This window comes from Brevibacterium sp., from assembly GCF_031179145.1.
In the GTDB taxonomy this organism is placed as follows: Bacteria; Actinomycetota; Actinomycetes; order Actinomycetales; family Brevibacteriaceae; genus Brevibacterium.
Genome location: NZ_JAPSIB010000004.1, coordinates 114,589 through 170,777, shown reverse-complemented (window position 1 = coordinate 170,777; position 56,189 = coordinate 114,589). Strand labels below are relative to the sequence as shown.

The window sequence follows — 56,189 nt, the reverse complement described above, 5'->3', positions numbered from 1 at the left end:
TCGCTCAGTTCTGCTGGTTCCATACAAGCACGCAGCAGGACTGGCCGACGTGGGATTTCGACCCGGCAGCGGACCTCACGTGTGAGACCCGCATGATGATGGGTCGCGATGAGTGGGTCGCCGGGTGGGTCGACCGGCAGCGGGCGAAGGCGCTCCACGTCGGCACGTACGAGCGCGCGGTTGACGACAGGCCGAGGCGGATGCGCGACCAGGCCGACCGCGGCAACCAGTTCTGCCTGTACCGAGTTCATCTCGAACCGACGGTCGTGGTGCGGGAGGACTGGCTCGTCGATCTCAGCGACTTTGTCGGCGACGTCGTGTTCGACGAGGTCTGCCCTGCAAGCGTCGACGTCTCCCGCTGCCTCAACTACTAGGAGGACCCCGCCGGGCATTCTGGCGCTGGGGCGGGATGCAGTCGTCGATGCGGAGTTCGATCGGACGCGGGGTTCTAGCTGATGCCGACGGTCTGGCCGCCGTCGACGACCAGCGCGTGGCCGATGGTGAACCCGCCGAGGTCGGAGCACATCCACAGCACTGCGGAGGCGATCTCCTCGGGCGTGCCCATGCGGCCGATCGGCTCCTGGGCGATGACACGGGCGCGGCCCTCGGGGGTGCCGCCGGAGAACCGGCTCATCATGGGGGTCTCGACGATGCCGGGGCAGATGGCGTTGATCTGGATGCCCTGGTCGGCGTAGTCGAGCGCCGCGCACTTGGTCAGGCCGAGGATGCCGTGCTTGGCCGCGGCGTAGGCGGCCTGGCCCTTGATGCCGATGACGCCGGCCCCGGAGGAGATGTTGACGATCGAGCCGCCGGACTCGCCCATCGCGAGGATCTCGTACTTCATGGCGACGAACACGCCGCGCAGGTCGACCGCGATGAGACCGTCGAACTCCTCGTCGCTCGTCTCGGCCAGCGGCTTGGGAGGCTGCTCGATGCCGGCGTTGTTGACGCCGATGCTGATCGGGCCGAGCGTCTGGACGGCCGAGGCCACAGCGTCTGCGACGTTCTTGCTGTCGGTGACGTCGCAGATGGCGACGTGCGCCCTCCGCCCTTGGGCCTCGACGAGTTTCGCGGTCTCGCGCAGCGGTGCTTCCTCGGTGCCGGTGACCGTGACATCGGCACCGGCCGCGGCGAAGGCCTCCGCGGTCGCACGCCCGATTCCGCTGCCGGCTCCGGTGATGAACACGGTCTTGCCGGTGAAGTCGAAAGTGGTCGGCATGTTGCTTCTCCTGTGTCGTCGTGGTGGTGATTCCTGCGCCCGTTCGATCACAGAGTGAGCAGGACCTTGGTGGCGCGGCGCTCGTCCATCGCCGTATACCCCTCGGCCGCTTGCTCGATGGGCAGTTCGAGGTCGAAGACGACGCCAGGGTCGATCTGGTCGGTCATGATGAGGTCGACCAGCTCGGGCAGGAACCTGCGCACGGGCGCGGGTCCGCCGAGCAGGCTGACGGTGGAGAAGAACAGGTCGAGACCGTCCAGTTCGACGCCGTGGGAGACGCCGACGTAGCCGACGTGCCCGCCGGGACGGGTGGCGTGAATAGCCTGCATCATCGATTCCTGGGTGCCGACGGCCTCCACGGTGGAGTGAGCGCCATATCCGTTCGTGAGCTCTTTGATCCTGGCCACGCCCTCGTCGCCGCGCTCCTCGACGATGTCGGTCGCTCCGAACTTCTTCGCCATCGCCTGCCGGTCCGCGTGTCGGGACATGGCGATGATCCGCTGCGCGCCGAGGCGCTTGGCAGCGAGGATCGCGAGCAGCCCGACGGCTCCGTCGCCGACGACGGCGACTGTCTTGCCGGGGCCGGCCTCGGCCGCGACGGCGGCGAACCAGCCGGTGCCGAGCACGTCGGAGGCGGCGAGCAGGCTCTTGGTCTGGGCCTCTGTAGGCTCGCCGTCGACCTTGACGAGGGTGCCGTCGGCCAGGGGGATGCGGGCGTAGTCGGCTTGGGTCCCGACCGAGCCCATCATGACTTGGTGGACGCAGCGGGACTGGAACCCTGCCTGGCAGATCTCGCAGGTGTTGTCGGAGGCGACGAAGGAACCGACGACGAAGTCGCCGACCTTGATGTCTTTCACGTCATTGCCGACCTCCTCGACGACGCCGATGTACTCGTGGCCCATCGGGGTCGGCTGGTTGACCTCTTCGATGCCACGGTACGGCCAGAGATCGGAGCCGCAGATGCAGGCGGCGGTGACGCGGATGACCGCGTCGGTGGGCTCGACGATCGTGGCCTTCTCGACCTCGTCGGTGCGGACGTCTCCGGGGGCGTGCATGACGACTGCGCGCATAGTCGTTCTCCTCATGGTCCTTGATACGGCTGCTGCTCTTCAACCAGACCATGCTCGGCCTCGTGGTGGGAGTCTCTGTCAGGGCCTCCCACCCGGGTCAGGGGCTCGTCCCCGTCGTCGCCTGCTCGGCCACGGCGATCGTGATCCGCGCGCCGTCGGGCAGGGCACGAAGCCGGACGAGCGGGTGGCTGAATCGGCCGATGCGGACGAGTCCGGGCCACCGGCCTGGGCTGGCGTGGTACAGCACCAGCGACGAGCCCGGCGCGTAGTAGCCGATCTCGCGCGGCCGCGGCGCGTCGGCGCGCGGGACGCCGCTCACGTCGAGGGCGCGGGGGAGCCGCGGCAGCTTCTCCTGGTCGTGGAAGTCGTCGAAGGCTGCCTTGAGGGGCAGCAGCTCGGCGACCTGGTCGGCGACCGGGTTGTCGTAGAGCTCACCGGCGACCAGGTCGTCGCCGAGGTGCAAGGTGATCTTCATGCGTCCGGAGGCTCCTTTCTCGGAAGCGGGTGGGCGTCAGTCGCGCCACTTGGACGGCTCTGCGTCGACGGCCGCATGTGACTGTTCGCGGGCGGTTGCGGCATCGCGATCCTCGCTGGCTGCCCAGGAGGCGAGCAGCCGCATGCGCTCTGCAGAGTCCGATCCCGGCTCGGCGCAGTAGATGGTGAGGGTCAGGCCGTGCTCGGCCTCCATCTCCATGCCCTCGTAGGCCAGGGTCATTTCTCCGACGACCGAGTGGTGGAAGGTCTTGAACCCGGTGCCGTGGTGGCGCACGTCGTGCGCGCCCCACAGTCGGCGGAACTCCACGCTTCGGGTGGAGAGCTCCCCGATCAGGTCGTGCAGTTCCTTGTTGTGCGGGTCGCGGCCCGCCTCAGTCCGCAGGATCGACACCGTGATCTCGGCGAAGGAATCCCAGTCCGGGTAGAAGTCGTACGCGCGCTCGTCCAGGAAGGTGAAACGGGCGATGTTCGGAGGCTGGCCGGGCATGTCGTAGGCCTCCTTGTAGAACGCCCGGCCCAGCGCGTTCGCCGCCAGCAGGTCCATCCGTCCGTTGCGCACGAACGCCGGGCCCGCGGTGACCGCGTCCAGCGTCCACTGCAGGCTCGGGTGCGGCGTCCAGCACTTCGAATTGCGCCTCCGCGGCTGACGGGCGACCGGGCTGGCGGCCTGGGCCAGGTTGAACAGGTGCGCTCGCTCGGCGTCGTCCAGCAGCAGCGCCTTCGCGATCGCGTGCAGCACCTCCGGGGACGCGCCCCGGATCGCGCCGCGCTCCAGCTTGGTGTAGTACTCCACGCTGACCCCGGCCAGGGTCGCGACCTCGCTGCGCCGCAGGCCCGCCACGCGGCGGTTCGTGCCAGCGGGCAGGCCGACGTCCTTCGGCTCCACTCTCCCGCGGCGGGAGATCAGGAACTCGCGCACTTCCGCCTTGTTGTCCATGCATTAAACGGTAGACCGGACGCGGCGTCCAAGGGAGTCACTCGCGGTACCCCCATCACTTAGGGCGGCGTCCACAGGACCGACCGCTGTAGGTCGCTGGAGACGAGAGAACGCCCCGCCTCGCCTCTCGCGAGTCCGGGGCGTCCCTTCGTTCCGGCCGGAGCGGTCAGGCCTCGACCACGATGGGCTCGCCGTCCGGCCGAGTGTCCTTCAGGATCCGGCGCTCGGCGCGGCGGTCCTTGACGACCAGGGCGCTGAGCGGGAGGAAGTACAGCGCCGCGATGGCCGCTCCGACGACGACCGGTCCAGTCGCTCCGAGCGCGGACTCGAGGGCGAACCCGGCGACCCAGGAGCCGACGGCGGTGCCCACGTTGAACGCGGAGGTGGCGAGGGCGGAGGCCAGCGTGGGCGCTTCGTCGGCGTACCCGACGGCCTTGCCGATGAGGATCGGATTGGTGGCCATGCCGAACAGGCCCAGCAGGAACACCAGGGCCACAGTGGCGAACACCGAGTGGGAGAAGAGGGCGAGGCCGACGAGGACCAAGAGCGTCACGGCGGCGGCGGTGAACAGCACGCCGTAGGGACGGTGGGTGCCCAGCGCGCCGCCGAGGTTGGAGCCGATCAGCGCGCCGAGGCCGTAGGCCAGCAGCACAAGCGGGACGGTCGAGGCGGCCATGCCGGTGTTCTCGGTCAGCAGCGGGGAGATGAAGCTGTAGGCGGCCAGCGACGAGCCGCAGACGATGGCCGCGCCGCCGAGGACGAGCCAGATGCGCAGGTCGCGCAGGCCGGCGATCTCGGCGTGGACCGAGGGGACCGGGCCTTCCGCCGGGTCGACGGGAACCTGCTTGAGGATCGGGAGCACGGCGATCAGAGCGAGGAGGGCAAGGGCCCAGAACGGGCCGCGCCACCCGATCGCCTGCCCGGCGAATGCGCCCAGCGGCACGCCGATGACGTTGGCGAGCATCCCGCCGCCGAGCACGATGCCGAGCGCCTTCGAGCTGAGCCGCGGGCCCACGGCCTTCGCGGCGACGACGGCGGAGACGGCCCAGAACGCGCCGGTGGCCAGTGCGGTCACGAAGCGCATGCCGAGGATGAGCGGAAAGCTGGAGGTGAGGGCGACGACGACGTGGCCGATCGCGAACACGACCAGGGCGAGGGAGAGCGCGAGGCGGCGCTGGAGCTTGAGCGTGGCGATCGCCATCAGCGGCGTGCCGATGATCATGCCGATCGCGAAGACGGTGATCATCAGGCCGGCGTCGGCGACGCCGACGCCGAGGTCGGTCGCGATCTCGGGGAGGATGCCCGCGACGATGAACTCGGTGGTGCCCATCAGGAACACCCCGATGGCGAGGACGTAGATCAACAGCGGCAGCCGGGCGGTTCCGGCGGCGGCTCTTGCGGCTGCTTGGGGCATGACGGGGCGGGATCCTTCGGACGGGTAACGGGATGCGGGGGCAGACTCGGCGTCGATGTCTCGGTCGGAGCGGACGCCGCGGCGATGCCCACGATCCATGCGACCACGCCTCGTGATCTCGGTCATGTCGGGTTCTCCTTACAGGGGTGAGTGTCGATGATGAAGCGGGAGCCGCCGGTCGCGGACCTTCAGACGTAGGCCAGGAACCGTCCTGCGAAGATCACACCCGTCCACGTCATCATGGAGACGACCGCCGAGACGCGGGCCGCAATCGACGTGGCATCGGTGTCCGCCCACTGGAAGACTCTCCGGTAGACACCGCGGTGGAATACGAGGGCGTTGAGCCCGGCCAGGAGCAGGAGGCCGAGCTTCCACGGGGCAGCGCCGGAGCCGGCGACACCGACGGCCTGCGAACTGAGCAGCAGCACGCCGGTGACGACGGCGATGCCCAGTCCGAAGTGAGAAACGGGAAGGAGATAGCGTGCGGCCTCCGTGACAGGCACCAGATTGTGCCCGATGCCCAGCAGCCGGAGGTCGAACGCGAAGGCCGGACCGACGAGCACGGCGATCCCGAGGATGTGGAGGCTCTCGAGCGTCGGATACATGAAGGGAGTGGAACGCACGGCCTCGCCAAGCGGCGATTCCTGCAGCAGATGCAGAACCTGTTCGAGCCAGTCAGGCATCAGAGTTCCGCTCAAGATGACGGGTGCGGCGGCGCACATAGACGATTCCGCCCGCAAGGACCACGAGGACAACAGCACCGAATACCGCCCAGACGGTCCACGGCTGGGAGCCGCCGTCTGTTGCGGTCCCGGCCTCCTCTGCCGGAGCGGTCATCTCCATGGGATCGTCCGCTTCAGACGGATCACCTGCAGGTTCATTGCCGGCTTCCGCATCGCCCGGCAAAGGTGCCCTGATCGGGAGCGAGTTGCCGATCACCTGGTTGACGGGCGCATTGTCGTCTCCGTACCAGAATGCGACCGGCCGGAAGAGGCCATCATCGGTGCTGTTGATGTATCCGACGCCGTGGAAGCGTTCTCCGACCTCCAGCGAGCGGTCCAGACCATTGCTGCTCGACCACCACGGCGGAGCGATGACGATCTCGAGGTCGTCATGACGGCCGCCATAGGCGAGAGCGGCCTCGACTCGGACGCGGTCCTCAGGGCCCGAGAGCTCTTCGGGGATCGTCAGTTCTGGCGTGTCGGCGGGGAGCTCGGCATCCAGGGTCACGTCGAAGTGCGAATGCGGGTCGCCCCAGCTTCCCTCGGAGGAGACGGTGCCGGCGATGTAGACGAGCTCGTTGGTCTCGAAGCCGTCCCAGCCGTGATGCGCGGCGGCCGGCGATGCCGGGAGCAGCGCGGTCGCTGCCACGGCGAGGAGCGCCGCCGTGGCCACGAGGCTGCGCCACAGTGGTTGGACGGTACGCGTGGAGGTGGTCATTGTCATCGGTCCTCTCTGATGGGGCGACGCGACTTTCGTCTGCTGAGCCTGGGATCGGGATTCAGCATTCTGCGGGCGACATGACGCCGGTCTGCTCTGTCTCCACCCACTCCACCACCGCAGGCAGACGCGTGGGAGTCCCGGCCGGGGCAGGTACCGAAAGGGACTCCCACGCCGGCCACGCCGTGCATAGCGTTGGCCGTACGAGCGAGACGACGCTGCCGCCCGGGAGTGACGGCGTCACCGCCGAAAGTGAACGCAACAGTTAGGAAACCGTGGACATGGAATCGACCAACATTGAGAACGGCACCTCGCAGCCTCACACGATGGAACGACGCAGAGTGCTGAAGGCCGTGGGGGCGGGGACGGCCCTCGGCGTCATTGGTGCGACCAGCGCGCTGACCGCCTCGCCGGTGTCGGCGGCTCCCGACGGCGGTTCGCCGGCGGCCACGGGGCGAGGAGGCTACACCTTCGAGCTGAGCGACCGGGTGCGGCGCACCCCGGTGCGCTACCGGAACCGCTTCGGCATCGAGATCGTCGGCGACCTGTACGTTCCGAAGGACGCGTCCGGCAAGCTTCCTGCACTGGCGGTGAGCGGCCCGTTCGGTGCGGTGAAGGAACAGTCATCCGGCCTGTACGCCAATGAGCTCGCCAGCCGCGGGTTCGTCGCACTCGCTTTCGACCCCTCATTCACCGGCCAGAGCGGCGGAGATGTCCGCGACGTCGCGTCCCCCGATATCTTCACCGAGGACTTCAGTGCGACCGTGGACTTCCTCGGGCTGCAGCGCCGAGTCGATCGTGAGCGAATCGGCCTACAGGCCATCTGTGGGTTGAGCGGCATGGCGATCACCGCAGCGACTTCCGACAGCCGGATCAAGGCCGTCGCCACTACGTCGATGTACGACATGTCGCGCAGCATCTCCCGCGGCCACCAGGACTACTACACTCCTGAGCAGCAGCGCGCCGTCGCGGACTACTACAGTCGGCAGCGGTGGGTCGACGCTGAGAACGGCACTCCCGCCCGTGGATTGCATGAAGTGCCCTTCGACGAGCACGGCAACATCGTCACCGGCGACAGAGTGCTGCCGGAGACGCTTCCCGAGGACGCCGATCCGGTCACTGCGAGCTTCTTCGACTATTACCGCACTGACCGGGGTTATCACAAGCGGTCTATCAACTCCAACACCGCCTGGACTGCGACGACACCTGCATCGTTCTTCGGCTTCCCGCTCATGGCCCACCTCGACCGGCTCTCGTGCCCGGTCCTGCTCGCGGCCGGAGCGAACGCTCACTCCCGCTATTACTCCGAGGACGTCCACAAGGACTCACCGACGGACACCGAGCTCGTGATCGTTCCCGAGGCCGACCACGTCGACCTCTATGACCGCAAGGGCCGGATCCCGTTTGATCGTATCGAGACGTTCTTCTTCGAGAACCTGAAGTGACGCGCGAGGTCGACCAGGTCGTCGATCGACCCGTGGTCCTCCCTGGAAGAAGAAAATCAGCCCGCGCCTTTGCGGCCACGGGCTGATCGTGATGGCACGAGCATAGCTCGAGGCCGGTCTGACGACGCAGGGCCGCCGTCCTAGTCGAGCCACTCGAGTTCGACCGCGCGGGACCCGGCTGCAACGGCCGCAGCGGTTTCCTTCCACGACCTCAGTTCGGAAACCAACGACTCGGTTCCCGCCGCTGATGCGAGGTCCTCCGCGCACGCTTCTCGCTCGGCAGGAGAAAGAGAGCTCATCCATGAGAAGACCGAGGAGAACTGCTCGGCAATCGAGGCGTCGACGTTCGGCATCGTCGGATTCGGAACGATCTCCGCCCGCCCTGTCTGCTGATCGGCCATGAGTCGAGCCTAGATCGTCACTCGCGCGTGGCGGGAGTTTCGAGCGCACGGGACCGCGCGCTGCTCGTCTATGGGCGCGGTGGCCAGGAGTGTGTGCGGTGCGGGACCGAGATCCGTCGCCTCGTCATCGGCGGCCGTTCCTCGCACTTCTGTCCGAGCTGCCAGAAGGCACCGCGGTACCGCTGACAGCGGTGCCGCAGACAGCCGCGACCTGCGGGTGACATGTTCACCTGCAGGTCGCAGCTGTGCGTTTTGGCAGAGGGTCCCGAACTTTCCGGCTCCGCGGGAGCCGGGCCGTGCGTCAGGGCAGCGGGTCCTTGACGACGGGCTCAGCGGGAGCCGAGGACTTCGATCCGACGCCGGTCGCCGCATCGTCGGCGGTCCCCAGGCTGTCGGCTGTCCGCAGGCTGTCGGCGGTCCCCAGACGGTCGTCCGCTGTCCCCAGACGGTCGGACGCCGGCCTGACGTCGTTGATCGGGGTCGTACGGCCGGCCTTGGCGAGGTCTTCCTCCGTGATCACGGACATCTCCTGCGTGCTCAGACCGAACAGCTCACCGTTGTACTCGTCAACGGCGGTCGCGACCGTGTCGTCGAGCAGGTGGGTGGCGAGCTCCCGTTTGATGATGAGCGGATCATGGCGCAGGTCCCGCCACAGTGCGACGCAGAGCAGGAGCATGACGATGACGAACGGCAGAGCTGACACGATCGTGATGTTCTTCAGCCCGTTGAGCGCCGCGGCTGGGTCCTCGCCGCCTGCCAGCAGCATCACCGCCGCGACCGCACCGGTGGCCACGCCCCAGAAGATCACGGTCTTCTTGCGCGGCTCGACCGCACCGTTCTCGCTCAGCCCACCCATGACGATCGACGCGGAATCCGCGCCCGTGACGAAGAAGATTCCGATGAGGACGACGGTGACGATCATGAGGATGATGGAGATGATGCTCGGGAGAGGCAGAGCCCGCAGCACGTCGAACAGGATGAGGTCGAAGTTGATGTCGGGCGCTCCGTCGACGATGCTCGCGAGCTGCTCGACCGTGCCCTGGCCGCGTTCGGCTCTCTCCTGCATGCCGATGGCGCCACCGCCGAAGATCGCGAACCAGATGAGCGAGATGACCGACGGCACGACGAGGACGCCGGTGACGAACTGGCGGATCGTGCGTCCACGGGAGATGCGGGCGATGAAGAGACCGACGAAGGGCGACCAGGATATCCACCACGCCCAGTAGAAGACTGTCCAGCTCGAGAGCCAATCGGAGACGGTCTGCCCGCCGTCAGCGGCTGTGCGAGAAGCCATGGCCGGGAGGTCGCTGATGAGAGAGCCGACCGCCGAGGGGACGACGTTGAGGATGAACAGCGTCGGCCCGCCGATGAAGACGATGAGGGCGATGATGATTGCGAGCACCATGTTGATGTTCGACAGCCACTGGATGCCCTTCTCGATTCCCGACACCGCCGAGGCGACGAAGGCTGCGGTGAGGATCGCGATGATGATGACGAGAACGGGAGAGGTGACGTTGTCGAGGAATCCCGCTGATTCGATTCCACCGCCGATCTGGATCGCACCGAGGCCGAGTGAGCAGGCCGAGCCGAACAGGGTGGCGAGGATCGCGAGGATGTTGATGACCTTCCCGCCCGCACCGTGGACGGCGCGTTCGCCGAAGATCGAGGTGAACATGGACGAGAAGAGCTGGGAGCGACCGAGGCGGAAGGTTCCGTAGGCGACTCCGAGTCCGACAATGGCGTACATCGCCCACGGGTAGAGGGTCCAGTGGAACAGGGTGGTGCCCATGGCTACGTCCAACGCCTCGGGACTCGACCCCTCGACCGTGCCGGGTGGCGGAGACATGTAGAAGAAGAGCGGTTCGCCGACGCCGTAGAACACGAGCCCGATTCCCATGCCGGTGGCGAACATCATTGCGATCCACGAGGACGTCCTGAATTCGGGCACCTCGTCGTCCTTGCCCAGGGGAATCCGCCCGAACTTGCTCACTGCGACAACGATGACGAAGACCGTGAAGATCGTCGCGGCGATGACGAAGAGCCATCCGAAGTTGTCCATGACATTGGTCAGTGCAGAGCCCGCGACCGCACCCAGTCCTTCGGGGGAGATGAAGCCCCAGGCGACGAATGCGACCGCGAGGACTGCAGAGACTCCGAAGACGATCGGGTCGAGGCCTTTGGGCCGAAACGGCCGCAGCTTCGTGGTGGGGTTCTTGAGGAACTCTATGAGCTCTCGAGTTTTGTCCTGTTCTTTGTTCATGAGTTGTGGGCCGAAGCGGCGAAGCCAAGGTTGATTTCCGCGCTCGGCGCTCCTTCCGGTGACTGGACGCCCTTGGCCAGAATTCAAAGGTAACCCAGCTCACGTATTTGCGCCGCAATCTGAGGACTTCGAATCGTGCGGAATTTCGGAATCGCAATCTGCGGCAACACAGTTCCGCGCGGGACCGACCGCAGTTCGTCGTGGTGACGCACGAGGTTCGGCACCGGACAGGGGGATGACGAAGGCCCCGCCGCAGATGCGACGGGGCCAACTCCAGCTCCCCCGGCTGGGCTCGAACCAGCGACCCTTCGATTAACAGTCGAATGCTCTGCCAACTGAGCTACGGAGGACGAACGCTGCTGCCAGCGCACGAGAGACCATCGTACCAAAAGATCGCGGTGCCGTGGTCCACCCGCTCAGTCGTCGTCGGGACCGGCTCCGGCTGCCGGGATTCACCGGGTCCGGCGGCGCAGCGACAGAGAGCCCAAGGTCAGGAGCACCACGACGAATCCGCCGAGGACGGCGTTGTCGAACGCGACGGCACTCATGTCGGGGTTCGCGACGGTCACCTCGGTGAGGGCGTCGAAGGCGTAGGTCATCGGCAGCAGGTGAGCGACGAACTCGAGCGCCCGCGGGAGCTGATCGGTGGGCAGGAACAGTCCGGCGAGCAGGATCTGCGGGAAGACGAGCGCCGGCATGAATTGGACGGCCTGGAACTCGGTGGCGGCGAAAGCACTCGCGAAGAGTCCGAAGGCCGTGCCGAGGATCCCGTTGAGCATCGTGGTGGCGACGAAGACGGCGACATGATCGCCGGGGTCGAACCCGCAGACGAAGACTGCCCAGCTGACGCAGATGATGGACTGGGCGAGAGCGAGGAGGCCGAAGGCGATCGCGTAGCCGAAGATGAAGTCGGCCCTCGACACCGGCATGGTGAGCAGACGTTCGAGGGTGCCCGACCGCCGCTCACGCAGCGTGGCGATCGAGGTGACGAGGAACATCGTGACGAACGGGAACATCGCGATCAACTGCCCTGCGATGTGGTCGAAGACCGGCGTCTCGGAGAAGATCCAGGCGACGAGGCCGATGAGCAGCGCGGGGACGACGAGGAGCAGTCCCAGCGTTCGCTTGTCGTGGGCGATCTGGGTGAGCACGCGGCGGGTGGTGGCGATGGTGCGGTTCATGACTGTCCTCCCCGGGCGCAGCTGATGAAGGCCGCTTCGATCGAGTCCGTCCCGGTGCGTTCGATGAGGCCGGCGGGCGTGCCCTGGGCCAGGAGCCGACCCGAGGAGAGCAGGAGCAGATCGTCGCAGCGGGTCGCCTCATCCATGACATGGCTGGACACGAGGAGTGTGGCGCCGCCGTCTGCGAGACGGTGGAAGAGATCCCACAGGGAGGCACGCAGGATCGGGTCGAGGCCGACCGTCGGCTCATCGAGGACAAGCACGTCGGGTCCGCCGAGGAGGGCCGCCGCCAAGGACACCCGCGACCTCTGCCCGCCTGAGAGCGCCCCCACCCGGCGCCGCGCGAGATCGGCGAGGTCGGTCGCGGCCAGAACTCCGTCGATGTCGTCCTCGGCCCCGAGGATAGCGGCGAAGTACCTGAGATTGTCCCACACGCTCAGGTCGTCGTAGACGCTCGCCGATTGGGTGACGTAGGCCAAGCGGGTGCGCAGCCTCTTGTCCCCGGCCGCATGGCCGAGCACGGTGACGCTGCCGCTCGTGAGCTTCTGCGTCCCGACGATCGCCCGCATCAGCGTGGTCTTGCCCGACCCCGATGGACCCAGCAGTCCGGTGATGGAGCCCGCCTCGACGCTGAGGCTGAGGTGGTCGAGGACCGTGGTGTGGCCGCGCTCGACGACCAGGTCATCGATGCGGATCGCCGGGGATGACGGTTCGGTATTCATAGGATGAATGATCCTCCTCGCCGGTCGTGAGGGCCACACCCGCGCTTGGCCCGTGCCGCATCCGCGCGGGGGCCGATATGCTGGGACGCACGATGCATCTGAAAAGCCTGACCCTGCGAGGATTCAAGTCCTTTGCCTCGGCCACCACCCTCAAGTTCGAGCCGGGCATCACCTGCGTCGTCGGCCCCAACGGCTCCGGCAAGTCCAATGTCGTCGACGCGCTGTCCTGGGTGATGGGGGAGCAGGGGGCGAAGAACCTGCGCGGCGGGAAGATGGACGACGTCATCTTCGCCGGCACCTCCAAGCGTCAGGCCCTCGGCCGCGCCGAGGTGACCCTGACGATCGACAACACCGACGGGGCCATCCCCGTCGACTACACCGAGGTGACGATCTCGCGCACGCTGTTCCGCAGCGGCGGCAGCGAGTACGCCGTCAACGGCGCGCCTGCCCGGCTCCTCGACATCCAGGAGCTCCTCAACGACTCGGGTCTGGGCAAGGAGATGCACGTCATCGTCGGGCAGGGACGACTCGACGCGATCCTCCACGCCGACCCCCTCGAGCGCCGCAGCTTCATCGAAGAGGCCGCGGGCGTCCTCAAGCACCGGCGGCGCAAGGACAAGGCCGTGCGCAAGCTCACCGGTCTGCAGACGAATCTCGACCGCCTCGGCGACTTGCGGACCGAACTCAACCGTCAGCTGGGACCCCTGGGGCGGCAGGCTCAGGCGGCGCAGAAAGCCGCGACGGTCCAGGCCAAACTCCGCGACGCCACCGCTCGGCTCCTCGCCGACGACGCGGTGCGGCTGCAGGCGTCGCTGTTCGCCGCCACGAACGGTGGCGGCGACCAGCAGGACCGGATCGCCGAACTCGAGCAGAGACGAGGGCGGACGGAGGCCAGGCGCAGTGAGATCGAAGCCCGGCTGAGCACCGTCGAGACCGAGCTCGAGGCTCTGCGCAGCGCGGAATCGCGGACCCAGACCCAGATGGTCCGGGCGCAGGGGATCGCACAGCGTGCCGCGGACAAGCACTCCCACCTCCTGTCAGAGGTCAGCAGCCTCGCGAACCGGCCCTCCAAGTCACCGGACGAACTGCGGGCGCAGGCGCAGACGCTCCAGGCCGAGCTCGCCACCGCCGAGCAGGAGGTCGACGCCTCGGCGTCCGCGCTCGAGACCGCTGTGCAGCGGAAAGAGGACCTCACCGCCGAACTGCGCGCCGCGGAAGCCGAGGTCAAGGCCGCTCAGATCGCCGTCACCGAGGCCGTGAAGAACCGATCCTCCCTCGAATCGAAGCGGGCGCACGCCAAGGACAGGATCGCCGACCTCACCGCTCGCCTCACAGCCAATCGGGCAGAGATCGACTCCGTGTCCACCCGGATCGCCGAACGTGAGGCACAGCTGCAGGCAGCCGAGGCCGCGGTTGAGGACGTCGAGCGGGGGGAGAGCGAACTCGACGAGGAGTACGAACGGGCGAAGGCGGCTCAGACCGAGATCGAAGAGGCCCTCGAGCGGGTGAGGGAGGCGAAGGCGGAAGCGACCTCCCGGCTCGCCTCGGCGCAGGCCCGGGCGGAGGCCCTGGCGCTGGGCACCGCGCTCGAGGCCGACCTCGAGGACATCGTCAACGCGAATCTGCCCGGAGTCGGCACGGCCGTGACCGAACGGCTCAGCGTTGCCCAGGGATTCGAGATGGCGGTCGCCGCAGCCCTGTCGAACACGGTCAGCGGCGTCCTCGTCGACTCGGGACACGTGGCCCTCGAAGTGCTCGACCACCTCGGCGAGGACACGAACGTGACCCTGACGATCCCCGCGGGAGTCAATGGGGCGGGTGCGCAGTCCGCGAGCCCGGGCATCAACGGGACGGGCGCCAACGGCAATGGAACGGGGCCCGGCGCCGACGGGGCGGGCGATCGAGTCGATCTCCGTTCGCCGCATGCCGAGTCCGCGCGCTGGCTGGGCGAGCTCGTCGACAGCGACATCCCCGAACTCGACCGGCTGCTCAAGGCGGCCCTGCGCTCGGTCGTCTGCACCGACGATGCGAAGCAGGCTCTGGCCGTCATCGACGATCACCCCGATCTCACCGCCGTCACGGTGACCGGCGAGATCGTCACTCCGACCCGCGTCAGCCGGGCCCGGACCTCGACTGGAACCCGGCTCGCGTCGAAGACGGCCCTCGAGGACACCCGCACCACGATCACCGAACTCGAGGAGACGCTCTCCGGCTTCGACGTCGAGCTCGACCGGCTCGAGCCCGCACTCAAGCAGGCGCAAGCACGCACGAGCACCGCGCTTGAGGCGCTGCACGCCTCCGACGCCGCGATCATGGCCGCCGCGGAGGAGGTCTCCCGCATCGCCGGGGACATCGACGCGGCGAGGACCCGTCTGAACCGGGCCCACGAGAACGACGCAGAGCTGGCCTCCCGCCTCGAAGCCGCCGAACGAGAGGCACTGGCCGCGGATTCCGCGCTCGCCGGCGCAGGCGAGGTCGAGGAGGTCGTCGACACCAGCCGTCGTGATGCCCTGAGCGCTCAGGTCTCCCAGTCCTCCGAAGAGGTCATCGAAACCCGGATCGCCCACAAGGCCGCGACCGACCGTGCCCGGTTCCTCAACGACCGCGTGCAGTCCCTGCTCCGCTCCGCCTCCGCCGAGGAAGCCGCGCGGGAGCAGACCCAGAGGACGATCGCGCGGAAGAAGCGCGCGGCCGCCTCGGCGCAGGTCATCTCCGACACCGCGACCGCCGCGGCTGCCACCGCCGAGACCACCGTCGGCGAACTCGCCGACCAGGTCCGGATCCTCGTCGACGAACGCGGCGGGTTGAAAGAGGAGAGGAGCCGCCTCGGCGAGGAGCTCAAGGCGACCGTCACCCAACTGCAGAAGCTCAAGGACGCGGCCCAGGAGGCCGAACTCGCCCGCGAACGGCACCGCCTGCGTCTCGAAGAGATCGAACACCGGGCCGAGGAGGAGACCGGCCTCGGACTCGAGCGGCTGGTCGAGCTCTACGGCCCCGACACCCCTGTCCCCGGCTTCGACGAGGGGGAGGAGGAACGGCCCTTCGTCCGCGCCGAGGTCGAGAAGCGGCAGAAGCAGTCGGCCGCCGCCCTCAAGCGGATCGGCACCGTCAACCCGCTCGCGCTCGAGGAATATGAGGCGCTCAAGGAGCGGCACCAGTTCCTCGAGAAGCAGATCGCCGACATCGAGGCGTCCCGCCGGGACCTGATGAAGCTCGTCGAGGAGGTCGACCGACACGTCGAACAGGTCTTCGCCGAGGCATACGCGGACACCGCACGAGAGTTCGAGGACATCTTCTCCCGGCTGTTCCCGGGCGGGGAGGGGTCCCTGAGCCTCACCGACCCTGACGACATGCTCACCACCGGCGTCGATGTCCACGCCCGTCCGGCGGGGAAGAAGGTCAAGCGCCTGTCCCTGCTCTCCGGCGGGGAGCGCTCGCTCGTGGCGGTGGCGATGCTGGTCGCGATCTTCAAGGCCCGGCCCAGTCCCTTCTACGTCATGGACGAGGTCGAAGCCGCCCTCGACGACCTCAATCTCTCCCGCCTGCTCACCGTGTTCAGGGAGCTGCAGGACTCCTCGCAGCTCATCGTCATCACCCATCAGAAGCGGACGATGGAGATCGCCGATGCCCTCTACGGCGTGACGATGCACGGCGACGGAGTCTCCAAGGTCATCTCCCAGCGCATCCCACGGTCCGAGCAGGAGTGAGTCACGACGCGATACCCTTCGAGGCAGCGCCGGGGGACTCCGGAGTCACGACAGAGCCACTACGGGAGTGATGGGAAATCCAGGGGAGTCTCAGGGAATTCCCCAGACCCGATGCGAGCCTGCGGACGACCGGCCTCGGCGAGGACTATAGACTTGGGCCTTGGGTAATGTTGTCTGCAGAAGTGTTGTCGGTATGAGGAGCGAGTCGTCCATGTCCTTAGCGGCTGCACCGCGAGGTGGTTCGAGGGCATGAATGCTGTACTTGTCGTCATCCTCGGACTCGCCGTCTCCTTCGCCCTTGCCCTTGTCGTCGTCCTCCTCGTCGCCCTGCCCGGTCTGCGGGCCGAAGGCCGGCTCCGCTACTCCTCCGAGGTCCAACGATTCCGGTTGCCGCGGGAATGGACCGGATACGACGACGAGGTCCACGAATTCTTCGGCCATGACGATGGGACGTCGCACCTGGCCACCCGCGAGCAGGCCGCCGTCACCGCGATCCGCGACCACTCCTATGTACTGCGGCCGCAGCCGCGTCGGCACGCCGCGCCCTCACTGCTGACGTTCCGCCCCCGCACCCGCCACTGGAAGATCCCCGAATCGGGAACGGGATGGCGGACGACAGCAGGACTGCTGTTCGGCGCGCGCGAGTCCTGAGCGCCACTTTCCAGGACACCCTTCCAGGCACACTCCCCGCAGCAACCACTCCCCGAGGCAATCACTCCCCAAGGCAATAAGGAGGACGGACGTCCATGGATCAGCCGATCGTACTGCTCGTCGTCGTTGGCATCGTGTTCATCCTGGTGGTGGGACTCGGCATCGGCCTGCGAGTCAACGCCAAGCAGAAGGACCTGCGCCGGAAGCGGAGCATCGACGCCGATGTCACCGGAGACACCGCGACGATCGAGGAGACTCCCGAATCCGTCGTCGAGGAGAAGGCCGCCGTCAAGGGCACCGAGGTGCCGACCGAACCCGCGAACCGCCTGGTCCGGCTGCGGGAGCGCCTGGCGAAGTCGAACTCCGGCCTCGGTCGCGGACTGCTCAATCTGCTCTCCCGTGACAACCTCGACGAATCGGCGTGGGAGGAGATCGAGGACACCCTGATCCTCGCCGACGTCGGAGTCGAGCCCACCACCGAGCTCGTCGACAAGCTGCGCGATCGCGTCAAGGTGCTCGGCACCCGCGACCCCGAGGTGGTCCGTCAGCTGCTGCGCGAGGAGCTCATCAACCTCGTCGATCCGACCATGGACCGCAGCCTCGCGACCTCGCGCACCGCGGACGAACCGGCCGTGATGCTCGTCGTCGGCGTCAACGGTGCCGGCAAGACCACCACCGTGGGCAAGATCGCCCGGGTGCTCGTGGCCGAGGGCAAGACCGTCCTCCTCGGCGCCGCCGACACCTTCCGCGCCGCCGCGGCCGAACAGCTGACCACCTGGGGCGCGCGAGTCGGCGTCGAGACCGTGCGCAGCCACGAGGGTGCCGACCCCGCCTCCGTCGCCTACTCCGCCGTCGAACAGGGCAAGGTCGAGGGCACCGACGTCGTCCTCATCGACACCGCCGGGCGCCTCCAGAACAAGGTCGGGCTGATGGACGAGCTCGGCAAGGTCAAGCGAGTCGCGACCCGGCCGCTGGGCGACGGTCATGACATCGACGAGGTGCTCCTCGTCCTCGACGCCACCACCGGCCAGAACGGGATGCAGCAGGCGAAGGTCTTCGCCGAGGCCGTCAACATCACCGGAATCGTGCTCACCAAGCTCGACGGCACCGCCAAAGGCGGAATCGTCGTCGCCGTCCAGAGGGAACTCGGCGTCCCCGTCAAGCTCATCGGCCTGGGCGAAGGCGCTGACGACCTCGCGCCCTTCACCGCGGAGGGGTTCGTCGACGCACTCCTCGAGTGAGGCTGCTTCACATACCCGAAACATTCCCGACCCGCGGCTGTGACATCCGTCATGGACACTGTCAGTGGTCGGCTCCGACGGGGAGCCGCACGGACGCGAAAGTGATGACATGGAACTCGACGCAGCGAATGTGTGGATGATGGTCGCGGCAGGTCTCGTCCTGCTCATGACCCCTGGGGTGGCGTTCTTCTATGGTGGGATGACGCGGATCACCTCGAGCATCAACATGATGATGATGGTCTTCTCGGCCATGGCGGTGGCCGGACTGGTGTGGGTGCTCTACGGCTACGGGATGTCCTCCGGGGACTCGGTCGCGGGTGTGTTCGGCAGCCCGCTCTCACAGATCGGCCTCGCCGAGGCGGTGGCGCAGAGCCCTGAGACGCTGATCTCCATCGGCTATTCGGCGACCTTCGCAATGATCGCCATCGCCCTCATCGCCGGAGCGGTCGCCGACCGGGCGAAGTTCTCCACCTGGCTCGTCTTCTCGGCCATCTGGGTGACCCTGGTGTACTGTCCGCTCGCCTTCATGGTGTGGGGCGGGGGACTGCTCAGCGAAGACGGAGAGATCTGGGAGTTCTTCGGCCCGGCGATCGATTTCGCGGGCGGTACGGTGGTCCACATCAACGCCGGCGTCTCCGCGCTCGTCCTCGTCATCGTGATGGGGCGGCGGGCCCGCTACTCGACCCCGCACCGTCCCCACAACATCCCGATCACCGTGGTCGGCGCTGCCCTGCTGTGGTTCGGCTGGTTCGGATTCAACGGGGGAGCGGCGTCGACCGTCGAGCAGGCCGGACTGATCTGGATCAACACCCTGGTCGCGCCGGCGGCCGGAATGATCACCTGGATCGTGGTCGAGCGGATCCGCTCGCACCGCCCGAGCAGCATCGGCTGCGTCTCCGGTGCCATCGCCGGGCTCGTCGCCATCACCCCCGCCTGCGCCGATGTCGAACCCTATGCCGCCATCATCATCGGCATCGCCGCCGGTGCCGGCGCCGCCCTGGCCGTCGAGGTGAAGAACCGGCTCCGCTACGACGACGCCCTCGACGTCGTCGGGGTCCATCTCGTCGCCGGGGTCATCGGGACTGTGCTCATCGGGCTCTTCGCCGTCCCCTCTGAGGGCTCGGTCGGCGGACTGTTCTATGGCGGAGGGCTGAGCCTGCTCATCGCCCAGATCGTCGCCACCGTGGTGGCCATCGTGTTCGCCGGAGTCGTCACCTGGCTGATCGCTGTCGTCCTGCGCCGGACGATGGGGCTGCGGATCGACCACCGCCAGGAGATGCGGGGAATCGACGCCTCCGAGCACGCGGAGCAGGCCTACTCGTTCGAGCACACCGACCGGGCGAACTCGCTGCGCTGAGGGTTGCGCTGAGGGTTGGGGGCGCCGAGCGCCTGCACGACTCGCACGCTCCCTCGCCGGCCACCTCGGCAGGGGAGCGTGCCCCCCGGTCCCGGACACCACCTCGGCGGGAAGTGACCGGGGCGGGACCGGGGGTTCCATGCACATTCACGGGTCCGGCGTTTCGGTCGAGGCCGGGGAACTTGCTAGTCTAGAGAGTCGACCAATTCATCGTGAAGAAGGCTTGCAGGTGTTCAATACTCTTTCCGACAGGCTCACCGCGACATTCAAGAATCTGCGGGGCAAAGGACGGCTGTCCGAAGCCGACGTGGACGCGACCATCCGTGAGATCCGTCGTGCTCTTCTCGACGCCGACGTGGCCCTGCCAGTCGTCCGCGCCTTCACCGGTCGGATCCGTGACCGGGCGCTGTCCGAGGAGGTCTCCGGCGCGCTCAATCCGGGCCAGCAGGTCGTCAAGATCGTCAATGACGAACTCGTCGGCATCCTCGGCGGTCAGACCCGCCGGCTGGAGTTCGCCAAGCGACCGCCGACGGTCATCATGCTCGCCGGCCTGCAGGGTGCAGGTAAGACCACCCTGGCGGGCAAGCTCGCCCACTGGCTGAAGTCCGAAGGTCACCGGCCGATGCTCGTCGCCGCCGACCTCCAGCGACCCAATGCGGTCAACCAGTTGCAGATCGTCGGTGAGCGGGCCGGCGCGTTCGTCTACGCCCCCGAACCCGGCAACGGCGTGGGCGACCCGGTCCAGGTGGCCAAGGACTCGATCGACGTCGCGAAGTCCAAGCTCCACGACGTCGTCATCGTCGACACCGCGGGACGTCTGGGAATCGACGAAGAGCTCATGCAGCAGGCCTCGGACATCCGCTCCGCGGTCAACCCGGACGAGGTCCTGTTCGTCATCGACGCGATGATCGGACAGGACGCGGTGAAGACCGCCGAGGCCTTCCTCGAAGGCGTCGACTTCACGGGCGTCGTGCTCTCGAAGCTCGACGGTGATTCGCGCGGCGGTGCTGCGCTGTCCGTCGCCGAGGTGACCGGCAAGCCGATCATGTTCGCCTCGACCGGTGAGTCCATGAAGGACTTCGAGCAGTTCCATCCCGACCGGATGGCTGACCGAATCCTCGACATGGGCGACATCCTCACCCTCATCGAGCAGGCCGAGAAGACCTTCGACGAGAAGGAGACCGAGAAGCTCAAGAAGAAGGTCGAGTCCGGGGAGGACTTCGACCTCAACGACTTCCTGACGCAGATGGCGAGCCTGAAGAAGATGGGCTCGATGAAGAAGATGCTGACGATGATGCCCGGCATGAGTCAGTACAAGGACGCCATCGAAGCCTTCGACGACCGCGAGGTCGACCGCGTCGAGGCCATCGTGAGATCGATGACACCGGCCGAGCGCAGCAATCCGAAGATCCTCAACGGCTCCCGCCGGGCCCGCATCGCCAAGGGCGCCGGAACCACGGTGACCGCGGTCAACCAGCTGATGGAGCGGTTCACCCAGGCGCAGAAGATGATGCGCGGACTCAGCAAGGGCGGCGGAATGCCGGGGATGCCCGGCGCCGGCGGTCCGGGAATGCCGGGAATGGCCGGCATGCCCGGTGGCGCGCCGAACCGCAAGAAGAAGGCGGTCGGGAAGAAGAAGGGCCGCAAGGGCGGCCAGTCGGGCAATCCTGCCAAGCGCGCACAGCAGGCGCAGGAGAAGAAGACCGGGAAGACCCAGGACCCGGTCGGCTCCGCATTCGGCGGCGTCGATCTCGGCGGGGACGAGGAGTTCGACCTGAACAACTTGCCCAAGGGCTTCGGCGGGATGTTCTCAGGTGGCAAGAAATAGGGCTTTCTGGCACAATTGACTCTTGTACTTTTGCTTTCGAAGAGGGCCCTCTCTTCCGCTTCGGAGTGATAGTCCAGGTCACAGATTCCAACAGATCAACCCCACGCTCTGTGGAACCTCTGTGCAACAAAAAAGACAAAAGGAGACACCACTAAAGTGGCAGTCAAAATTCGCTTGACCCGCATGGGCAAGATCCGTGCACCCTTCTACCGCGTCGTCGTCGCTGATTCGCGTACCCGTCGGGACGGTAAGGCCATCGAACAGATCGGCATCTACCACCCGACCCGTGAGCCCTCGGTCATCGAGATCGATTCCGAGCGCGCACAGCACTGGCTCTCCGTGGGCGCCCAGCCCACCGACCAGGTGCGCAACCTGCTCAAGCTGACCGGTGACTGGCAGAAGTTCACCGGCGAGGGTGAAGCAGTGAACACTGTGAAGCCTCAGGTCGAGAAGACCCCTTACGTCGCTCCCTCCGCCGAATCGGTGATCCGCGAAGCGATCACTCGCAAGGGCAAGACCGAGGAAGCGGCTGAAGAGCCTGCTGCAGAAAGCGCTGAAGCCTGAGATGTTGGCTGAATCGCTCGAACACCTGGTCCGTGGCATCGTCGACAATCCCGACGATGTGTCAGTGCGGTCCAGGTCGTCCCAACGGGGGACCACGCTTGAGGTTCGGGTTCATCCGGATGATCTCGGACGCGTCATCGGCCGTGCGGGCAGAACCGCAAAGGCCCTGCGCACCGTGATCAACTCACTTGCCGACCGCGAGTCGGTGCGGGTGGACCTCATCGAGGCGTGATCATCGGCGAACTTGAGGGGCGTGGCTGCTTGCCGCGCCCCTCAAGTGCATTCACAGGCCGGTGTGGCGCAGGGCAGCGACGCCAAGCCGTCGCCGTGAGCGCTCGAACCGGCCCCGGGATACCGAAAAGAAGTTGAAAGTGCGCACAACCCCGGGTAGTGGTCGATATCGAGGTCGAAATCGATCAGAAGCCGGGTTCGTGCGCGCTTTCAACTGAATCCGCCGAGCCTTCCGCGGTTAGACTGTGCTCTGATCGCGAGGATGTGACTCGCCATTCGGCAGCAGAGAACAAGAAGGAGCAGCATGGACACGGTGTTCGCCCGGTTGGGTAAACCGCACGGCATCAAAGGGGAATTCACCGTCGAGGTGCGCACCGATCGCCCGGACGAGCGGCTGGTGCCGGGTCAGTCGTACTCCACCGACCCGGACATCGGACCGCTGACTCTGAAGACAGCTCGGTGGCACCGCGACCGGCTGCTGCTCAGCTTCGAGGAGATCTCAGATCGCTCCCGCGCCGAGGAGGTGCGCAACACCCTGATCCTTGGTGAGATCGCCGAGGAGGAGGAAGAGGACAACGCCTGGTACCTCGACGATCTCATCGGCCTCGACGTGTTTGAAGGCGATGCCAAGGTCGGCACAGTCACCGATGTCACGAACGGAGTGGCGCAGGATCTGCTGCACATGGAGCACGTCGATGGGCACGAAGTGCTCATTCCCTTCGTCGAGCAGATCGTTCCCGACGTCGACCTGGACGCCGGCAGAATCACTGTCACCCCTCCGGCCGGACTGTTCGACGCCGAATGAGCCCGACCATGAGAATCGATGTCGTCTCCATCTTCCCCGACTATCTGGCCGGGTTGAAGCTGTCGCTGATCGGCAAGGCGGTGGAGCAGGGGCTGCTCGATCTCACCATCCACGATCTGCGCGACTTCACATTCGACCGTCACCGGACCGTCGACGACTCTCCCTATGGCGGGGGCGCCGGCATGGTGATGAAGGCGGAGCCGTGGGCGCTGGCTCTCGAGCACATCCTCGGCGAGGGTGCCGTGACGACGGACAACCGCCTCGGCGAGGGTGCCGCGACGACGGACAACCGCCTCGGCGAGGGTGGCGCGACGACGGACGACGACCTCGGCGGGGAGAACCCGTCGGCGGCGAAGCCGGTGCTCATCGTGCCGAGCCCCGCGGGGCCCGTGTTCAATCAGCGCACCGCAGAGGAACTGGCCGGCACCGACCAACTGGTGTTCGCGTGCGGGCGCTATGAGGGCATCGACCAGCGGGTGCTCGACTGGGCGGGAGACCGTTTCGACCTGCGTCCGATGAGCATCGGCGACTATGTCCTCAACGGGGGAGAAGTGGCGTCGATGGTGATGATCGAAGCGATCAGCCGGCTCATCCCCGGAGTCATCGGCAATCCCGAGTCGCTGACGGAGGAGAGCCACGAGGACGGCCTCCTCGAATACCCGATCTACACGAAGCCGGCGAACTGGCGCGGCCACGCGGTGCCCGAGGTCCTCCTCAGCGGCAACCACCAGGCGATTGCGAGATGGCGACGGGACCGACGGCTCGAGCGCACCGCCGAGGTCCGACCCGATCTGCTGGCGAAGCTGAGCGATCTCGACGCCCGGGATCGCGCCGCCTTGGACCGGTTTGAGTCGGATGGGCGAACCGTGACAGAATAGGGCGTCGCGTTTGTTGGCATTCACCTGCTTCAGGGGGATGGGTGCCCAGCACTGTTCGCCGAGGTCATCTCGGCGGGAATCGGGGAGCAATCCCGGCAGACGATCCACTCACCGGACAAACCGGTCTGAAAAGCGTGTCCTCGTCCTGAAGCGGAAGACACAGGAGAATCACTATGCAGAAGCTTGATGTTGTCGATGCAGCCTCGCTGAAGTCCGACGTGCCTGAATTCCGCGCCGGTGACACCCTCAACGTCCACGTTCGCGTGGTCGAGGGCACCCGCTCGCGTATCCAGGTCTTCAAGGGTATCGTCATCCGTCGCCAGGGCGACGGTGTCCGCGAGACCTTCACCGCTCGTAAGATCAGCTTCGGCGTCGGCGTCGAGCGCACCTTCCCGGTGCACTCGCCCATCGTCGAGAAGATCGAGGTGCTCAGCCGCGGTGACGTTCGCCGTGCGAAGCTGTACTACCTCCGCAAGCTGCGCGGTAAGGCCGCACGCATCCGCGAAAAGGCCTGATACTTGCCCGGCGCTGCGCCGAGTGATCACGAAAACGCGACCTACGGGTCGCGTTTTCGCATCTCTCCGAGGTGGTGGAAGACCGTTCTGGTCCTCGCCGTCGTCATCGTCCTCCTCGGGGCGGCGGTGCGCGGCTTCATCGTCCAGAGGTTCACGATCCCCAGCGAGTCGATGCAACCCACCCTCCAGGTCGGTGACGAGATCACCGTCTGGCGACCCGATGCCCTCCGCGGGGACATCAACCGCGGCGACATCGTCGTCTTCGACGGCCGCGGGTCCTTCGTCGACGCCGCTCTGCCGACCCCGTTGCAGAAGTTCGGTTCCTGGGTCGGGCTCGGCAGCCGGGACGTCTACTACGTCAAGCGCGTGATCGGCGTCGGCGGGGACACAGTGAAATGCTGCGACCCCGAAGGCCGGCTCCTCCTCAACGGCGAACCCCTCGACGAGGACTACACATCGCTGCCCGCCTCGGCGACCGAGTTCTCGGTGCAGGTCCCCGCGGGCACCATGTGGGTGATGGGCGACAACCGGAACGACTCGGCCGATTCCCGTTCGCTGCTCGGTCGACCCGGCGGGGGTTTCATTCCCATCGATCGAGTCGTGGGGCCCGTCATCGGGCATGGCTCGTCGGTCGACTGAACAGCTGTCGACGGGCAGCTGTGATCGACTGAACAGCTGTCGACGGGCGGCTGTGATCGACTGAACAGCTGCGACCGGCAGTCGCGAACAGCACTGTCTGCCTCCGATCATTCTGAGGATTGCGCCGGGGATCGGCTGATACGCTCAGTCGAGTCCTGCCGCGCGTGGCCTGGTCGAAGAAAGCGAACGAATGCCCTCCTCAGAAGCCTCCCCTCCCTCCTCCCGGAAGTTCGTCCGCGGTCTGCTCGAAGTCGTGGCGATCATCGTCGTCGCCGTGCTCATCTCGACGGCGCTGCGGGCCTGGGTGATGCGGTCGTTCTACATCCCGTCCGGCTCCATGGAGCAGACCCTGCAGATCGACGACCGCGTGCTCGTCAATCAGCTCGCTCCCCGTTTCGATCCCCCTGACCGTGGGGACATCATCGTCTTCGATGATCCCGGCGACTGGCTCTCCGACGACCAGGCGTCGTCGTACGAACCCAACCCGGTCCTCGAATTCCTCGGACTGGCGCCCTCGGATGCGGGCAATCAGCTGATCAAGCGCGTGATCGGCAAGGGCGGTGACACTGTGGAGTGCTGTGATGCTCAGGGTCGGCTGCTCGTCAACGGCGAACCGATCGATGAGACCTATCTGGAACCGGGAATGGCTCCCTCCGAGATGGACTTCTCAGTCACCGTGCCCGAAGGCGACTACTGGGTGATGGGCGACAACCGCAGCAACTCCGCCGACTCCCGCTTCCATCAGGACACCCATCCCTTCGTCCCGGCCGAGAACGTAGTGGGCACGGTGTTCCTCGTCAACTGGCCCCTGAACCGGTTGACGTGGATGAGTACGCCGGCTGACGTCTTCGCCCATGTTCCCGAGCCGGAAGGAATCACCGGCAGCTGATGACGATCACCGGTCTGACTGATCTCAGTCTCGAACGCGCACTTCTCGCCGAGGGCTTCGACTTCGTGATCGGAGTCGACGAAGTCGGACGCGGCGCCCTGGCAGGTCCCGTCAGCGTCGGCGTCGCGGTGTTCGAACTGTCCGAACTGATCCGCACCACGGTGCCCGAGGGCATCCACGACTCCAAGCAGCTTTCCTGCGCTGCCCGCCGGGCCGCCACCGAGCGGGTCCAGGGGTGGGCACGGGCCACCGCGGTGGCCTCGGCGAGTCCGACCGAGATCGACGTCCTCGGAATGACGATGGCACTCAACCTGGCCGGCAGGAGGGCTCTCGCCGAGGTGTTCGGGTCCGACGCGATCCCGCGCCGGACCCTGGTGCTCCTCGACGGCAAACACGACTGGCTCTCGGCCCCACTCACGCTCGACTGCCTGGGGATGTTCGGCCCCGCCGCCGACCTGCTGATACCGCCCGTGCGGACAGTGATCAAAGGCGACGGCAGGATCCCGGTGATCGCAGCGGCGAGCATCGTGGCCAAGGTGGCCCGCGACGAGGAGATGATCGAACTCGCCGAGGCGCACCCGCAGTATGGTTGGGAGTCGAACGTTGGATACGGGACGCTCAGGCATCGTCAGGGCATCGCCGAACACGGTGCGAGCGTTCATCATCGGAAGAGTTTCCGCTTACACACGACTGAGGAATTGTTGGCATGAGCACAGATGATCTGGACGACTACGAAGCACAGTTGGAGCTTCAGCTGTACAAGGAGTACCGGGACGTCGTGGGGCTGTTCGCCTACGTGGTGGAGACGGAGCGACGCTTCTACCTCGCCAACCACGTCGACCTCAAAGCGCACAACGACGCCGGTGACGTCTACTTCGAACTGACGCTGCGTGATGCCTGGGTGTGGGACAGCTACCGTTCCGCCCGGTTCATCAAGACCGTGCATGTGCTCACGTTCAAGGACGTCAACATCGAGGAGATCGCCAAGAGCGAACTCGAACCGCCGACCTCGATCGGACGGTAGGGACACAGGCTCGGTCGGACGGCAGCGAGTCCGACTCGATCATGGCGGACTGTGGACGGCCTGCCGACTTGCGCGGGTACGGCCTGTGGATGATCAAAGTGAATCCACAGGCCGTACGTGCGCCCTTTCGGATTCCTCGCCCCTCGTGGTGGGCTGTGCCGCATGGGACATTCAGACGCGAACCGGAGCGGGAGACCGACCCCGGAAGGCAAAGGCGATCGGCCTCGCGCCGCTGAGCCGCGCATCCTCCGCTCGCCCAGCCGAGGTGACCGGCAGCTGAGCCTCGGTCGTGCCGGTGAGGACCTGGCTGCCGCCTATCTCGAAGGCCGCGGGATGACGATCGTCGAACGCAACTTCAGATGCCCTCGCGGAGAGATCGACATCATCGCCCGCGACGGCGATGAACTGGTCTTCGTCGAGGTGAAGACTCGCCGGAGCCTGAGGCTGGGTTCACCGCTGGAGGCCATCACCCCGGTCAAACTCGTGCGGATCAGGAGGCTGGTCGGCATCTGGCTCAGCCGGCAGACCGAGTTCATCGCCGCCATCCGCATCGACGGTCTCGGTATCGTCATGAGCCCCGAACCGCAGTACTTCCACGTTGAGAACCTGCAGGCCGACTGATGGGCTCCGAGGCGAAGCTGAACGTGATCGGACGATCCTCGGCCGTAGCGCTATGGGGGCTGGCCGGTACGATCGTCTCCATCGAAGCCTGCGTCAGTGCGGGCCTGCCCGGCATCGACATCGTCGGTCTGCCCGACGCATCTGTGAGTGAGTCGCGCAAGCGGCTGCGGGCGGCGCTGGCGTATCTCGGGATTCCTGTCGCCACGCAGCACCTGACGATCAATCTCACTCCGGGCACGGTGCCGAAGGTCGGCACCGGTTTCGACCTTGGCATCGCCGTGGCCGTGCTCAGGGCTCAGGGAGTCATCGGCTTCGCCGGAACGGAATCGATCATCCATTGCGGGGAGCTGGGACTCGACGGTCGGATCAGGCCAGTCAACGGAGTCCTGCCCACACTGCATGTCGGACTGCAGTCCGGCTTCGACCGATTCGTCGTGCCGGTCGGGAACTGTCACGAGGCATCTCTGCTGGCCGGGGCACAGGTCAAAGCAGTCGCCTCTCTGGCCGAACTCGTCAACATCTACGGCGGCGACCTCGCGGTTCCGCCCCTACCCGCGGTCGTCGCAGCGCCGACGCCATCGACTCACCGTCCCGAACTGCACGACCTGTCCGAAGTGCAGGGGCAGGACGAAGCTCGATTCGGACTCGAGGTCGCCGCCGCCGGAGGACACAATCTGCTCATGCGCGGGACTCCCGGCGCGGGCAAGACACTGCTGGCCCAATGCCTGCCCGGCATCCTGCCGCCCCTCGACGATGCGCAGGCGGTGGAGGTCGCAGCGGTGAGATCGCTGCGTGGAGAGCTCGAGAGCAGTGAGGGCCTCGACCACCGTCCGCCGTTCGAAGCCCCACATCATCGCAGCACCGCCTCGGCAATGGTCGGGGGGCGCAAGCCCGGGTCGATCGGCATCATCAGCCGCGCCCACCGAGGAGTCCTGTTCCTCGACGAGGCGCCGGAGTTCTCCCGGGACGTGTTGGAGGCGCTGCGCCAGCCCCTGGAATCGCGGCAGGTGCAGATCCACCGCGCATGGGGCTCGATGGTGCTGCCGGCAGCCTTCCAGCTGATCATGGCGGCGAACCCCTGTCCGTGTGGCGCGGGAATGCAGGGCGCGGAGGTTCATTGTCAATGCACTCCCATGGACAAGCGCAGGTACCGGAGCAGACTCTCGGGCCCACTGCTCGACAGGGTCGACCTGCAGCTCGAGCTGCTCCCGGTCTCTCCGGCCGACATCCGCCTCGCTGGTGCGCAGGAGTCGAGCGCAGCAGTGACAGAGAGAGTCCTCGCAGCCAGACAGAGACAGGCCGCCAGATACGCCGACTGTCCGTGGAAGCTCAACGCGGCGGCTCCGGGTCCATGGCTTCGCGAGCACTTCTCACTCAGCCCGAAGGCACTCGCCGATCTCGACCGGGCCCTCGAGACCGGGAGGATCACCATGCGCGGGTACGACCGGATTCTGCGAGTTGCGACGACGCTGGCCGATCTCGAAGGGGCTGAGGCCCCCACCGCGGACAGAATCAGAACGGCGCTCGCCCTGCGAAGTCAGGATACGTAAGTGGGGCGGGCGCGTGCCGAAAACCGGCGGACTCGAGTAAGTGAAAGCACGTCGGCGCTCGGATGAGAAGGGGAAGGGCAGATGGACGGGGCAGACGAAGGAACCGAACCAGCACAGGGTCCGACGAGGGGGAACGTGTCCGATGATGCTCGAGCGGCAGTCGCGGCGCTGTTGAGAATCGGTGAGCCGGGTGACGGACTGATGAAGGGCCTCGTCGATGAGATGGGTCCGCGAGCTGTGCTCGATCTCATCATCGCCGTCGCCACCCGGCAGGCCTCAGCGAACGAGGCGGCCGCTGGAGTCTCCACTGCCATCGGCACCGTGGCCGGCGCCGGGCAGCTGTCCGAGGCGCTTGCCAGGTGGGCAGTACGCGGAGAGGAATCGGCGGGCGGCCGGGACCTCGACTCCATGCAGCGGTTGGGCAGTCGGCTCGTGCTGCCCACCGACCCCGAATGGCCCGCAGCTCTGTCCGACCTCGGGCCTGCAGCGCCCTTGGGGCTGTGGGTCAGGGGAGAGGCGTTGCTGCGGTCGGTCCTGCTCCGCGCCGTCGCGGTCGTCGGCGCACGGGCCGCGAGCAGCTACGGCACCAAATGCGCGTCCGATCTCGCCTGGGACCTCTCGGCTCGTGGAGTCACAGTCGTCTCCGGCGGGGCCTTCGGCATCGACGCGGCAGCTCACCGCGCAGCGATTGCGCGCGACCATCCGACAGTGGCGTTCATGGCGGGCGGAGTCGATCGGTTCTATCCGGCCGCGAACACGGAACTGTTTCGACAGATGCTCCCCGGGGGCGCGATCGTCTCGGAGACCGCGCCGGGAATGACGCCCATGCGCCACCGCTTCCTGCTGCGCAATCGACTCATCGCCGCGTCGTCGGTCGCGACGATCATCGTTGAAGCCGGCTGGAGGTCGGGTGCGCTCAACACGGCCAGGCATGCGCTTGAACTCTCACGAGCCGTCGGAGCTTTTCCCGGCTCCGTGTACTCGGCGTCCTCGACGGGTTGCCATCGCCTTCTCCGCCTTCACGAGGCGGAATTGGTGACCTGCTGCGACGACGTCATGGGGCTGCTCGATCTCGCGGAGCCGACGCTCTTCGAGGACACGGCGGCCGCCCCCGCTGACGACCCCGTCGACGACTTGGCGGAGCGGGAGAAGATCTGTCTCAACGCGCTCTCGACGACACGCGCGCTCGACCCCGGCACCATCGCGAGCCGAGCCGGCCTGACCATCGTCGAAGCGCTGTCGGCGCTCGCCGCTCTCGAACTGACCGGGCTGAGCGCCCGACGCGACGCGGGGTGGGTCAAGCTGCGCCGGAAGAAGAGGTGACCGCGTACCCTGGGAGCGTGACGACTTCGAAGAGCATCGCCGAGGCTGTGGCCGGGTACGCGGACCATCTGCGGTCCCGCAACGTCTCCCCGCACACAGCGAAGGCCTACCTCTCCGATGTCGGTGATTTCCTCGACCACACGGGCAGCGGGCAGCGGCCCGATCCAAATCTGGACGACATCGATCTGCAGGATCTGCGCGCCTGGCTGATCGCTCTCGATGACGCGGGTGCGGCGAAGTCGACGGTGGCGCGGAAGATCGCCGCGGTGAAGTCGTTCTTCGCCTACTGCGTGAGCAGCCAGGGTCTGACGAACAATCCGGCGGCCCGACTGCGCACCCCGAAGAAGGACTCACGGCTGCCCACCGTGCTCAAACCCCAGCAGGCGGCGGACCTGATCTCGGCCGTGCCGACAACCGCGGGGGACCCCGACGCTGACAACGACCCTGTGGAGATCGCACGAGCGGCCCGGGACGTGGCGATCCTCGAGATGCTCTACGCCACCGCGGTCCGAGTCTCGGAGCTGTGCGGTCTGGACCGCCGGGACGTCGACCATCACAAATCGATGATCACGGTCCTGGGCAAAGGCAGCAAGGAACGTCGGGTGCCCTTCGGCGGACCCGCACGTGACGCGCTCGAGAGGTGGCTGGGGCTGCGGGCCGCCCTCGCGAGCGACCGGAGCGGGGACGCCCTGTTCCTCGGCCTGCGCGGAGGGCGGATCGGCGCTCGGCAGGTGAGGGAGCTCGTCCACCGCTATGGGGTCGGACAACCCGAGGCTCCGGACATCGGGCCGCACGGGCTCAGGCATTCGGCAGCGACTCACATGCTCGACAGAGGTGCCGACCTGCGGCAGATCCAGGAGCTGCTCGGTCATGCGACCATGAGCAGCACGCAGATCTACACCCACGTTTCGATGCAGAGGCTCCAGGACACCTACCGGCGGGCCCACCCACGGGCCTGAATTTCGGGCGGCACAGCCCGGCACCGCCGTATCGCGGGCCGGCCGTGTCCGCGGGACGTCAGCGCTGCGTCTGCAGGAAGCTCTCCAGAGCATCTCGAAGTGGAGTGTCGCCGTCCCAGACGTCGATCGACATCCCGATGGTACGCGGCTCGTCCAGCACGACTCGGATGAAGTCCGCCACGTTCGCCCGCGAAGTGGAGGCGCCGCGCGGCGACCCCGTGCCGACTTCGCCGGTGCCGGTCGCGGGTTCGTCCGTCAGCCGACCGGGTTTGACGATCGTGTAGTCGAGGCCCGAGGAGATGAGCGCTTCATCCGCTTCCCGTTTGGCATCCCAGTACGCGGCGAAGACCGGATCGGTGCCCTCCGGTACGGGCTCGGTGACGCCGATGAAAGAGATCTGGACGAATCTGCGGACCCCGATCTCCAGACAGGCATCGATCGACTTGAGTGAACCACCCAGATCGATGCTGCGCTTGGCCTCGATCGTCGAGCCCGGTCCGGCGCCGGCGGCGAACACCAAGGCATCGGACCCGGCGACGGCGGCGGCCAGCTCGGCAGCGCTTGCGGTCGCGATATCGCAGATCTGGGCCTGAGCTCCCAGCGCTTCGATCTCGTTCACCTGCTCGGGTCTTCTGATGATCGAGGTCACTTCGTGACCGGCGGAGATGAGCTGTTCAGTGGCTTTCAGGGCAATCTGTCCGTGCCCTCCGACAATGGCGATACGCATGCCTCCAGTTCTATCGCACCAGTGTCCTCATTTCCTGTACTCCCAGTGCCAAGCCTCTGGGAGCGACCCGGTCTGTCGGGCCCAGCCGGGATGAACCCAGCCGAACGTCGGGGCGTTTGCCCGCATCCACGAATGCTGTGCCGTGCCGAACGCGTTGATCCCACCACCCAGGTCCACGGCCAGGGCCCAGCCGTGGTTGGAACGGCCCGGAGTGGCCGCCATCCGTCCTTTGCGGCGCTTGAGGATGACTTGAGTGTCGTAGTCGCGGTAGGAATCCGTGACAGAGATCGGAGAGCCGAATCGGGCCCGATACGCATATGACAGGCGATCGAAGGCCTTCTGCGCGTCGCAGCGGAGCATGTGCCCGGGAGCAGACTCGAGCTCGCACATAGCCGAGGCCGGTATCCGGCCATTCCGGTGACCGCCCCAGGCTCCGGCACCTGAGCTCGTGTCATCGCCGGCCGGTTCCTCCTCCGGGGTGCGCGAGAGTGGCAGGAGGAGGGACTGCTCCTGGCCGAAGAACTGCGCGGGATCGAGGTACTTCCGGTTGCTGGCCGCCGGCCAGACCCCGAGATGCAGACAGGACCTGTCACAGTGGGAACCCTCACCCACGGCGCCGATCATGGCTCCAGGGGCGAAGCTCTCGCCCATCTTGAGGTCGGAGGTCGCCGGTTGGAAGGACACCACGAATCCCGATTCGGTTTCAATGCTCACGGTCTGCGTCCCGGCGACGGACCCGCGGAAGCGGATCACTCCCGCTGCCGGCGCCCGCAGAGGCTCGCCGCCGACAGCCAGCACGTCGATGCCACGGTGGCCCCGCGACCATTTCTCCTCCGGCGGATCGAAGGCTTCGATGATCTCCATCGCCGGGACCGGTGAGACCCAAGTGGCAGTGAGCTTCTCCACGGCGACGGCACGGTCCGCGGGAAGGAGGAGGGTCGCCTCGGCGAGGATCAGGGCGAGGATCGCAAGGATCGGTGTCAGCGCCGACGAGAACCGAGTCCGGAGCAGTGGTGGGCTGGTGTCGAATCGGGTCATGGATTCATCGAAGAGCAGCACGCCAGGGAAGTCACCAGCGCCGAATTTCCCTGTGGAAGAGCGCGGGGCATCCACAGGGAAAACGAGCATGAGTGCGGCGTCGAACCACAGTACGACGGGCACGAGTCAGGGGAGTGGTCCGAACGCCGCGGCGCGGGCGATCCCCGCCGCGCAGGCGAAACCCGGCGATCAGCGCGATGCGAGTGGGAATGGCGCGGTGCAGGTGTTGTCCAGCTCCTTCGGGCACGAGTCCCGCCTGTGTCCCGCCATCCACAAGCGAAAGTGCATGAGTCGGGCGGAAGAGCTCCGCGATGAGGGTCATCGATTGGAAAACGCTTGGTCGGCCGGGCTACACTGGGCTCAGCAGAAGCGTGTCTTCTGACTACGCGTATTCGAATTCTTCTCCACCCCGAGGTGCAAGCGGTCCATCTGGGCAGTCTTGTGGGGTGCGCGGACCGAATACCAGGCATCAACCGAAATCGTCACCGTCGTCGGCAGTCGAAACGCTGCCCGTCAACCGTGACTCAGTGCGCCCGAGAGGCGCAAGAGAAAGGAGCGTCGGCATGGCCGTCGTCACCATCCGCCAGCTGCTCGACAGCGGCGTCCACTTTGGACACCAGACCCGTCGTTGGAACCCGAAGATGAAGCGCTTCATCTTCACGGAGCGCAACGGCATCTACATCATCGACCTGCAGAAGTCGCTGGGCTACATCGACAACGCCTTCGAGTTCGTCAAGGAAACCGTCTCCCACGGTGGCTCGATCCTCTTCGTCGGCACCAAGAAGCAGGCACAGGAATCGATCGCCGAGCAGGCCAAGCGCGTCGGCCAGCCCTTCGTCAACCAGCGTTGGCTCGGCGGCATGCTCACCAACTTCCAGACCATCTCGCTGCGTCTGGCTCGCCTGAAGGAACTCGAAGAGATCGACTTCGACGACGTTGCCGGCTCGGGTCACACCAAGAAGGAACTCCTCATTCTCCGTCGTGAGAAGGACAAGCTGGAGAAGACCCTCGGTGGTATCCGCGACATGCAGCGCACTCCGTCCGCTGTCTGGATCGTCGACACCAAGAAGGAACACCTGGCCGTCGACGAAGCGAAGAAGCTGGGCATCCCGGTCATCGCGATCCTCGACACCAACTGCGACCCCGATGACGTCACCTACCCGATCCCGGGCAACGACGACGCCATCCGCTCGGTGTCCCTGCTCACCCGCGTGATCGCCGACGCGGTCGCCGAGGGCCTCATCGCCCGTCACTCCTCCCCGGACGAGGGCGGCGAGAAGAACGTCTCCGCCGTCGAGCCGATGCCGGAGTGGGAGCGCGAACTGCTCGAAGGCAGCGCCCCTGCCGGTGAAGAAGGCCCTGCCGGTGAAGCGGCAGAAGCCGGCGAAGCTGCTCCCGAGGAAGCCGCTTCCACCGAAGAGGCAGCGCAGGAGCCCGCGGGAGCCACCGAGACCGAAGAGGCAGCGCAGGAGCCCGCGGCAGCCGGTGCCGACTCCACCGAGTCCGCACAGTCCTGATTTCCTTCAACTCCACCACCAATAGGAGAAAGTATGGCAAACTACACTGCCGCTGACATCAAGTCGCTGCGAGAGAAGACCGGCGCCGGAATGATGGACGTCAAGAAGGCTCTCGGCGAAGCCGACGGCGACCAGGCGAAGGCCATCGAGATCCTCCGCGTCAAGGGCCTCAAGGGTGCCACCAAGCGCGAAGGACGTTCCACCAGCGACGGCCTCGTGGCCGCTCATGTCGACGGTGGAGTCGGCACGATGATCGAACTCAACTCGGAGACCGACTTCGTCGCGAAGTCGGACCCCTTCATCGCACTTGCGGACGAGGTCCTCAACCTGGCAGTGGCCAACAAGGCCGAGTCCGCCGAGGCACTCCTCGAGACCGAGGTCGACGGCAAGCCCGTCTCCCAGTTCATCACCGAAAGCGGAGCCACGCTGGGTGAGAAGGTCGCGCTGCGCCGTGTCGCCCGGCTCGAAGGCTCCGCCATCGAGTCGTACCTGCACCGCACGAACAAGGACCTGCCTCCGCAGGTCGGCGTTCTGCTCGCCTACGAAGGCGACGACTCGGCAGTCGCTCACGATGTGGCTGTCCATATCGCCGCGATGAGCCCGAAGTACTTCTCGCGCGAAGAGGTCCCCGCCGACCTCGTCGAGAACGAACGTCGCATCGCCGAGGACACCGCGAAGAACGAAGGAAAGCCCGAGAAGGCTCTGCCGAAGATCATCGAAGGACGCGTCAACGGCTTCTTCAAGGAGAACTGCCTGCTTGACCAGGCATTCGCCAAGGATCCCAAGCAGTCCGTGGGCAAGGTCCTCGAGGCCGCCGGCGTCAAGGCAACCGGATTCCTGCGCTTCCGCGTCGGATCCTGAAGCCTTCTCAACCGCTGACCAGGTACTTCGCCAACAGGCGAAGTCGCCACATCAGCTGTCGTCGGCCTGAGAGTGATCTCATAAGCGAGTGACGGGGTCGGACCATTGGGTCCGGCCCCGTTTTCGCTAAACTGTCAACAACCATCGTGCCCGCACGGAAGAAGGACTCAATGACATCCACCCCGGTTCACGAATCCAGTCATGCCAGCAGACCGGTTCGTACCCACCGTCGCCGCGTACTCCTCAAGCTGTCCGGCGAGGTGTTCGGAGGCGGGAAGATCGGCGTCGATCCCGACGTGGTGGCCGCTGTGGCTCGAGAAGTCGCTCCCATCGTCGACGAGGTGGAAGTCAGCATCGTCGTCGGAGGCGGCAACTTCTTCCGGGGAGCAGAGCTCTCCCAGCGGGGCATGGACCGGACCCGCGCCGACTACATGGGCATGCTCGGCACCGTGATGAACTGCCTGGCCCTGCAGGACTTCCTCGAGCAGCTCGGCGTCGACACCCGAGTCCAGACGGCGATTCCCATGTCGCAGGTCGCCGAGTCCTACATCCCCCGCCGTGCCATGCGCCACATGGAGAAGAACCGCGTCGTCATCTTCGGCGCCGGCGCCGGCCTGCCCTACTTCTCCACGGATACCGTGGCCGCACAGCGGGCCCTCGAGATCCACGCCGACGAGGTGCTCATCGCCAAGAACGGCGTCGACGGCGTTTACACCGCCGACCCGAACCTCGATCCGACCGCGGAGAAGATCAACGAGATCACCTATGAGGAGGCGCTGATCTCAGGCCTCAAGGTCGTCGACGCCACAGCGTTCTCCCTGTGCATGGACAACAAGCTTCCGATGCACGTCTTCGGCATGGAAGGCGAAGGCAACCTGCGCAAGGCGATCGCGGGGGAGAAGATCGGCACCGTCGTCAAGTAGTCGAGCGGCCGCCGAGCTGCCGGAATTCGTGGTGCAGCCGGCCCGCCGGAATACCCACGCCATCCGTGCTCAGGCATTGCTGTCGTATTGCCTGCGCCGAGGTGATGGCATGCCGACGTGCAGCTGATCAGTAGTGCCCGGCGACTTCCACTCCTGCATGAACCACGCTCAGACCGGGCCAAGTGGTGTCGGGGGTGGGTGAGTTGCGGCATTTGTGACCCAAGACCCATAGAATGAATCCAAAGTTCCCACCGACGAAAGAGTGAGTCGTGATTGAAGAAACACTGGCAGAGGCCAGGGAGAAAATGGACAAGGCCGTGGAGTTCACCCAGGAGGACTTCGGGTCGATTCGCACCGGCCGGGCCAATCCCGCTCTGTTCGCCAATATCGAGATCGAGTACTACGGCGCTCCGACTCCTCTGCAGCAGCTGGCTTCGTTCCAGACTCCGGAAGCTCGTACGATTCTCGTGACGCCCTATGACCGCGGCGCTCTCGGCGACATCGAGAACGCACTGCGCAACTCGGACATCGGTGCCAACCCGGCCAACGACGGCAACGTCATCCGCGTCGTGCTCCCGGAGCTCACCGAGGAGCGACGCAAGGAATACGTCAAGATCGTCAAGAGCAAGGCCGAGGATGGAAAGGTCTCCATCCGCAACATCCGTCGTCACTCGAAGGACACCCTCGAGCGCATCAAGAAGGACGGAGAGGCCGGGGAGGACGAGGTCACCCGAGCCATCTCCGAGCTCGACGAGCTGACGAAGGCCAAGGTGGACAGCATCGACAAGCTGCTCGCCAAGAAAGAAGCCGAGCTGCTCGAGGTCTGATGATCGCGTTGACCGGGCCCAGCAGTCCCTCGTCCGGTCCGGCTCCTGCAGAGGAGCCGGACGGGACTTCGACGCGAAACGAGGGACTTCGCACTTCCCACCTCGGGGTCGAGGGCCAGACCCCGGACTCAGCCGGCGCCTCTGGGCAGTCTGACGACGATCCGGCATCCGACGGTGACTCGTCGGGCACGTCCCGCGGTGGTTCTTCAAGCCACTCAGACGCCGCAGGCGGCGCAGATGGCTCAGGCGCCTCGGGCCCCTCAGGCGACACAGCGGTGCCGAGCACCGCCGGTGACGTCCACACGCCCGAAGCTCAGCGCAACGAATCGCCGGCCGACGCTCAGCGGAACGAATCGCCGGCCGACGCTCAGCGGAACGAATCGCCGGCCGAAGCTCAGCGCAACGAATCGCCGGCCGACGCTCAGCCGAACGACGCGACGGCCGCCAGCGGTGGAGCGCACGTTTTCGGTTCGGCAGATGCCGAACCGGCCCCGGACTCCGGTCCGACCGCCCTCGCGTACCCTCGCCGCAGGGACCTGCGAGCCTCGGACAAGCCCTACACTCCCGGTGAGCCTTACTCGAATCCCCAGCCCCCGGACGAGGCCGGCACCGAGGCGGAGGCCCCCACGAAGGACTACGGCAGAGCCGGGCGCAACCTCCCCGCCGCCATCGGGATGGGACTGCTGCTCGGTGGAGCAGTGCTCGCCTCGCTGCTCATCTTCCCGACGTCATTCCTCTTCATCATCCTCATCGCCATCGTGGTCGCGATGTGGGAGTTGGCCAATGCGCTCTCACGCTCCGGCTCCCTCGTCTCCCGCGTGCCGACCGTCGTGGCGGCCGCCTGCATGGTGGTGGCCACCTTCTTCGGAGGACGCGAAGCGCTCTGGGTGACCTTCGCCGCCGGAGCCGGCGCGGTGATGCTGTTCACCATGGTCGAACGGCGCAAGAACGCGGTCAAGGACGTGTCCATGTCGCTGTTCGCGCTGACCTATGTCGGGCTGATGGCATGCTTCGTCGTCTATCTGCTGACCGAGCCCGACGGGAATCTCTACGTCATTCTGTTCCTCGCCTGTGTCGTCGCCTCGGACACCGGCGGCTATATCTTCGGAGTCGTCTGGGGCAAGCACCCCATCGCCCCGAGCATCTCTCCGAAGAAGTCCTGGGAGGGCTACCTCGGTTCGGTGGTGTTCACCACCGCCGTCGCCGTCATCCTGGCCCTGGTCGTCTTCGGCGCTCCCTTCTGGACGGGCATCGTCATCGGCGTCGTGATCCCGGCCTTCGCGACCCTCGGTGACTTCAGCGAATCGATGATCAAACGCGATCTCGACCTCAAGGACATGGGCACCCTGCTGCCCGGCCACGGGGGAGTCATGGACCGCCTCGACTCGATCCTCCCCACGGCACCGGTCGCGCTCGTCCTGCTCTCGGTTCTGCCCGGGTACCTCTGATCGCCTCCCGGCCGTTACCGCGATCCGTGCCCGCGCACGTGGCCGCGGGCACATCTCGTCCGCTTGCCCTTCGTGAGACAATGGAGCGGTGAGTTCTCAAGCAGGTAGCAGGCAAGTCAGGCCCGTCGTCGAGCACGCCGACGGAACGACCTCGAAGACCCCGACGCGGGATGGTCGTCCGCTCCTCAATTTCAAATCGCCGCGAGTCAGCCAGCCGAAGGAGCATCTGGCCGACATGTCGATGGACGAGCGCATCGCCGCGGTCCAGGAGATGGGTCTGCCCGCGTTCCGGGCGAAGCAGCTCTCGACGCACTACTTCACGCACTACCAGACCGACGTCGACGCGATGACCGATCTGCCGAAGTCTCTGCGCGAACCGTTGGGGGAGCGCTTCTTCCCGCCCCTGCTCACCGAGGTGCGACGGCTGAGGACCGAGAACGGCGACACGATCAAGTTCCTCTGGCGCCTCTTCGACGGTGCGCTCGTCGAGTCGGTGCTCATGCGCTACCGCAACCGCGTCACCCTCTGCGTCTCGAGTCAGTGCGGCTGCGGGATGAACTGTCCGTTCTGCGCCACGGGTCAGCAGGGCCTGACCCGCAACATGTCCACGGCCGAGATCGTCGAGCAGGTCATTCGCGCCAACCAGGTGATCGCGGCAGGGGAACTGGCGCCCGCCTCGGCAGGGGAGGCTTCGTCGAGCGACGAGGTGGCACTCGGGGCGGAAGCCGACGAGGAGCAGGGCGAAGCACCCGAGGGTGGCAGCGGTGCGGGAAGCACCTCGGCGAGCGGACCCGAGCGCGTGAGCAACATCGTCTTCATGGGCATGGGCGAACCCCTGGCCAACTACAAGCGAGTGATGAACGCGGTGCGCCGCTTCGTCGACCCTGCCCCCGCGGGCCTGGGCATGTCGGCCCGCCGCATCACCATCTCGACGGTCGGTCTCGTGCCGGGCATCAACAAGCTCGCCGCCGAGGACATCCCTGTCACCTTCGCGCTCAGCCTCCACGCACCCGACGACGAGCTGCGCGACGAGATGATCCCGGTCAACACCCGCTGGAAGGCCGACGAGGCGATCGACGCCGCCTACAACTACTTTCAGGTCACCGGTCGCCGGGTCAGCATCGAATACGCGCTGATCAAGGACATGAACGATCACGCCTGGCGAGCAGAGCTGCTGGCCAAGAAGCTCAACGCTCGCGGCCGGGGCTGGGTGCACGTCAATCCGATCCCGCTCAACCCGACCCCCGGATCGGTGTGGACCGCCTCGGAGCCGGAAGTCGCGAACGAATTCGTCCGCCGGCTCGTCGACGCCGGCGTCCCGACGACCATCCGCGACACCCGTGGGTCGGACATCGACGGCGCCTGCGGTCAGCTCGCAGCCGCCGACTGACCCCGCCCTCGGCGAACTGCCACCGAGCCCCGGCCTGCGCGCCGGGCGCCGGCGCAAATTTTCCCGGTCCGCCAATTATCATGGTGGAAATGACACTTACGGCGATTCGCTTTTGGAGGAATCATGGCGGACACCACTTTCCCGCGAATGTCCGGTTGGAAGAACGGCTACGACCCGAAACAGGTCGACAGCTTCTTCAAGCGCGCACGCGAATCCTTCGAGCGCGAGACTCCGCTGCCCGGTGACCTGGACTCGAGGGCGGTGCGGACGGTCGGCTTCGATCTCGTCCGAAAGGGCTACCACGTCGCCGTCGTCGACGCAGCTCTCGACCGGCTCGAGGATGCGTTCGCCAAGCAGGCGCGCGACCGCCTCATCGCCCAGTCGGGGCAGGACGCCTGGGTGCAGGAGCTCACCCGCGTCGCCGCCTCCCTGCGCAAACGCCTCGTGCGCGAGCACGGCGAACGATTCGACAACCCTCCGGTCGGAGTCATCGGCTACGACATCGGGCAGGTCGACGAGATGTGCGACAAGGTCAACGCCTACTTCACCCAGGGTGTGGCGATGAGCGTCGACCAGGTCCGGCGCGTGCTGTTCAGGACCGCGAAAGGGGACAAGGCCTACGACGAGGATCAGGTGGATGCCTTCATCGACCGGGTCGTGGAAGTGATGGCCTCCGTTGACTGACCTCCACTATTTCGCCAAACCCACCGACGCCTCGCCCGGGACCTTCAACCCGGTGTTCGAGCTGCTCGACCACCCCGTGGCGATGGGGGAGTCCGACGCCGTCATCCTCACGGGCCCGGCTCCCCAGAGACCGGTGCTCGACGGCCGGGAGGTCTCCGACCCGCGCCTGGTGAAGGCGCTGTCGCAGCCGATCGAACTCACCCGCGCCGAGGTGCTCGACCGCAGTGCGAAGCTCGGCGGGATCCTGCGTGCGATGGGACTCGTCGCCGACGATGCCGATTCCACGTCCGGTCCCGGGACCGCGACGGACCCGGACGCGGGGCCAGGTACCGCGAGGGACGAAGGACCGGCGACTCTGATCATCGACGAGGCTGTTCCTCCGATCGCCCGGGCGCTGAGCATTCTCGCCGCCGTGCGGATCGGCCTGCTCGTGGATATGCGATCCGCCCACAACCGCGGTTCCACCACGAGCGCCGTGGTGCCGACCGGGGCAGGGATGGCAGAGGCGGAGATCGCCTCCGAAGCCGGGCTCATCGATGCCGAGCCCCAGGAATCCGGTCCGATCGTGCTCCTCCACCCCATCGACGCCGCGCCGACCAACTCGGGCCGAGCGTCGGTGAAGGTCGTGCGCTCACGCTTCGAGGGGGTCGGCATCACGGTCGCGGGGGAGACCGCGAACCTCGATCAGGCGATGCGTGATTCCCGGGTCGAATCCGCCGAGGTGACGCCCCTGACTCCGGACGCCGCCGTGATCCTCGACGACTCGGGCACCATCGACGCCACCTCGAGTGTTGAATGGCTCCAGGACACGGTCCTCACCAAGGAGTGACCCGGGCCGCGCGGGCCCGGGCCATGCTTTCTCAGTTGGCGAAGGCGTTGATGCCGGTCATCGCCCGTCCCAGGGTCAGCTGGTGGACCTCGTGTGTGCCCTCGTAGGTGAGCACGGTCTCGAGGTTGACCGCGTGACGCAGCGGCGGGTACTCGCTGGTGATGCCCGAACCGCCGAAGAGCGCACGCAGGTCACGGCACACGTTCATCGCGGAGTCGACGTTGACCATCTTGCCCAGGCTGATCTGCTCCGGACGCACACCCTGGTCCGAATCCTTGAGTCTGCCCAGATGCGCTGCCAGCAGCGTGATCTGCGAATACTGACCGAATGCCTTGGCCAGCTTCTGCTGCGTGATCTGGAACGACGAGATGGGGCGCTGGAACTGGATGCGCGTTCCGGTGTACTCGAGCGCGGAGAGCAGCGCATCGCGGGCGGCGCCGGTGACGCCGAAGACGATCCCGAACCGCGCCTCCGACAGGCAGCTCAACGGGCCCTTGAGGCCCTTGGCCTTTGGCAGCATCGCGTCCTCGGGCAGGCGCACGTTGTCGAGCACGATCTCGCCGGTGATCGACGCGCGCAGTGAGATCTTGCGGTGGACCTCCGGCGTCTGGACACCCTCGGTGTCGCTGGGAACGACGAAACCACGGATGACGGGGTTGCCCTTGTCGTCGAACTCCTCGGTCTTCGCCCAGACGACCATGACGTCGGAGACCGGCGAGTTGGTGATCCACATCTTCGCGCCGTTGAGGATCCAGTCGCTGCCGTCGCGGCGCGCGGTCGTCTTCATGCCCGAAGGGTCGGAGCCGACGTCGGGCTCGGTCAGTCCGAAGCAGCCGATCGCCTTGCCCGCGGCCATGCGCGGCAGCCATTCCTCCTTCTGCGCCTCGGAGCCGAAGTGGTGGATGGCGAACATCGCGAGCGATCCCTGCACGGACACGAGCGAGCGCAGACCGGAGTCGATGGCCTCGAGCTCACGACAGGCCAGGCCGTACTGGGTCGCCGTCGACCCGCCGCAGCCGTAGCCCTCGAGGTGCATGCCGAGCAAGCCGAGCTCTCCCAGGCCCTCCGCGAGGTCCCGTGCCGGGATCGTACCCTCGAGGTAGTAGTCGCCGATGTGCTCGCGAACGTTCTCGTCCAGCCACTTCCGCACGATCGACGCGAATTCGAGGTCTTCCTTCTCGAAGATGGAATCCAGTCCCAGGATGTCGTCGGGGCTCAGCGTTGCACTCATGAAAACCTCTCTCAGGCGTCGAATGGTGTCCGCACTCACGCAGAGAAACCGAGGCCGGTCAAGACATTTCCCAGAGAACTTTGGCATCATCGGTAGGCGTGAGCAAACGTAGAATCATTGTAGTCGGCTCGACCGGCTCGGTCGGCACTCAAGCCCTCGAAGTCCTCACCGCGAACGCTGCGGATTTCGAAGTCATCGGACTCGCTGCGGGCTCCCAGATCGAGCTTCTGCTGACTCAGGCTCTCGACTTCTCCGCCCCCGTCATCGGGCTGACCACCCCGCCCGCCGGGGGAGAAGCGGAGATCCGACAGCGACTCGATCAGTTGGCCGCGGATCGCGGAATCAGCAGCCCGGTGCGCGAAATCCTCATCGGGGACGACGCCGCCGAGGCGGTTGCCGGGGCCCCTGCCGACCTCATCCTCAACGCCGTGACCGGGGCCGCGGGTCTCGGCGCCACCTTGGCCGCGCTCGACCGCGGCACCGACGTGGCCCTGGCGAACAAGGAGTCGCTCATCATCGGCGGCTCGATCGTCCTCGATGCCGCCGCCCGCACCGGCGCCCGGCTCATCCCCGTCGACAGTGAGCATTCGGCGATCGCCCAGGCGCTGCGCTCGGGCACCGCCGATGAGGTGCACAAGCTCATCATCACGGCCTCCGGCGGACCGTTCCGCGGCATGACCCGCGACGCTCTGCGCAGGGTGACACCGGCCCAGGCGTTCAAGCATCCCACCTGGACGATGGGTGACGTCATCACCATCAACTCGGCGACGTTGGTCAACAAGGGCCTCGAGGTCATCGAGGCGCACCTGCTCTTCGACATCGACTTCGACCGGATCGAAGTCGTCGTCCACCCGCAGAGCCAGATCCATTCGATGGTCGAATACATGGACGGTTCGACGATCGCCCAGATCTCACCTCCGGACATGCGCCTGCCGATCGCCTATGCCCTGGGCACCGAGCCGAACGGTGAGCCCCGGCGGCTGCGCTCAGGAGCCGAAGGCAACAACTGGATGCAGCCGACGCACTGGTCGTTCGAACCGGTCAACCACATCGCGTTCCCGGCCCTCGGTCTGGCCGTCGACGCGGGCCGCCGAGGCCGCAGCTACCCCGCCGTCTTCAACGCCGCCAACGAAGTGCTCGTCGACGCCTTCGTGGCCGGGCAGATCCCGTTCACTGCGATCGACGAGGGCATCGATTCGGCGATGAGGGCCCACGAACCCGCCGCCGAGCACACGGTCGAGACCGTGCTCGCCGCCGACGCCTGGGCCCGCGAGTTCACCCGCGACCAGCTGGCGGCACGACCCGAGCCCGTCGGCAGGGTCTGACATGGTCACACTCCTCTACATCGTCGGTGTCCTCCTGTTCCTCATCGGGATCTCCATCTCGATCGCCCTCCACGAACTCGGGCACCTGACCCCGGCGAAGAGGTTCGGGGTCAAGGTCACCCATTACATGGTCGGGTTCGGCCCGACCCTGTTCTCATTCCGCCGAGGTGAGACGGAGTACGGCGTCAAAGCGCTGCCGTTGGGCGGTTTCATCGCGATGCCGGGGATGTACCCGCCGGTCGAGGCGACGGACCGCCGCCTCGGCGAGGGTGCTGCTGCCACCGGGGAGGGCACTGCTCCCATCGCCGAGAGGTCTGTTCCCACCGTCGAGGCGGCGCGACGACCACGTCGAGCGAAGCGGGGGCGGCTGTTCGAATCCACGATGGCTGATGCCCGGGACTTCTCGAATCAGGAGATCGAGCCGGGGGAGGAGCACCGCACGTTCTATGCGCTGTCGGTGCCCAAGCGACTGGTCGTGATGTTCGCGGGACCATTCGTCAACCTCGTGCTCGGAATCCTCATCATGGCGGTCTCGTTGCTCGGCATCGGCGTGATGACGCCGACGACCACTGTCGCCACCGTCGTCGAATGCGCGGTCGATGCCGGCGAAGCGGCGTCCCGACCCGCCGACCAGCGTCAGGCCTGTCAATCGGGTGACCAGCTCACCCCCGCGTGGGAGGCCGGCATCAAGCCCGGTGACCGGATCACGTCCGTCGCCGGCGTCCCGGCCAAGGACTGGGAGACCCTCTCGAGCGTCATCGAGGATCAGGCCGGGAAGAACGTGCAGGTGGAATTCGTCCGCGACGGCTCGACCGAGACGGTGACCGTGCCGATCATCGCGCATGAGCGGCCGCGATTGGACGAGCGGGGAGCGCCACTTCTCAATCCGGATGGCAGCCCGCAGACGGAGACCGAGGGGTTCTTCGGAATCGGCCCGGTTCAGGAGCGCATGCCACTGCCGTTGGGCGAGTTCCCCGGCGCGGTCTGGGACCAGGTCAGCGGAGTGTTCCATGCGATCGTGACTCTGCCCGTCAAACTCGTCGACATCACGCAGGTCGCGGTCGGGGAGAAGGAGCGCGACGCCGAGGGCCTCGTCGGAATGGTCGGCGTCGGGCGCGTGGCCGGCGAGATCGTGTCCACGGACCGCCTCGAGGTCGTCGACAAGGCGCAGATGGGCCTCGGCATGCTCGGTTCGCTCAACATCTTCCTGTTCGCGTTCAACATGATCCCGCTGCTCCCGCTCGACGGCGGTCACATCGCCGTCGCCCTCTACGAGGGGGCGCGCCGCCGCATCAATCAGTGGCGCGGCCGGGGAGTGGTCGGTCCGTTCGACACCGCGAAGCTGCTGCCGCTGACCTACGTCGTCATCGGATTGATGCTGTGTATGACCGCGCTGCTCGTCTACGTCGACCTGGTCAAGCCGATCACCCTCGACGCGATCTTCAGATCCGCCGGCTGAGGCAGCGCCGCGACCACCTCGACGTGAGGCAGCCCCGCGACTCCCGCGGCTGAGGCAGCGCCGCGACTCCCGTGGCGTGAGGCATCGCACCGTCGGCGGACAGGTGAGCCCAGGGTTGGGGTTCTACAATGAGGGAGGACTCGAACAGTCAGGCTGGCCCCCAGCCGAAACGAAGGGATTGTGTTCGTGACATCGGTGAACCTCGGAATGCCCGCTCCACCTCCACCTGTGCTGTCGCCTCGGCGGAAGACGCGTCAGATCAAGGTCGGCAAGGTGGGCGTCGGTTCCGACTACCCCGTCAGCGTCCAATCGATGACGACGACACCGACGACGGACATCAACGCCACCCTCCAGCAGATCGCCGAGCTCACCGCCTCGGGCTGCGACATCGTGCGTGTGGCCTGCCCTTCGGCCGACGACGCCGCAGCTCTGCCCGCGATCGCGGCGAAGTCGCAGATCCCCGTCATCGCCGACATCCACTTCCAGCCGAAGTACGTCTTCGCCGCGATCGACGCCGGCTGTGCGGCCGTGCGCGTCAACCCCGGCAACATCCGGAAGTTCGACGACCAGGTCAAGGAGATCGCGAAGGCCGCGAAGGACGCCGGCACCTCGATCCGCATCGGCGTCAACGCCGGGTCGCTCGACAAGCGCATCATGGAGAAGTTCGGCAAGGCCACCCCGGAGGCCCTCGTGGAATCCGCGGTGTGGGAGGCCTCCCTGTTCGAGGAGCACGACTTCCACGACTTCAAGATCTCCGTCAAGCACCACGACCCGGTGATCATGGTCCGCGCCTACGAACTGCTCGCCGAGCGCGGTGACTGGCCGCTTCACCTCGGCGTCACCGAGGCGGGGCCCGCGTTCCAGGGCACGATCAAGTCCGCCACCGCCTTCGGCGCCCTGCTCTCGCAGGGGATCGGCGACACGATCCGAGTCTCCCTCTCCGCCCCTCCGGTCGAAGAGGTCAAGGTCGGCAGCCAGATCCTCGAGAGCCTCAACCTGCGCCCGCGGAAGCTCGAGATCGTCTCCTGCCCCTCCTGCGGCAGGGCACAGGTCGATGTCTATACCCTGGCCGAGAAGGTCACCTCCGGCCTCGAGGGCATGGAGGTTCCGCTGCGGGTGGCCGTCATGGGCTGTGTCGTCAACGGTCCGGGCGAGGCCCGGGAGGCCGACCTCGGTGTGGCCAGCGGCAATGGCAAGGGCCAGATCTTCGTCAAGGGCGAGGTCATCAAGACCGTGCCGGAATCCCAGATCGTCGAGACACTCATCGAAGAGGCCATGCGCATCGCCGAGGAGTCCGATGTGCCCTCCGGTCCGCCGGAGGTCGTCGTCGGTTGAGAGCTTCCGTCGTCGCAGGGTGAGGGTGGGCCGGTGCTGAGAGTCGCCCGACTGGGTCATCAACACACACGCTGGCTGCAGGGCCTGCTGGCGCTCAAACCATGCGAGAACGTCTACCTGCTCGCCCTGCTCGACGTCTCCGGGACCGCTCAGATGAGCTCTCCCGCCGGGTCCCTGCTGGGGGTCTTCGACGGCGAGCGACCGGTGGCGGCCTATTGGGCCGGAGGCAACATCATTCCCGTCGCCGCCACCCCTGAGACCAATCAGGCCCTGGCCGCCAAGCTCAACGCCGAAGGCCGGTACTCCTGCTCCCTCATCGGCGATCGCCGAGTCGTCCTCGACCTGCACCGCCGGCTCAGCTGGGGCAGGCCGCGCGGCATCCGCGAACGCCAGCCACTCTTGGCCATCAGCTCCCCGCCCCAGGTCGAACCCGACCCCGAGGTGCGTCTGGCGACCCTCGACCAGCTGCCGGCCGTGTTCGCCGCCAGCGTCGACATGTTCACCAACGAAGTCGGCTTCTCACCGACCGAGGGTGGCGAATCGAGCTACCTGGCCCGAGTGCGCAGCATCATCCGGGGCGGCAACTGCTTCGTCCGGATCTCCGACACGCTCCCGCAGGGAGGCCGGGTCCCGCGGTGGCCGGCCCGCGACCTGGACGAGCAGGTGCTGTTCAAGGCCGACATCGGGATCAGGGCACCACGCGTCGTCCAGGTCCAAGGAGTCTGGGTGCACCCCGAAGTGCGCAACCTCGGCCTCGGCGCGGCGGGCATGGCCGCCGTCGTGGCGCAGACTCAGGCGGCAGGACACCCGATGGTGAGCCTCTACGCCAATGACTACAACGAGGTGGCGCTGCGCGTGTATCAGAGGGTCGGCTTCGAACAGGTCGGCACTTTCGCCACCGTCATGTACTGAGCCGGAAACTCGGTACCCGCCCGGAAATGCTGAGCCGGCGCTCAGGGATGGTCGCGGCGGCGCGGTTTGGCGGCCTCGTCCTGGAACTTCTCCATCTCGCGCCGATCCTTCTTCGTCGGTCGACCCATCCCCTTGTCCCGGCGGGGAACGAATCCGCGCAGCGCAGGATCGGGGGCCGGGGTGAGGTCTTCATAGCACTGCACTGCGATCGATGCCTGGCCCCGGGTCGGCACGAACCCGGTGATCTTCCGGATGAACTCACTCCCGGCCTTGCGAACCCGGACCTCCTGCCCGATCGACACCTTCTGTGAGGCCTTGACCCGCTGGCCGTCGAGCTGCACGTGCCCGCCGCGACAGGCCTGGGTGGCGAGATTCCGGGTCTTGAACATCCGCGTCGTCCACAGCCAGACATCGATGCGCTGATGGGTCTGCTCGGAGCGGTCAATCTCCATCGCCGACACCCGATTCGACTGCGCCGACCCCCGTGTCGGCAGCGCCGACTGCTGACTCGACCGTGACGCGCGCCGCGGTGGGAGTCGGCCAGTCGTGGACACCTGCCCACTCGGCCCCGGGGACCGGGAGGATGGGGGAATCCGTGTCGAGGGCGATCTCCGCGCGGCGTGCGAACGTCTGGGCGGGCCGTCCGCGGCCCTGAGTGACCGCACGCCCAGTGGGCTCGAGCAGCGGCAACATGGTGCGGCGGAAGGTATCGGACTGCAGCTCGACCCCGGCGACCGTCTCGTGGAGAGTCCGCAGCTGGCGCAGCGAGAACTCGGGGCCGAGCAGACCGAAGGGATCAGGGGTGCGCTCGTGGAGCGACCGGAGCCGGTGGACCGCGACCCGCACGATCTCCTGATGCTCGGCGCTGAGCTCGGTCACCTCGGTGACCGGCACCATCTTCCGCCGTTCGTCGGCGCCGAAGTCGCCGGTCCCGTCGAGCACGTCGAGGTGGGCCACCGAGATCACCCAGCCGCGATCGTCGCGATCGGGCTGGTCGAAGACATGCAGCTGGATGGGGGAGCGGTCGATCAACCGCGCCTTCTCCCGCAGGCAGCGGGCGACCGCCTCGGCGAGTCTTTCCTGCGGACGGAGGATCGAACCGGGCAGCTGCCACTGTCCGTCCTGGGCGCGGATGAGGAGAACATGCAGGCCCCTGCGGGCGACGGGGCACAGCACCGCAGTGTCCACGGCCACGGAGGGGCGAGGGAACTGCTCGAGAGAAGTGGAATCAGGCATGCTCTTCAGATCGGATCGGGACGTGGAGGACGGCTCTGACCACCCAGTCTAATTCTCTTCCCGACAGTCGCGAATCGATGCCCGCTCACCCCCACCCTCGCCCCTCGGACAGGGCCGGGCCTCGGGGCGTCCCGAACGTGATCTCGACGCCTGTGCGGGCGGAATTGCCGCTGGTGCTCCCGGGCCTATAGTGTTCGATTTGAGTTGTGAGACATTGAGGAGAATCACCCATGGCGCTACGCATGTCGTCCCTGTTTGTGCGAACCCAGAAGGAAGACCCGGTCGGCGCCGAGGTCGCCAGCCACAGACTGCTCCACCGCGCCGGGTACATCCGCCGGTCGGCGCCGGGAATCTACACCTGGCTGCCGCTGGGCCTCAAGGTGCTGGCGAAGATCGAGGCGATCGTGCGCGACGAGATGGCCCGCGTCGGCTCCCAGGAAGTCCACTTCCCGAGCCTGCTGCCCGCCGACCCCTACAAGGCTTCGGGCCGGTGGGAGGCCTACGGCTCCGACATCTTCACCCTGACGGACCGCAAGGACAACGACTACCTGCTGGCGCCCACCCACGAAGAGGTGTTCACGCTCCTCGTCAAGGACCTGTACTCCTCCTACAAGGATCTGCCGCTGTCGATCTACCAGATCCAGACGAAGTACCGCGATGAGGCCCGGCCGCGCGCCGGGCTGCTGCGGGGCCGCGAATTCATCATGAAGGACGCCTACTCCTTCGACATCGACGACGCCGGGCTCGACGCCTCCTACGAGGCGATGCGGGTGGCCTACCTGCGCGCGTTCGCCCGCCTCGGCCTGCCCTGCCTGCCGATCAAGGCCACGCCGGGCGCGATGGGCGGATCCGGCACCGAGGAGTTCATCTACCCCTCCGAGGTCGGCGAGGACACGTTCGTCCGCTCACCCGGCGGCTACGCCGCCAACGTCGAAGCCGTCACCTCGGTCGTTCCGGAGGCCATCGACTACACCGATGCCCCGGCCGCCCACATCGAGGACACCCCCGACACCCCGACGATCGAGACGCTCGTCGCCGCCGCCAACGCCGATCATCCGCGCGAGGACCGCGACTGGACTGCCGCGGACACGCTCAAGAACGTCGTCTGCGCCGTCACCCACCCCGACGGCACTCGCGAGATTGTCGTCATCGGCCTGCCCGGCGACCGTGAGGTCGACCTCGACCGGGCCGCCGGCACCGGAACCCTCGGCATCGGCGAGGTCGAGATCGAAGCCGCCACCGAAGCCGACCTCAAGGCGCACCCGGAGCTCGTCAAGGGCTACATCGGCCCGGGAATGAGCCCGGAGACCCAGGTTCTCGGACTCGAGGGCACCTCGGGGCTGCGGTTCCTCCTCGACCCGCGCATCGTCGACGGCACCCGCTGGATCACGGGCGCGAACGAACCCGGCAAGCACGTGTTCGACCTCGTCGCCGGCCGCGACTTCGTCGCCGACGGCACGATCGAGGCCGCCCGCGTCATGGTCGGCGACCCGGCCCCCGACGGCTCGGGCCCGCTCGAACTGGCGCGCGGGGTGGAGATCGGCCAGATCTTCAAGCTCGGCCGCCGCTACGCCGAGGCGCTCGACCTCAAGGTCCTCGACCAGAACGGCAAGGCCACGACCGTGACCATGGGCTCCTACGGCCTCGGCGTCACCCGTGTCATGGCCTGCATCGCCGAGGAGTACCACGACGGCGACAGCCTCATCTGGCCGCAGCACCTGGCCCCCGCCGACGTCCACATCATCGCCGCGGGCAAGGGCGCGGACATCGCCGAGGCGGCCGAAGCGCTGACCGCTGACCTCGAGGCGGCCGGGGTCTCCGTCCTCCTCGACGACCGGGTCAAGGTCTCACCCGGCTTCAAGTTCGCCGACGCCGAGCTCATCGGCATCCCCACCGTCATCGTCATCGGCCGCGGACTGGCCGACGGCAAGGTGGAGCTGCGCAACCGTCTCAGCGGCCAGAAGCAGGAGCTTCCCCTCGCCGAGGTGATCGCCACGACCGTCGACGGCGTCCGTGCCGCCTACGCCGCGGCCGAGGCGGCAGCCGACGCAGCCGTCGCCGGAGCACCGGCGGAGGCGGAACCGACCGTCGCGGATCCCGCCATCGCCTCCGTCTGAGCAGTGGAGGCGCTGACCGGGGGCATCGATGTCACGCTGATGATGCTCCTGCTGCTCTTCGCAGCAGGAGCCCTGGCCGGGTGGGTCGATGCCGTCGTCGGCGGTGGCGGACTGATCCAGCTGCCGGCGCTCCTCCTGGTGCCGGGGATGACGCCGGTGCAGGCGGTGGCGACGAACAAGGTGGGATCCATCGCGGGCACCACCGCCTCGGCGGCGACCTATCTGCGCACAGTCACCCCCGACCGGTCGGCCACGATCCCGGCGGCGGCCACGGCATTCCTCGGGGCGGTGCTCGGCGCGAAGCTCGCCACCCTCGTGCCCAGCGAGATGTTCACCCCGATCATCCTCGCGGCCCTCGTCGGGGTCGGGATCTTCACGGTGCTCAACCCGAGCCTCGGCACGGATGTCAGCCTGCGGTTCGGGGAGACCTCGAAGCGCCACCATGGGCTGTCCTGGCTGATCGGCCTCGTCATCGGCATCTACGACGGAGTGCTCGGACCCGGCACGGGATCGTTCCTCGTCATCGCGTTCGTGACGATCATCGGGTTCTCGTTCCTCCAGGCCTCGGTGACAGCGAAGGTGATCAACTGGGCGACGAACTTCGGCGCCCTCGTCTACTTCGTCCCCGCCGGTCAGGTCGTGTGGCTGCTCGGACTGGTCGTCGCCGCCGGCAACGTCCTGGGCGGGATCTTCGGCGCCAGGACGGCGCTGAAGAAGGGTTCCGGCTTCGTCCGAGTCGTCTTCGTCGTCGTGGTCTCGGCGATGATCCTCAAGCTCGGTTACGACGTCATCGCGGGAATGATCCGCTGACGCGAGGCCGACGATCCATGCGAGGACGAGGACGAGGCCGAGGCCCGGCAGCGGCCGCCCAGCCGATGGCTGTGCTCAGCCGATGGCCTTGAGCGCGTGGGCGTTGACGCCGTGGACGTCGGCGCCCGACAGCGCCCGGGCGACCCACAGCGAGCGCGCCGCATCGCCGAAGGCCAGGGAGGATCCGCCGCGTGCGGCTCGCAGATACCAGAACATGTTCGTGACCTCGCGGGCGACGGCGGCTCCCATCCCGTATTGCGGGTCGATCCCAGCGCACAGCGCCAGGTCGCCGGCGAACCCTCGCAGCCACGCCGCCTGCCCCTGCGGGTGCAGGGCCGGGATCTCGGAAAGCCGGTTCCACAGCACCGGGGCGATGGTGTAGGCGGTCGGCCCGGCCAGCGGCTGGGGGTCGATCGCCTTCCACGTCGCCACTCCTGCCGCGTCGGGGTTGCCGGCGAGGATGTTGTAGTAGTGGAGATCGGCATGGATGAGCCAGTTCTCCTCCGAGGCGGCGAGCACGTTCATCCAGTTCCGCGCGAACGACAGCAGCAGGGAGTCGTTGGCGCCGGACTCGGCCCACCCGCTGAGCAGCGCGGCATCGGCGTCGAAGGTCGACAGCCACCCGGCGGCGACGTCCTGGACCCGCATGAATTCGGAGTCGGCCGGGATCTGCAGCGACTTCTGCAGAGCGCCCCAGACCGGAGGCACATCGGGCAGTGGCAGCACCGAGAGATTGTCCTTCGTCCGCAGCCGCTCCTGCAGAGTCACCCGGAAGCTGCGATCGTCCCTGATCACCCGCACGGCCCCGTGCCCGTTCCACATCTTCAGCGCGCGCAGCGCCTGGGCATGTGCGGCGGTGTGCGCCGAGGTGGGGGCCGCGAACCGCAGGACACCCTGATAGTTCTCCTGGGTCAGGACCGGGACCACGAGGCTCTCGCAGCCGGCCCACGGGGCCCCGGGCACCTCGTCGAAGCGCAGCTTCCACCGGTCGATGAGCTCGTACGCCATGAAGTCGAGGGCGGCGACCCAGGCGTCGGTGCGGGCCTTGCCGATGATGTCGCGCGTGGAGGTGTAGAGAACCGGAGGGACTTTCAACTCGACACTCTTCACTTCTGCGCCGAGGCGCTCGGCGTGGGCGCGGCGGCGGAGGCAGCGCTGTCGGAATACGTGAAGCGCAGCGCCTGCGCTGCGCCGAAGACGCTGCGGGTGCGGGCGGACTCCCAGAGCCGGAGAGCGGCGAGGGGATCGGTCCGCAGCCACGGCAGGATAGCTCCTGCCACCCGGTCCTCGAGCGCGAGCGCCAGCTCGCGGGCGCTGCCCGCATCGGCCGGCACCGGGTCGAGCTTCCAGGAGGGGGAGTCCGGCGGCGGCTCGGTGTCCGCGGCTGCCAGCTTCTCGAGCATCTCACCGCCCAGGGAGCCCAGGGTCTCCAGCCGGGTGAGCGATGCCTTGCGCTCAGGGGTGTCCGAACCGAACTCGACCGCGAGGCGCTCGTAGCCGTACGCGGCGGCACGGGCCTGCTCGAGGATGCCCGCGCAGACATCCGCATCGGGTGCGGCGGCGCGCTCGGTGGGCTTCTGGGACACGGAGGTGCGGAGCAGGTTCTGCGCCGCCTCGGCGATCCCGGGTCTGATGGCGCCGGCAGTGAGCGCGAAGCCGGTGGCCACGTCGACGAGCACGGTGATGAGACCCGAATCCAGATCCGTGACGTCGTCGAACACGGTCGTGGACACCACCTCGGCGGCCTCCAGGTAGGATCGCGGCGGCTCCGCGGACGGCGACTGGGTCGCCAGCTGTGTGGGAGGGGACCAGACGGGTCCGATGGCGGCGCGGAACTTCTCCAGGTCGGCGGTGGCCGTCTCCGGGTCCCCGGCACTGGCGGCGGTGGCCTCGAGGATCCGGGCGATCCGGTTGCGCAGCTCATCGCTGGGATCGAGGTCCGGAATCTCGGGTTCCGTGTCCATCCGCAGCCCGCATGCCGAGAGCGGACCGAGGCTCGCTGCGACCAAACCGGAGAGGAGAATGGTGCGGCGACTCACGGGAAAACGCATACCGCAATCGTAACGGATGAGCGGCGGCGTCGGCCGTTGTCCTCTACGCTGGGAGGAAGCCAATCAGCAGGGAGGACACATGGACGAGGACGTTGCTCGGATCACAGAGCTGCTGCGGGAACCGCTGGAGACATCGGGGTTCTATCTCGAGTCCGTGAAGGCGGTGGCGGCCGGTCAGCGCCGTGCCCTGACAGTCATCGTCGATCTCGACGAATCGAGCACGGAGCCGATGTCGATGGAGAAGATCGCCGAATCCTCTCGGATCGTCGGCGAGACCCTCGACGAGGTCGAGGTGTTCCGGGACAAGCCCTACCAGCTCGAGGTCACCAGCCCGGGGGCGACCCGCAAGCTCGAATGCCCCAGGCACTTCCGGCGCGTGCTCGGCCGCAGGCTCGAGGTCCAGACGAAGAAGGACTCCTTCCGCCTCGACCTCGACGACGTCGGGGACACGAGCATCGCGGGCAAGGATCCCGGCACCGGAGAGCGGCGCAGCATCGATCTCGACGACATCGTCAGGGCACAGGTCGAACTCAGGTTCCGGTGACCGCTCGTGGAGGTTCGGCGTCCATGCTGTGGACCAGTGGGATGCGGTAGACTGGTGCGCCTGCGCAAAAGCGGTTGCGGCTGCGCTGGCAACGACGAACACCACAAGTGAAGACAGACAATTCAATGCTCGAGGGAGCCGGAGAGGGTATAGGCCATGGATATCGACCTCAGTGTCCTGCGCATCATCGAACGAGAGCGCGAGATCCCGCTCGACACTCTGATCGAACTGATCGAACAAGCGCTCTTCCTCGCCTACCAGAAGACCGAGGGCGCCTGGCCCGACGCCCGCGCCGAGCTCGACAAGACCACCGGCGAAGTGAAGATCTGGGCGGTTGAATTCGACAACGACGACAACCCGATCGGCGAATTCGACGACACTCCCACCGGATTCGGCCGCATCGCGGCCCAGACCGCGCGGCAGGTCATCCACCAGCGCCTGCGCGACGTCGAGGACGAATCGGTCCTCGGCAGCTTCAAGGGCCGCGAGGGCGAGATCGTCTCCGGCACCGTGCAGCAGGGCCGGGACCCGCAGATGGTCCAGGTCGACCTCGGCGACGTCGAGGCGGTGCTGCCCCCGCACGAGCAGGTTCCCGGTGAGGAATACCCCCACGGCACGCGACTGCGCGTCTACATCGCCGATGTTCATAAGGGTACCCGGGGCACCTCGGTGACGGTTTCGCGCACCCACCCGAACCTCGTCCGCAGGCTCTTCGCCCACGAGGCCCCCGAAATCGCCGACGGCACCGTCGAGATCGTGTCGCTGGCCCGAGAGGCCGGTCACCGGACCAAGCTCGCCGTGCGGGCGACGAAGCCGGGCGTCAACGCCAAGGGAGCCTGTATCGGCGAACTCGGCTCGCGGGTGCGCTCGGTGATGAACGAACTCGGTCAGGAGAAGATCGACATCGTCGACTACAGCGACGACCCGGCGAAGTTCATCGGCCATGCGCTCTCGCCCGCGAAGACGCTCAAGGTCGACATCCTCGACGCGGCGGCCCAGGAGTCCCGGGCCGTGGTGCCCCGTGACCAGCTCTCCCTGGCCATCGGCAAAGAGGGTCAGAACGCCAGGCTCGCGGCCAAGCTCACCGGATGGAAGATCGACATCGTCGCGGCCGAATGAGGTCGGCCGGCGTGCCGCACACAACACCGAGGGTCCGCCGGGATGGCAGACGCGGGAATGGAAGTGCTGTAGAATTGTTTACTGTGATCGCAGGCAGTGCACCCCAACGGATGTGCATCGCCTGCAGAATCACAGCCGATCGGGATCAGCTCACGCGTTTTGTGATCCGCCCCGATCAGCGCCCCGCGATCGTCCACGATGTGTCAGCGACACTGCCCGGACGGGGAGCGTGGGTGCACCCGGACGAGAAGTGCCTGCAGAGGGCGCTGAAGTCCAACGCCTTCGCTCGAGCATTTCGAACGAAGGTCGCGTCCTCGGACTTGCCGAGGATCGACACCGAACCCAAAGAGAACGGGTAACCCGAATGGATGACAAGTTGTGAGTGTCGTGCGATGACACCCTCTCGGAAATTCGAAAGAGCAGTGGAATGAGAACTGCTC

56 protein-coding genes and 1 tRNA gene (1 of these 57 running past the window's edge) are annotated in these 56,189 nt (G+C 66.8%); 38 read left to right on the top strand and 19 right to left on the bottom strand.

All coding sequences use genetic code 11. The features are described from left to right. Positions 1-374 carry the 3' portion of a hypothetical protein gene (locus RIT73_RS05160; protein WP_309130987.1) on the top strand. The gene continues 43 nt to the left of window position 1, outside the view, so the window shows 374 of its 417 coding nt (coding positions 44-417); the start codon falls outside the window, past its left edge; it ends in the stop codon at positions 372-374. A 74-nt stretch (positions 375-448) separates the two neighbouring features. Here the strand turns inward: RIT73_RS05160 and RIT73_RS05155 are convergent, their stop codons facing one another. From RIT73_RS05155 to RIT73_RS05125, 7 genes are all read right to left on the bottom strand, one after another. Beyond that, entirely contained in the window at positions 449-1,219 is a 771-nt protein-coding gene (locus tag RIT73_RS05155; protein WP_309130986.1) for a glucose 1-dehydrogenase, read from the bottom strand. A 47-nt stretch (positions 1,220-1,266) separates the two neighbouring features. Next, positions 1,267-2,289 (bottom strand): zinc-dependent alcohol dehydrogenase family protein, encoded by a 1,023-nt coding sequence (locus RIT73_RS05150; RefSeq protein ID WP_309130985.1) that lies wholly within the window; start codon positions 2,287-2,289, stop codon positions 1,267-1,269. A 97-nt stretch (positions 2,290-2,386) separates the two neighbouring features. After that, complete coding sequence (locus RIT73_RS05145) at positions 2,387-2,764, bottom strand: cyclophilin-like fold protein (protein WP_309130984.1); 378 nt, start codon at positions 2,762-2,764, stop codon at positions 2,387-2,389. A 36-nt stretch (positions 2,765-2,800) separates the two neighbouring features. Next, a complete protein-coding gene (locus RIT73_RS05140) occupies positions 2,801-3,721 on the bottom strand; it encodes a helix-turn-helix transcriptional regulator (protein WP_309130983.1) in 921 nt (306 codons plus the stop codon). Positions 3,722-3,887: 166 nt separating this feature from the next. Then, positions 3,888-5,261 (bottom strand): MFS transporter, encoded by a 1,374-nt coding sequence (locus RIT73_RS05135; protein ID WP_309130982.1) that lies wholly within the window; start codon positions 5,259-5,261, stop codon positions 3,888-3,890. A gap of 62 nt (positions 5,262-5,323) precedes the next feature. Beyond that, complete coding sequence (locus RIT73_RS05130) at positions 5,324-5,818, bottom strand: DUF6644 family protein (RefSeq protein WP_309130981.1); 495 nt, start codon at positions 5,816-5,818, stop codon at positions 5,324-5,326. Beyond that, a complete protein-coding gene (locus tag RIT73_RS05125) occupies positions 5,811-6,575 on the bottom strand; it encodes a hypothetical protein (protein WP_309130980.1) in 765 nt (254 codons plus the stop codon). The genes RIT73_RS05130 and RIT73_RS05125 overlap by 8 nt, the downstream gene beginning before the upstream one ends. A gap of 326 nt (positions 6,576-6,901) precedes the next feature. On the opposite strand from RIT73_RS05125, the gene RIT73_RS05120 reads away from it, so the two are divergent. Continuing rightward, positions 6,902-8,020, top strand: coding sequence for an alpha/beta hydrolase (locus tag RIT73_RS05120; RefSeq protein WP_309130979.1), 1,119 nt, complete (start codon positions 6,902-6,904; stop codon positions 8,018-8,020). Between the two features lie 140 nt (positions 8,021-8,160). Here the strand turns inward: RIT73_RS05120 and RIT73_RS05115 are convergent, their stop codons facing one another. Then, positions 8,161-8,421, bottom strand: coding sequence for a hypothetical protein (locus RIT73_RS05115; RefSeq protein ID WP_309130978.1), 261 nt, complete (start codon positions 8,419-8,421; stop codon positions 8,161-8,163). Positions 8,422-8,448: 27 nt separating this feature from the next. Here RIT73_RS05115 and RIT73_RS05110 point away from each other — a divergent pair, with 27 nt between their 5' ends. Further along, positions 8,449-8,607 (top strand): zinc finger domain-containing protein, encoded by a 159-nt coding sequence (locus tag RIT73_RS05110; RefSeq protein WP_309130977.1) that lies wholly within the window; start codon positions 8,449-8,451, stop codon positions 8,605-8,607. A gap of 115 nt (positions 8,608-8,722) precedes the next feature. On the opposite strand, the gene RIT73_RS05105 is transcribed toward RIT73_RS05110, so the two are convergent. The 4 genes from RIT73_RS05105 to RIT73_RS05090 all read right to left on the bottom strand — a co-directional run bounded on the left by RIT73_RS05105 (position 8,723) and on the right by RIT73_RS05090 (position 12,584). Then, positions 8,723-10,681 (bottom strand): BCCT family transporter, encoded by a 1,959-nt coding sequence (locus RIT73_RS05105; protein ID WP_309130976.1) that lies wholly within the window; start codon positions 10,679-10,681, stop codon positions 8,723-8,725. Between the two features lie 277 nt (positions 10,682-10,958). Continuing rightward, positions 10,959-11,031 (bottom strand) — tRNA-Asn (locus RIT73_RS05100). 102 nt (positions 11,032-11,133) lie between these two features. After that, positions 11,134-11,862 (bottom strand): ABC transporter permease, encoded by a 729-nt coding sequence (locus tag RIT73_RS05095; RefSeq protein WP_309130975.1) that lies wholly within the window; start codon positions 11,860-11,862, stop codon positions 11,134-11,136. After that, positions 11,859-12,584, bottom strand: a complete 726-nt coding sequence (locus RIT73_RS05090; protein ID WP_309130974.1) for an ABC transporter ATP-binding protein — start codon at positions 12,582-12,584, stop codon at positions 11,859-11,861. The genes RIT73_RS05095 and RIT73_RS05090 overlap by 4 nt, the downstream gene beginning before the upstream one ends. Before the next feature lie 92 nt (positions 12,585-12,676). Between RIT73_RS05090 and RIT73_RS05085 the strand changes: the two genes are divergently transcribed. The 18 genes from RIT73_RS05085 (at position 12,677) to RIT73_RS05000 (ending at position 31,366) form a co-directional block, all read left to right on the top strand. Next, entirely contained in the window at positions 12,677-16,291 is a 3,615-nt protein-coding gene (locus tag RIT73_RS05085; RefSeq protein WP_309130973.1) for an AAA family ATPase, read from the top strand. A 249-nt stretch (positions 16,292-16,540) separates the two neighbouring features. Further along, positions 16,541-16,942, top strand: a complete 402-nt coding sequence (locus tag RIT73_RS05080) for a hypothetical protein (protein WP_309130972.1) — start codon at positions 16,541-16,543, stop codon at positions 16,940-16,942. A gap of 95 nt (positions 16,943-17,037) precedes the next feature. Further along, entirely contained in the window at positions 17,038-18,183 is a 1,146-nt protein-coding gene (gene ftsY, locus RIT73_RS05075) for a signal recognition particle-docking protein FtsY (protein ID WP_309130971.1), read from the top strand. A 109-nt stretch (positions 18,184-18,292) separates the two neighbouring features. After that, positions 18,293-19,540 carry an ammonium transporter gene (locus tag RIT73_RS05070; protein WP_309130970.1) on the top strand — a complete coding sequence of 416 codons (1,248 nt, stop codon included), beginning with the start codon at positions 18,293-18,295 and terminating at the stop codon, positions 19,538-19,540. A 229-nt stretch (positions 19,541-19,769) separates the two neighbouring features. After that, positions 19,770-21,368 carry a signal recognition particle protein gene (gene ffh, locus RIT73_RS05065; protein ID WP_309130969.1) on the top strand — a complete coding sequence of 533 codons (1,599 nt, stop codon included), beginning with the start codon at positions 19,770-19,772 and terminating at the stop codon, positions 21,366-21,368. A 156-nt stretch (positions 21,369-21,524) separates the two neighbouring features. Next, the gene (gene rpsP / locus RIT73_RS05060; RefSeq protein ID WP_309130968.1) at positions 21,525-21,932 is read left to right on the top strand and encodes a 30S ribosomal protein S16; all 408 of its coding nucleotides are present in this window, start codon (positions 21,525-21,527) and stop codon (positions 21,930-21,932) included. 1 nt (position 21,933) lies between these two features. Then, a complete protein-coding gene (locus RIT73_RS05055) occupies positions 21,934-22,164 on the top strand; it encodes an RNA-binding protein (protein ID WP_309130967.1) in 231 nt (76 codons plus the stop codon). A 303-nt stretch (positions 22,165-22,467) separates the two neighbouring features. Then, on the top strand, positions 22,468-22,968 hold the full coding sequence (rimM, locus tag RIT73_RS05050) for a ribosome maturation factor RimM (RefSeq protein ID WP_309130966.1): 501 nt from the start codon (positions 22,468-22,470) through the stop codon (positions 22,966-22,968). Positions 22,969-22,976: 8 nt separating this feature from the next. After that, positions 22,977-23,846 (top strand): tRNA (guanosine(37)-N1)-methyltransferase TrmD, encoded by an 870-nt coding sequence (trmD, locus tag RIT73_RS05045; RefSeq protein ID WP_309130965.1) that lies wholly within the window; start codon positions 22,977-22,979, stop codon positions 23,844-23,846. 173 nt (positions 23,847-24,019) lie between these two features. Next, positions 24,020-24,361 (top strand): 50S ribosomal protein L19, encoded by a 342-nt coding sequence (gene rplS, locus RIT73_RS05040; RefSeq protein ID WP_309130964.1) that lies wholly within the window; start codon positions 24,020-24,022, stop codon positions 24,359-24,361. 3 nt (positions 24,362-24,364) lie between these two features. Next, positions 24,365-25,000, top strand: coding sequence for a signal peptidase I (gene lepB, locus RIT73_RS05035; RefSeq protein ID WP_309130963.1), 636 nt, complete (start codon positions 24,365-24,367; stop codon positions 24,998-25,000). 190 nt (positions 25,001-25,190) lie between these two features. Continuing rightward, positions 25,191-25,889, top strand: a complete 699-nt coding sequence (gene lepB / locus RIT73_RS05030; protein WP_309130962.1) for a signal peptidase I — start codon at positions 25,191-25,193, stop codon at positions 25,887-25,889. Continuing rightward, positions 25,889-26,599: a ribonuclease HII gene (locus tag RIT73_RS05025; protein ID WP_309130961.1), complete on the top strand. Its 711-nt coding sequence runs from the start codon at positions 25,889-25,891 to the stop codon at positions 26,597-26,599. Before lepB (RIT73_RS05030) ends, RIT73_RS05025 begins: the two co-directional genes overlap by 1 nt. Then, positions 26,596-26,913: a DUF2469 domain-containing protein gene (locus RIT73_RS05020; protein WP_309130960.1), complete on the top strand. Its 318-nt coding sequence runs from the start codon at positions 26,596-26,598 to the stop codon at positions 26,911-26,913. Before RIT73_RS05025 ends, RIT73_RS05020 begins: the two co-directional genes overlap by 4 nt. A gap of 162 nt (positions 26,914-27,075) precedes the next feature. Next, entirely contained in the window at positions 27,076-27,534 is a 459-nt protein-coding gene (locus tag RIT73_RS05015) for a YraN family protein (protein ID WP_309130959.1), read from the top strand. Further along, positions 27,534-29,084: a YifB family Mg chelatase-like AAA ATPase gene (locus RIT73_RS05010; RefSeq protein WP_309130958.1), complete on the top strand. Its 1,551-nt coding sequence runs from the start codon at positions 27,534-27,536 to the stop codon at positions 29,082-29,084. Before RIT73_RS05015 ends, RIT73_RS05010 begins: the two co-directional genes overlap by 1 nt. A 135-nt stretch (positions 29,085-29,219) precedes the next feature. Continuing rightward, positions 29,220-30,407: a DNA-processing protein DprA gene (gene dprA / locus RIT73_RS05005; protein WP_309130957.1), complete on the top strand. Its 1,188-nt coding sequence runs from the start codon at positions 29,220-29,222 to the stop codon at positions 30,405-30,407. A 17-nt stretch (positions 30,408-30,424) separates the two neighbouring features. Continuing rightward, positions 30,425-31,366, top strand: a complete 942-nt coding sequence (locus tag RIT73_RS05000; RefSeq protein WP_309130956.1) for a tyrosine recombinase XerC — start codon at positions 30,425-30,427, stop codon at positions 31,364-31,366. 58 nt (positions 31,367-31,424) lie between these two features. Here RIT73_RS05000 and RIT73_RS04995 read toward each other — a convergent pair whose 3' ends face one another. Then, a complete protein-coding gene (locus tag RIT73_RS04995) occupies positions 31,425-32,093 on the bottom strand; it encodes an SDR family oxidoreductase (protein WP_309130955.1) in 669 nt (222 codons plus the stop codon). Between the two features lie 27 nt (positions 32,094-32,120). Next, complete coding sequence (locus RIT73_RS04990; RefSeq protein WP_309130954.1) at positions 32,121-33,131, bottom strand: D-alanyl-D-alanine carboxypeptidase family protein; 1,011 nt, start codon at positions 33,129-33,131, stop codon at positions 32,121-32,123. Between the two features lie 563 nt (positions 33,132-33,694). Here RIT73_RS04990 and rpsB point away from each other — a divergent pair. The 8 genes from rpsB (at position 33,695) to RIT73_RS04950 (ending at position 41,610) form a co-directional block, all read left to right on the top strand. Further along, a complete protein-coding gene (gene rpsB / locus RIT73_RS04985) occupies positions 33,695-34,648 on the top strand; it encodes a 30S ribosomal protein S2 (RefSeq protein ID WP_309130953.1) in 954 nt (317 codons plus the stop codon). Positions 34,649-34,681: 33 nt separating this feature from the next. Next, positions 34,682-35,509, top strand: a complete 828-nt coding sequence (gene tsf / locus RIT73_RS04980) for a translation elongation factor Ts (RefSeq protein ID WP_309130952.1) — start codon at positions 34,682-34,684, stop codon at positions 35,507-35,509. Between the two features lie 170 nt (positions 35,510-35,679). Further along, complete coding sequence (gene pyrH / locus RIT73_RS04975; protein WP_309130951.1) at positions 35,680-36,432, top strand: UMP kinase; 753 nt, start codon at positions 35,680-35,682, stop codon at positions 36,430-36,432. 269 nt (positions 36,433-36,701) lie between these two features. Beyond that, positions 36,702-37,259, top strand: coding sequence for a ribosome recycling factor (gene frr, locus RIT73_RS04970; protein WP_309130950.1), 558 nt, complete (start codon positions 36,702-36,704; stop codon positions 37,257-37,259). 275 nt (positions 37,260-37,534) lie between these two features. Next, positions 37,535-38,707 (top strand): phosphatidate cytidylyltransferase, encoded by a 1,173-nt coding sequence (locus RIT73_RS04965; RefSeq protein WP_309130949.1) that lies wholly within the window; start codon positions 37,535-37,537, stop codon positions 38,705-38,707. An 88-nt stretch (positions 38,708-38,795) separates the two neighbouring features. Further along, positions 38,796-40,097: a 23S rRNA (adenine(2503)-C(2))-methyltransferase RlmN gene (gene rlmN / locus RIT73_RS04960; protein ID WP_309130948.1), complete on the top strand. Its 1,302-nt coding sequence runs from the start codon at positions 38,796-38,798 to the stop codon at positions 40,095-40,097. Positions 40,098-40,220: 123 nt separating this feature from the next. Next, the gene (locus tag RIT73_RS04955) at positions 40,221-40,781 is read left to right on the top strand and encodes a DivIVA domain-containing protein (protein WP_309130947.1); all 561 of its coding nucleotides are present in this window, start codon (positions 40,221-40,223) and stop codon (positions 40,779-40,781) included. Then, positions 40,774-41,610 carry a hypothetical protein gene (locus RIT73_RS04950; RefSeq protein ID WP_309130946.1) on the top strand — a complete coding sequence of 279 codons (837 nt, stop codon included), beginning with the start codon at positions 40,774-40,776 and terminating at the stop codon, positions 41,608-41,610. The genes RIT73_RS04955 and RIT73_RS04950 overlap by 8 nt, the downstream gene beginning before the upstream one ends. A gap of 31 nt (positions 41,611-41,641) precedes the next feature. Here RIT73_RS04950 and RIT73_RS04945 read toward each other — a convergent pair whose 3' ends face one another. Further along, positions 41,642-42,841 carry an acyl-CoA dehydrogenase family protein gene (locus RIT73_RS04945; RefSeq protein ID WP_309130945.1) on the bottom strand — a complete coding sequence of 400 codons (1,200 nt, stop codon included), beginning with the start codon at positions 42,839-42,841 and terminating at the stop codon, positions 41,642-41,644. 98 nt (positions 42,842-42,939) lie between these two features. On the opposite strand from RIT73_RS04945, the gene dxr reads away from it, so the two are divergent. From dxr to RIT73_RS04925, 4 genes are all read left to right on the top strand, one after another. Then, positions 42,940-44,166, top strand: a complete 1,227-nt coding sequence (gene dxr / locus RIT73_RS04940) for a 1-deoxy-D-xylulose-5-phosphate reductoisomerase (RefSeq protein ID WP_309130944.1) — start codon at positions 42,940-42,942, stop codon at positions 44,164-44,166. 1 nt (position 44,167) lies between these two features. Further along, positions 44,168-45,625 carry a site-2 protease family protein gene (locus RIT73_RS04935; protein WP_309130943.1) on the top strand — a complete coding sequence of 486 codons (1,458 nt, stop codon included), beginning with the start codon at positions 44,168-44,170 and terminating at the stop codon, positions 45,623-45,625. Positions 45,626-45,811: 186 nt separating this feature from the next. Beyond that, positions 45,812-46,960 carry a flavodoxin-dependent (E)-4-hydroxy-3-methylbut-2-enyl-diphosphate synthase gene (gene ispG, locus RIT73_RS04930; protein WP_309130942.1) on the top strand — a complete coding sequence of 383 codons (1,149 nt, stop codon included), beginning with the start codon at positions 45,812-45,814 and terminating at the stop codon, positions 46,958-46,960. Positions 46,961-46,993: 33 nt separating this feature from the next. Next, positions 46,994-47,872 (top strand): GNAT family N-acetyltransferase, encoded by an 879-nt coding sequence (locus RIT73_RS04925; RefSeq protein WP_309130941.1) that lies wholly within the window; start codon positions 46,994-46,996, stop codon positions 47,870-47,872. A gap of 41 nt (positions 47,873-47,913) precedes the next feature. On the opposite strand, the gene RIT73_RS04920 is transcribed toward RIT73_RS04925, so the two are convergent. Continuing rightward, a complete protein-coding gene (locus RIT73_RS04920) occupies positions 47,914-48,324 on the bottom strand; it encodes an RNA-binding S4 domain-containing protein (RefSeq protein ID WP_309130940.1) in 411 nt (136 codons plus the stop codon). Then, on the bottom strand, positions 48,314-49,108 hold the full coding sequence (locus tag RIT73_RS04915; RefSeq protein ID WP_309130939.1) for an NUDIX domain-containing protein: 795 nt from the start codon (positions 49,106-49,108) through the stop codon (positions 48,314-48,316). Before RIT73_RS04915 ends, RIT73_RS04920 begins: the two co-directional genes overlap by 11 nt. 230 nt (positions 49,109-49,338) lie before the next feature. Between RIT73_RS04915 and RIT73_RS04910 the strand changes: the two genes are divergently transcribed. Further along, entirely contained in the window at positions 49,339-51,225 is a 1,887-nt protein-coding gene (locus tag RIT73_RS04910; protein WP_309130938.1) for a proline--tRNA ligase, read from the top strand. Positions 51,226-51,228: 3 nt separating this feature from the next. Next, positions 51,229-52,035, top strand: a complete 807-nt coding sequence (locus RIT73_RS04905; RefSeq protein WP_309130937.1) for a TSUP family transporter — start codon at positions 51,229-51,231, stop codon at positions 52,033-52,035. Between the two features lie 75 nt (positions 52,036-52,110). On the opposite strand, the gene RIT73_RS04900 is transcribed toward RIT73_RS04905, so the two are convergent. Together RIT73_RS04900 and RIT73_RS04895 are read right to left on the bottom strand one after the other, a co-directional pair. After that, the gene (locus RIT73_RS04900) at positions 52,111-53,130 is read right to left on the bottom strand and encodes an aminoglycoside phosphotransferase family protein (protein WP_309130936.1); all 1,020 of its coding nucleotides are present in this window, start codon (positions 53,128-53,130) and stop codon (positions 52,111-52,113) included. 11 nt (positions 53,131-53,141) lie between these two features. Continuing rightward, entirely contained in the window at positions 53,142-54,086 is a 945-nt protein-coding gene (locus RIT73_RS04895; RefSeq protein WP_309130935.1) for a hypothetical protein, read from the bottom strand. A gap of 79 nt (positions 54,087-54,165) precedes the next feature. Here RIT73_RS04895 and rimP point away from each other — a divergent pair, with 79 nt between their 5' ends. The 3 genes from rimP (at position 54,166) to RIT73_RS04880 (ending at position 56,108) form a co-directional block, all read left to right on the top strand. Continuing rightward, on the top strand, positions 54,166-54,630 hold the full coding sequence (rimP, locus tag RIT73_RS04890; protein WP_309130934.1) for a ribosome assembly cofactor RimP: 465 nt from the start codon (positions 54,166-54,168) through the stop codon (positions 54,628-54,630). A 156-nt stretch (positions 54,631-54,786) separates the two neighbouring features. After that, complete coding sequence (gene nusA, locus RIT73_RS04885) at positions 54,787-55,749, top strand: transcription termination factor NusA (protein ID WP_309130933.1); 963 nt, start codon at positions 54,787-54,789, stop codon at positions 55,747-55,749. Next, positions 55,719-56,108, top strand: coding sequence for a YlxR family protein (locus RIT73_RS04880; RefSeq protein WP_309130932.1), 390 nt, complete (start codon positions 55,719-55,721; stop codon positions 56,106-56,108). Before nusA ends, RIT73_RS04880 begins: the two co-directional genes overlap by 31 nt. Positions 56,109-56,189: the final 81 nt, after the last annotated feature.

What these genes read in the sequence shown, in the direction of transcription:
- RIT73_RS05155 (WP_309130986.1), bottom strand. Translation starts at nt 1,219, where the DNA reads ATGCCGACCACTTTCGACTTCACCGGCAAGACCGTGTTCATCACCGGA.
- RIT73_RS05150 (WP_309130985.1), bottom strand. Translation starts at nt 2,289, where the DNA reads ATGCGCGCAGTCGTCATGCACGCCCCCGGAGACGTCCGCACCGACGAG.
- RIT73_RS05145 (WP_309130984.1), bottom strand. Translation starts at nt 2,764, where the DNA reads ATGAAGATCACCTTGCACCTCGGCGACGACCTGGTCGCCGGTGAGCTC.
- RIT73_RS05140 (WP_309130983.1), bottom strand. Translation starts at nt 3,721, where the DNA reads ATGGACAACAAGGCGGAAGTGCGCGAGTTCCTGATCTCCCGCCGCGGG.
- RIT73_RS05135 (WP_309130982.1), bottom strand. Translation starts at nt 5,261, where the DNA reads ATGACCGAGATCACGAGGCGTGGTCGCATGGATCGTGGGCATCGCCGC.
- RIT73_RS05130 (WP_309130981.1), bottom strand. Translation starts at nt 5,818, where the DNA reads ATGCCTGACTGGCTCGAACAGGTTCTGCATCTGCTGCAGGAATCGCCG.
- RIT73_RS05125 (WP_309130980.1), bottom strand. Translation starts at nt 6,575, where the DNA reads ATGACCACCTCCACGCGTACCGTCCAACCACTGTGGCGCAGCCTCGTG.
- RIT73_RS05120 (WP_309130979.1), top strand. Translation starts at nt 6,902, where the DNA reads ATGGAACGACGCAGAGTGCTGAAGGCCGTGGGGGCGGGGACGGCCCTC.
- RIT73_RS05115 (WP_309130978.1), bottom strand. Translation starts at nt 8,421, where the DNA reads ATGGCCGATCAGCAGACAGGGCGGGCGGAGATCGTTCCGAATCCGACG.
- RIT73_RS05105 (WP_309130976.1), bottom strand. Translation starts at nt 10,681, where the DNA reads ATGAACAAAGAACAGGACAAAACTCGAGAGCTCATAGAGTTCCTCAAG.
- RIT73_RS05095 (WP_309130975.1), bottom strand. Translation starts at nt 11,862, where the DNA reads ATGAACCGCACCATCGCCACCACCCGCCGCGTGCTCACCCAGATCGCC.
- RIT73_RS05090 (WP_309130974.1), bottom strand. Translation starts at nt 12,584, where the DNA reads ATGAATACCGAACCGTCATCCCCGGCGATCCGCATCGATGACCTGGTC.
- RIT73_RS05085 (WP_309130973.1), top strand. Translation starts at nt 12,677, where the DNA reads ATGCATCTGAAAAGCCTGACCCTGCGAGGATTCAAGTCCTTTGCCTCG.
- RIT73_RS05080 (WP_309130972.1), top strand. Translation starts at nt 16,541, where the DNA reads ATGAATGCTGTACTTGTCGTCATCCTCGGACTCGCCGTCTCCTTCGCC.
- ftsY (WP_309130971.1), top strand. Translation starts at nt 17,038, where the DNA reads ATGGATCAGCCGATCGTACTGCTCGTCGTCGTTGGCATCGTGTTCATC.
- RIT73_RS05070 (WP_309130970.1), top strand. Translation starts at nt 18,293, where the DNA reads ATGGAACTCGACGCAGCGAATGTGTGGATGATGGTCGCGGCAGGTCTC.
- RIT73_RS05055 (WP_309130967.1), top strand. Translation starts at nt 21,934, where the DNA reads ATGTTGGCTGAATCGCTCGAACACCTGGTCCGTGGCATCGTCGACAAT.
- rimM (WP_309130966.1), top strand. Translation starts at nt 22,468, where the DNA reads ATGGACACGGTGTTCGCCCGGTTGGGTAAACCGCACGGCATCAAAGGG.
- trmD (WP_309130965.1), top strand. Translation starts at nt 22,977, where the DNA reads ATGAGAATCGATGTCGTCTCCATCTTCCCCGACTATCTGGCCGGGTTG.
- rplS (WP_309130964.1), top strand. Translation starts at nt 24,020, where the DNA reads ATGCAGAAGCTTGATGTTGTCGATGCAGCCTCGCTGAAGTCCGACGTG.
- lepB (WP_309130962.1), top strand. Translation starts at nt 25,191, where the DNA reads ATGCCCTCCTCAGAAGCCTCCCCTCCCTCCTCCCGGAAGTTCGTCCGC.
- RIT73_RS05025 (WP_309130961.1), top strand. Translation starts at nt 25,889, where the DNA reads ATGACGATCACCGGTCTGACTGATCTCAGTCTCGAACGCGCACTTCTC.
- RIT73_RS05020 (WP_309130960.1), top strand. Translation starts at nt 26,596, where the DNA reads ATGAGCACAGATGATCTGGACGACTACGAAGCACAGTTGGAGCTTCAG.
- RIT73_RS05015 (WP_309130959.1), top strand. Translation starts at nt 27,076, where the DNA reads ATGGGACATTCAGACGCGAACCGGAGCGGGAGACCGACCCCGGAAGGC.
- RIT73_RS05010 (WP_309130958.1), top strand. Translation starts at nt 27,534, where the DNA reads ATGGGCTCCGAGGCGAAGCTGAACGTGATCGGACGATCCTCGGCCGTA.
- RIT73_RS04995 (WP_309130955.1), bottom strand. Translation starts at nt 32,093, where the DNA reads ATGCGTATCGCCATTGTCGGAGGGCACGGACAGATTGCCCTGAAAGCC.
- RIT73_RS04990 (WP_309130954.1), bottom strand. Translation starts at nt 33,131, where the DNA reads ATGACCCGATTCGACACCAGCCCACCACTGCTCCGGACTCGGTTCTCG.
- rpsB (WP_309130953.1), top strand. Translation starts at nt 33,695, where the DNA reads ATGGCCGTCGTCACCATCCGCCAGCTGCTCGACAGCGGCGTCCACTTT.
- tsf (WP_309130952.1), top strand. Translation starts at nt 34,682, where the DNA reads ATGGCAAACTACACTGCCGCTGACATCAAGTCGCTGCGAGAGAAGACC.
- pyrH (WP_309130951.1), top strand. Translation starts at nt 35,680, where the DNA reads ATGACATCCACCCCGGTTCACGAATCCAGTCATGCCAGCAGACCGGTT.
- RIT73_RS04955 (WP_309130947.1), top strand. Translation starts at nt 40,221, where the DNA reads ATGGCGGACACCACTTTCCCGCGAATGTCCGGTTGGAAGAACGGCTAC.
- RIT73_RS04945 (WP_309130945.1), bottom strand. Translation starts at nt 42,841, where the DNA reads ATGAGTGCAACGCTGAGCCCCGACGACATCCTGGGACTGGATTCCATC.
- RIT73_RS04935 (WP_309130943.1), top strand. Translation starts at nt 44,168, where the DNA reads ATGGTCACACTCCTCTACATCGTCGGTGTCCTCCTGTTCCTCATCGGG.
- RIT73_RS04920 (WP_309130940.1), bottom strand. Translation starts at nt 48,324, where the DNA reads ATGGAGATTGACCGCTCCGAGCAGACCCATCAGCGCATCGATGTCTGG.
- RIT73_RS04915 (WP_309130939.1), bottom strand. Translation starts at nt 49,108, where the DNA reads ATGCCTGATTCCACTTCTCTCGAGCAGTTCCCTCGCCCCTCCGTGGCC.
- RIT73_RS04910 (WP_309130938.1), top strand. Translation starts at nt 49,339, where the DNA reads ATGGCGCTACGCATGTCGTCCCTGTTTGTGCGAACCCAGAAGGAAGAC.
- RIT73_RS04895 (WP_309130935.1), bottom strand. Translation starts at nt 54,086, where the DNA reads ATGCGTTTTCCCGTGAGTCGCCGCACCATTCTCCTCTCCGGTTTGGTC.
- rimP (WP_309130934.1), top strand. Translation starts at nt 54,166, where the DNA reads ATGGACGAGGACGTTGCTCGGATCACAGAGCTGCTGCGGGAACCGCTG.
- nusA (WP_309130933.1), top strand. Translation starts at nt 54,787, where the DNA reads ATGGATATCGACCTCAGTGTCCTGCGCATCATCGAACGAGAGCGCGAG.
- RIT73_RS04880 (WP_309130932.1), top strand. Translation starts at nt 55,719, where the DNA reads ATGGAAGATCGACATCGTCGCGGCCGAATGAGGTCGGCCGGCGTGCCG.